At 42.8% G+C, this 57,671-nt stretch carries 44 protein-coding genes and 1 riboswitch (2 of these 45 running past the window's edge); of the genes, 27 read left to right on the forward strand and 17 right to left on the reverse strand.

All coding sequences use genetic code 11. From position 1 onward, the window contains the following. On the reverse strand, nt 1-883 hold the 5' portion of the coding sequence (gene murB / locus PJIAN_RS05865; protein ID WP_068703027.1) for a UDP-N-acetylmuramate dehydrogenase. 131 nt of this gene lie to the left of the window's left edge; 883 of the gene's 1,014 nt are visible here — the first part of the coding sequence; the start codon lies at nt 881-883; its stop codon lies off the left edge, out of view. 123 nt (nt 884-1,006) lie between these two features. On the opposite strand from murB, the gene murA reads away from it, so the two are divergent. Both murA and PJIAN_RS14760 read left to right on the forward strand, forming a co-directional pair. Beyond that, nucleotides 1,007-2,311, forward strand: a complete 1,305-nt coding sequence (gene murA / locus PJIAN_RS05870; protein WP_068703028.1) for a UDP-N-acetylglucosamine 1-carboxyvinyltransferase — start codon at nt 1,007-1,009, stop codon at nt 2,309-2,311. A gap of 539 nt (nt 2,312-2,850) precedes the next feature. Further along, complete coding sequence (locus PJIAN_RS14760) at nt 2,851-3,618, forward strand: DUF805 domain-containing protein (RefSeq protein ID WP_084252291.1); 768 nt, start codon at nt 2,851-2,853, stop codon at nt 3,616-3,618. A gap of 338 nt (nt 3,619-3,956) precedes the next feature. Here the strand turns inward: PJIAN_RS14760 and PJIAN_RS05885 are convergent, their stop codons facing one another. Then, complete coding sequence (locus tag PJIAN_RS05885) at nt 3,957-5,003, reverse strand: hypothetical protein (protein WP_153802492.1); 1,047 nt, start codon at nt 5,001-5,003, stop codon at nt 3,957-3,959. A gap of 349 nt (nt 5,004-5,352) precedes the next feature. Between PJIAN_RS05885 and PJIAN_RS05890 the strand changes: the two genes are divergently transcribed. The 4 genes from PJIAN_RS05890 to PJIAN_RS05905 are packed head-to-tail and all read left to right on the forward strand — an operon-like array spanning nt 5,353 to nt 8,215. Continuing rightward, nucleotides 5,353-6,069 carry an SDR family NAD(P)-dependent oxidoreductase gene (locus PJIAN_RS05890; RefSeq protein WP_068703031.1) on the forward strand — a complete coding sequence of 239 codons (717 nt, stop codon included), beginning with the start codon at nt 5,353-5,355 and terminating at the stop codon, nt 6,067-6,069. Nucleotides 6,070-6,081: 12 nt separating this feature from the next. Continuing rightward, nucleotides 6,082-6,996 (forward strand): cation diffusion facilitator family transporter, encoded by a 915-nt coding sequence (locus PJIAN_RS05895; RefSeq protein ID WP_068703032.1) that lies wholly within the window; start codon nt 6,082-6,084, stop codon nt 6,994-6,996. Further along, a complete protein-coding gene (locus PJIAN_RS05900; protein ID WP_068703033.1) occupies nt 6,983-7,210 on the forward strand; it encodes a hypothetical protein in 228 nt (75 codons plus the stop codon). The genes PJIAN_RS05895 and PJIAN_RS05900 overlap by 14 nt, the downstream gene beginning before the upstream one ends. A 9-nt stretch (nt 7,211-7,219) precedes the next feature. Then, nucleotides 7,220-8,215 (forward strand): acyltransferase family protein, encoded by a 996-nt coding sequence (locus PJIAN_RS05905; RefSeq protein ID WP_153802493.1) that lies wholly within the window; start codon nt 7,220-7,222, stop codon nt 8,213-8,215. Here PJIAN_RS05905 and corA read toward each other — a convergent pair whose 3' ends face one another. Then, complete coding sequence (corA, locus tag PJIAN_RS05910; protein ID WP_068703035.1) at nt 8,216-9,319, reverse strand: magnesium/cobalt transporter CorA; 1,104 nt, start codon at nt 9,317-9,319, stop codon at nt 8,216-8,218. Between the two features lie 17 nt (nt 9,320-9,336). Continuing rightward, a complete protein-coding gene (locus PJIAN_RS05915) occupies nt 9,337-10,821 on the reverse strand; it encodes an ArnT family glycosyltransferase (RefSeq protein WP_153802494.1) in 1,485 nt (494 codons plus the stop codon). A 422-nt stretch (nt 10,822-11,243) separates the two neighbouring features. Here PJIAN_RS05915 and topA point away from each other — a divergent pair, with 422 nt between their 5' ends. Both topA and PJIAN_RS05925 read left to right on the forward strand, forming a co-directional pair. Further along, nucleotides 11,244-13,571, forward strand: coding sequence for a type I DNA topoisomerase (gene topA / locus PJIAN_RS05920; protein WP_068703037.1), 2,328 nt, complete (start codon nt 11,244-11,246; stop codon nt 13,569-13,571). Nucleotides 13,572-13,630: 59 nt separating this feature from the next. Beyond that, on the forward strand, nt 13,631-14,221 hold the full coding sequence (locus PJIAN_RS05925; RefSeq protein WP_068703038.1) for a YqgE/AlgH family protein: 591 nt from the start codon (nt 13,631-13,633) through the stop codon (nt 14,219-14,221). Between the two features lie 251 nt (nt 14,222-14,472). Here the strand turns inward: PJIAN_RS05925 and PJIAN_RS05930 are convergent, their stop codons facing one another. Next, nucleotides 14,473-15,150, reverse strand: coding sequence for an RluA family pseudouridine synthase (locus PJIAN_RS05930; RefSeq protein WP_068703043.1), 678 nt, complete (start codon nt 15,148-15,150; stop codon nt 14,473-14,475). A gap of 240 nt (nt 15,151-15,390) precedes the next feature. Between PJIAN_RS05930 and pyrF the strand changes: the two genes are divergently transcribed. The 10 genes from pyrF to PJIAN_RS05980 all read left to right on the forward strand — a co-directional run bounded on the left by pyrF (nt 15,391) and on the right by PJIAN_RS05980 (nt 23,524). After that, complete coding sequence (gene pyrF, locus PJIAN_RS05935) at nt 15,391-16,224, forward strand: orotidine-5'-phosphate decarboxylase (RefSeq protein WP_068703045.1); 834 nt, start codon at nt 15,391-15,393, stop codon at nt 16,222-16,224. Between the two features lie 129 nt (nt 16,225-16,353). Next, complete coding sequence (locus tag PJIAN_RS05940; RefSeq protein ID WP_084252304.1) at nt 16,354-17,034, forward strand: zinc metallopeptidase; 681 nt, start codon at nt 16,354-16,356, stop codon at nt 17,032-17,034. Between the two features lie 175 nt (nt 17,035-17,209). Next, nucleotides 17,210-17,623: a hypothetical protein gene (locus PJIAN_RS14895; protein ID WP_153802495.1), complete on the forward strand. Its 414-nt coding sequence runs from the start codon at nt 17,210-17,212 to the stop codon at nt 17,621-17,623. A 338-nt stretch (nt 17,624-17,961) separates the two neighbouring features. Continuing rightward, nucleotides 17,962-18,507 (forward strand): hypothetical protein, encoded by a 546-nt coding sequence (locus PJIAN_RS05950; protein ID WP_153802496.1) that lies wholly within the window; start codon nt 17,962-17,964, stop codon nt 18,505-18,507. A gap of 399 nt (nt 18,508-18,906) precedes the next feature. Beyond that, a complete protein-coding gene (locus PJIAN_RS05955) occupies nt 18,907-19,422 on the forward strand; it encodes an RNA polymerase sigma factor (RefSeq protein ID WP_201787344.1) in 516 nt (171 codons plus the stop codon). A 4-nt stretch (nt 19,423-19,426) separates the two neighbouring features. Further along, the gene (locus tag PJIAN_RS05960; protein WP_068703053.1) at nt 19,427-20,098 is read left to right on the forward strand and encodes a hypothetical protein; all 672 of its coding nucleotides are present in this window, start codon (nt 19,427-19,429) and stop codon (nt 20,096-20,098) included. A gap of 663 nt (nt 20,099-20,761) precedes the next feature. Then, nucleotides 20,762-21,334, forward strand: a complete 573-nt coding sequence (locus tag PJIAN_RS05965) for an RNA polymerase sigma factor (RefSeq protein ID WP_068703055.1) — start codon at nt 20,762-20,764, stop codon at nt 21,332-21,334. 120 nt (nt 21,335-21,454) lie between these two features. Further along, nucleotides 21,455-21,724 (forward strand): hypothetical protein, encoded by a 270-nt coding sequence (locus PJIAN_RS05970; RefSeq protein WP_084252305.1) that lies wholly within the window; start codon nt 21,455-21,457, stop codon nt 21,722-21,724. 58 nt (nt 21,725-21,782) lie between these two features. After that, a complete protein-coding gene (locus PJIAN_RS05975; protein WP_068703057.1) occupies nt 21,783-22,700 on the forward strand; it encodes an ABC transporter ATP-binding protein in 918 nt (305 codons plus the stop codon). A 20-nt stretch (nt 22,701-22,720) separates the two neighbouring features. Next, entirely contained in the window at nt 22,721-23,524 is an 804-nt protein-coding gene (locus PJIAN_RS05980; protein WP_236714380.1) for an ABC transporter permease, read from the forward strand. A gap of 93 nt (nt 23,525-23,617) precedes the next feature. Here the strand turns inward: PJIAN_RS05980 and PJIAN_RS05985 are convergent, their stop codons facing one another. Continuing rightward, nucleotides 23,618-24,586 (reverse strand): helix-turn-helix domain-containing protein, encoded by a 969-nt coding sequence (locus PJIAN_RS05985; protein WP_068703058.1) that lies wholly within the window; start codon nt 24,584-24,586, stop codon nt 23,618-23,620. A gap of 326 nt (nt 24,587-24,912) precedes the next feature. Between PJIAN_RS05985 and PJIAN_RS14985 the strand changes: the two genes are divergently transcribed. From PJIAN_RS14985 to PJIAN_RS06005, 4 genes are all read left to right on the forward strand, one after another. Next, on the forward strand, nt 24,913-25,218 hold the full coding sequence (locus PJIAN_RS14985; protein ID WP_201787345.1) for an LbetaH domain-containing protein: 306 nt from the start codon (nt 24,913-24,915) through the stop codon (nt 25,216-25,218). Next, nucleotides 25,215-25,421, forward strand: coding sequence for a hypothetical protein (locus PJIAN_RS05995; protein WP_068703059.1), 207 nt, complete (start codon nt 25,215-25,217; stop codon nt 25,419-25,421). The genes PJIAN_RS14985 and PJIAN_RS05995 overlap by 4 nt, the downstream gene beginning before the upstream one ends. A 546-nt stretch (nt 25,422-25,967) precedes the next feature. Further along, entirely contained in the window at nt 25,968-27,713 is a 1,746-nt protein-coding gene (locus PJIAN_RS06000; RefSeq protein WP_068703060.1) for an alpha/beta hydrolase-fold protein, read from the forward strand. A gap of 189 nt (nt 27,714-27,902) precedes the next feature. Continuing rightward, nucleotides 27,903-29,690 carry a B12-binding domain-containing radical SAM protein gene (locus PJIAN_RS06005; RefSeq protein ID WP_068703061.1) on the forward strand — a complete coding sequence of 596 codons (1,788 nt, stop codon included), beginning with the start codon at nt 27,903-27,905 and terminating at the stop codon, nt 29,688-29,690. 99 nt (nt 29,691-29,789) lie between these two features. Here the strand turns inward: PJIAN_RS06005 and PJIAN_RS15105 are convergent, their stop codons facing one another. Then, nucleotides 29,790-29,909: an RNA-binding protein gene (locus tag PJIAN_RS15105; protein ID WP_439951398.1), complete on the reverse strand. Its 120-nt coding sequence runs from the start codon at nt 29,907-29,909 to the stop codon at nt 29,790-29,792. Between the two features lie 265 nt (nt 29,910-30,174). On the opposite strand from PJIAN_RS15105, the gene PJIAN_RS06010 reads away from it, so the two are divergent. Continuing rightward, nucleotides 30,175-30,585, forward strand: a complete 411-nt coding sequence (locus PJIAN_RS06010; RefSeq protein ID WP_068703063.1) for a secondary thiamine-phosphate synthase enzyme YjbQ — start codon at nt 30,175-30,177, stop codon at nt 30,583-30,585. An 11-nt stretch (nt 30,586-30,596) separates the two neighbouring features. On the opposite strand, the gene PJIAN_RS06015 is transcribed toward PJIAN_RS06010, so the two are convergent. Continuing rightward, entirely contained in the window at nt 30,597-31,472 is an 876-nt protein-coding gene (locus PJIAN_RS06015; RefSeq protein WP_172795581.1) for a DUF4197 domain-containing protein, read from the reverse strand. A gap of 593 nt (nt 31,473-32,065) precedes the next feature. Between PJIAN_RS06015 and PJIAN_RS06025 the strand changes: the two genes are divergently transcribed. The 3 genes from PJIAN_RS06025 to PJIAN_RS06035 all read left to right on the forward strand — a co-directional run bounded on the left by PJIAN_RS06025 (nt 32,066) and on the right by PJIAN_RS06035 (nt 36,482). Beyond that, on the forward strand, nt 32,066-32,890 hold the full coding sequence (locus tag PJIAN_RS06025) for a tRNA threonylcarbamoyladenosine dehydratase (RefSeq protein ID WP_068703069.1): 825 nt from the start codon (nt 32,066-32,068) through the stop codon (nt 32,888-32,890). A 112-nt stretch (nt 32,891-33,002) separates the two neighbouring features. Then, nucleotides 33,003-33,269, forward strand: a riboswitch (cobalamin riboswitch). 99 nt (nt 33,270-33,368) lie between these two features. Continuing rightward, nucleotides 33,369-35,387: a TonB-dependent receptor plug domain-containing protein gene (locus PJIAN_RS06030; RefSeq protein WP_084252294.1), complete on the forward strand. Its 2,019-nt coding sequence runs from the start codon at nt 33,369-33,371 to the stop codon at nt 35,385-35,387. A gap of 30 nt (nt 35,388-35,417) precedes the next feature. Next, nucleotides 35,418-36,482 carry a YncE family protein gene (locus PJIAN_RS06035; RefSeq protein ID WP_068703071.1) on the forward strand — a complete coding sequence of 355 codons (1,065 nt, stop codon included), beginning with the start codon at nt 35,418-35,420 and terminating at the stop codon, nt 36,480-36,482. 253 nt (nt 36,483-36,735) lie between these two features. On the opposite strand, the gene PJIAN_RS06040 is transcribed toward PJIAN_RS06035, so the two are convergent. The 4 genes from PJIAN_RS06040 to PJIAN_RS06055 all read right to left on the reverse strand — a co-directional run bounded on the left by PJIAN_RS06040 (nt 36,736) and on the right by PJIAN_RS06055 (nt 40,480). After that, nucleotides 36,736-37,758, reverse strand: coding sequence for a hypothetical protein (locus PJIAN_RS06040; RefSeq protein ID WP_153802497.1), 1,023 nt, complete (start codon nt 37,756-37,758; stop codon nt 36,736-36,738). A 91-nt stretch (nt 37,759-37,849) separates the two neighbouring features. Next, nucleotides 37,850-39,160: an ABC transporter permease gene (locus PJIAN_RS06045; RefSeq protein WP_068703074.1), complete on the reverse strand. Its 1,311-nt coding sequence runs from the start codon at nt 39,158-39,160 to the stop codon at nt 37,850-37,852. Nucleotides 39,161-39,213: 53 nt separating this feature from the next. Beyond that, nucleotides 39,214-39,570, reverse strand: a complete 357-nt coding sequence (locus PJIAN_RS06050; protein WP_068703233.1) for a four helix bundle protein — start codon at nt 39,568-39,570, stop codon at nt 39,214-39,216. 7 nt (nt 39,571-39,577) lie between these two features. Next, nucleotides 39,578-40,480, reverse strand: a complete 903-nt coding sequence (locus PJIAN_RS06055; protein ID WP_068703076.1) for an ABC transporter ATP-binding protein — start codon at nt 40,478-40,480, stop codon at nt 39,578-39,580. Nucleotides 40,481-40,623: 143 nt separating this feature from the next. Between PJIAN_RS06055 and recF the strand changes: the two genes are divergently transcribed. Then, the gene (recF, locus tag PJIAN_RS06060) at nt 40,624-41,715 is read left to right on the forward strand and encodes a DNA replication/repair protein RecF (RefSeq protein WP_068703078.1); all 1,092 of its coding nucleotides are present in this window, start codon (nt 40,624-40,626) and stop codon (nt 41,713-41,715) included. Here the strand turns inward: recF and PJIAN_RS06065 are convergent. The 5 genes from PJIAN_RS06065 to sov all read right to left on the reverse strand — a co-directional run. Further along, entirely contained in the window at nt 41,712-42,614 is a 903-nt protein-coding gene (locus PJIAN_RS06065; RefSeq protein ID WP_084252295.1) for a PorP/SprF family type IX secretion system membrane protein, read from the reverse strand. The genes recF and PJIAN_RS06065 overlap by 4 nt on opposite strands. A gap of 69 nt (nt 42,615-42,683) precedes the next feature. Further along, nucleotides 42,684-44,885, reverse strand: coding sequence for a T9SS type B sorting domain-containing protein (locus tag PJIAN_RS15015; protein ID WP_084252296.1), 2,202 nt, complete (start codon nt 44,883-44,885; stop codon nt 42,684-42,686). A 443-nt stretch (nt 44,886-45,328) separates the two neighbouring features. Further along, the gene (locus tag PJIAN_RS06080; RefSeq protein ID WP_068703086.1) at nt 45,329-46,264 is read right to left on the reverse strand and encodes a PorP/SprF family type IX secretion system membrane protein; all 936 of its coding nucleotides are present in this window, start codon (nt 46,262-46,264) and stop codon (nt 45,329-45,331) included. Next, the gene (locus PJIAN_RS06085; protein ID WP_068703088.1) at nt 46,245-53,627 is read right to left on the reverse strand and encodes a PKD domain-containing protein; all 7,383 of its coding nucleotides are present in this window, start codon (nt 53,625-53,627) and stop codon (nt 46,245-46,247) included. The genes PJIAN_RS06080 and PJIAN_RS06085 overlap by 20 nt, the downstream gene beginning before the upstream one ends. A 300-nt stretch (nt 53,628-53,927) precedes the next feature. Further along, nucleotides 53,928-57,671 carry the 3' portion of a T9SS outer membrane translocon Sov/SprA gene (gene sov, locus PJIAN_RS06090; RefSeq protein ID WP_236714381.1) on the reverse strand. The gene runs 3,699 nt beyond the window's last position, so 3,744 of the gene's 7,443 nt are visible here — the last part of the coding sequence; its start codon lies beyond the right edge, outside the window; it ends in the stop codon at nt 53,928-53,930.

The raw sequence follows: 57,671 nt of genomic DNA on the forward strand, positions 1-57,671 counted from the left end.
TGGGATAAACGCCCACGTTACCGAACTGACGGTCTTTCCAACCGCATTGTTCGATGAGCCAACCGGCCGCGACTTTGTATTCTCCTTTGTGCGGATAGGCTACCAATGCGGGATATTTTTCTTTCAATGCTTCATATTGTGCAACCGGAATGACTGGGTTTTTGAAAAAGCTACCGGCGCTGCCGATCTTGTCGGGATTCGGGAGTTTCTCTTCGCGGATTTCGGAAATAATGCGACTAACATCGGCCAATGTCGGATCAGTGATGCCTGCTTTCTCCATTTCGGTGCGTATGGCGCCGTATTCCAGGTTTAGTTTGGGTAGCTTATTCAGCCGAAAAGTGACGGATGCCACGATGTATTTGCTTTTTAGTTCGGTCTTGAAAATACTGCTTCGGTAATCGAACTGACAGTCGCTGTTGGAGAAGATACATTGTTTGCCGGTCAGTATTTCGTAGGCTTCCACCGATTCGATGATGTCTTTGGCCTCTACACCATAAGCCCCAACGTTTTGTACAGGACTGGCCCCCACGGTTCCCGGAATAGCGGTCAGGTTTTCGGCTCCGTAGAAATTGTGATCCACGCAGAAATCGACAAAATCGCTCCACACTTCACCGGCGGCAGCCTTCACCAAAACTGTATCGGCAGTTTCCTCCTCGACGGTGATTCCCTTCAATGAAATCTTGACCACGATGCCCGCAAACAGCTTGTTGAAAACCACGTTACTGCCGCCGCCCAGAATGAAAAAAGGGAAAGCATTAAGTAGTCCGCTTTGCATCAGAATCTGGAAATCGATGGGTGCTGAAATGTCGGTAAAATACTGGCTGGTAGCCGCTATGCCAAAGGTGTTGTAAGGCTTGAGGGAAACGTTTTCCTGAAGAGTCATTGTCGGTTTATTTTGAATTCAAAATTACAACAAATCGTTCACATTTTCCGAATCGGCCAAAATCAATGAAGAATCTGTTGTATTTTTGTATGAAATTCTGAATATTGAAATTTTATTGCATTTATGGCAGCATTTGAGATTTTTGGCGGCAATCGTCTTTCGGGCGAAATTGTTCCGCAGGGTGCAAAAAACGAAGCTTTACAGGTGATTTGCGCTGTGTTGTTAACTCCCGAAAAGGTGACGATCAGCAATATTCCCGATATACGGGATGTGAACAAACTGATCGATTTGGTTGGTATGTTGGGCGTGAAGGTGGAAAAAGTTTCGGAAGGAACTTATACTTTTCAGGCCGATGCTGTCAATTTAGATACGTTGTACAGTCCCGAATATGGCAAAAAGGCCACTGAGCTACGTGGTTCCATTATGCTGGTGGGCCCGTTACTGACCCGTTTCGGTTATGCGGTGGTGCCGCAACCGGGAGGTGATAAAATCGGCCGTCGCCGTCTCGATACGCACTATATCGGCTTTCAAAAGCTGGGTGCCGAAGTCGGTTTCGATGAAGACTCGTCGCATGTGAAGGTAATCACTAAAGGACTGAAAGGTGTTTACATGTTGCTCGATGAAGCTTCGGTGACCGGTACGGCCAATGTGGTGATGGCTGCTGTGATGGCAAAAGGAACGACTACGATTTATAATGCAGCCTGCGAACCCTATCTTTTTCAACTCTGCACCATGCTGAACGCGATGGGCGCAAAGATCTCCGGCGTGGGTTCCAACCTGTTGGTGATTGAGGGCGTAGAATCAATGGGCGGATGCAACCACCGGATTTTGCCCGATATGATCGAAGTGGGTAGTTTTATCGGACTGGCTGCTATCACCCGTTCCGAGCTGACCATCAAAAATGTGGCGCGCGAACACCTGGGCATTACCCCCGAAATTTTTCATCGGTTGGGCATCAATTTTGAGTTTCGCAACGACGATATTTATATTCCGCAACAGGATAGTTATGAGGTACAGCGCTTCTTCGACGGTTCTATTATGACCATTGCCGATGCTCCCTGGCCGGGATTCACGCCCGACCTTATCAGCGTGGCGTTGGTGGTGGCAACGCAGGCCAAAGGCAGCGTGCTGATTCACCAGAAGATGTTCGAGAGCCGCCTCTTCTTTGTCGATAAGCTGATAGAAATGGGCGCTCAGATAATTCTTTGCGACCCACACCGCGCGGTGGTCATCGGAATGAATCATGAACAGTCCTTACGCGGCACACGCATGACTTCACCCGATATTCGTGCCGGGGTTTCGTTGCTTATTGCCGCTCTTTCGGCCGAAGGACGCAGCGTGATTGACAATATAGAACAGATCGACCGCGGCTACCAGGATATAGACGGGCGTTTGAGAGCGCTGGGAGCCGATATACGGAGGCTATAAATGCTACACCACTAATAGAAATAGATGAAAGCGATTGTTGTAAAACAGTCGCTTTTTTTATTGCAACCAGTTCTTCGTTCCGACATGAATTTATTCGACATTGTATAGAGTAGACGTATATAAATCTCAATGCCAGGCCTCTCCTCCCGGCCTCCTCCCCCGAGGGGAGGAGGAGCAAAGCCGTGAAACAGTTAGAGTTCAATTCGTTTTGCAGATTTTTCCCTTCTCTCTCGGGAGAGGGGTTAGGGGAGAGGTCGTAGAATGCAAAACGTTGTGCCTAATGCCTTGGTCAGCTAATTTGCACGATCCTCTATTTGTTTTAAAAATATGTAATAGTATTTTGTAATGTTTTTGTTTTTAACGGTGGATGTGTTTATGTTTTGGAATGTAATTTTTATATTTGCCTCTGTGTGTCAACCAATTTAATCGTGCGGCAGTTAGATAATTTTCACGCTCACGAGCGTGGAAATTGCGAAAATTAGAGAGGAAAAGACTGCAAAGAACATGATAAGAGGACTCAATATTTAATTCAAATAGCAATGTTTCAAAACGCATTTTCTTTTGATGGTAGAATAAGAAGATTAGAATATGGTATCAGTTTTATTGTTTATGTTGTTGCACAAACATTTGTCATGGCAATGATAAAATCAGATATTCCTTTCTCTATTTTGGCTTTTATACCATTATTTTGGTTCTTATGGGCGCAAGGTTCTAAGCGGAGTCATGATTTAGGCCATTCAGGCTGGTTTCAATTAATCCCTTTTTATGCATTGTGGTTGATCTTTATAAAAGGAGATGATGGGATAAATATCTATGGATTATCTCCAAGACCCCAAACGAAGCTTAGTGATTTTAATAAAGAACAATTCCCCAAAGAAGAAAATTCATTGGCTTTCAATAAGAATTCTAATGGTATTATGAAGTTATTCACGAAAATAAATATACTTATTCCTTTGTTAATTAATATAATTGCTATGTTTTCTGTGGATAGATATTTCGATGAGTATTGGGTGATTTTTGTGATGGATGCTGCAATTATATGGCTTTATATTTTTGCGATTGTATTCGTAAATCGGTACTATAAGGTTCTTGATTTTTTAGAATCTGCTGTTTCTCAAGGTACTTTAAGATTGATTTTAGTTGTTAATGTACTAATTCCTTCTATAATAAGAATCTTGACATGGGATCTGAATAATAATGATAGTTCTTTTCTATATTGTTTGTCTTATTCTCTCTCTATGTTACTAGTATGGTCTTTTACTGCAATAATATTGTGGATTTATAAAGGATATAAAGATTGTAAATGAAATAGGTTCGATTAAAATCGGATAAGAGTGGTTTCGTATTGAGGTAGGTTATTTTATATAGAAAGAAGATTCTATATACTGCAATATATGATAGAAGTCATCTTTCTGAAAATTTTGGCAATGGTAGTGTGCTTTTTTTGTGCATTCTATTTCGTAACTTTATTTTCATCAAGTGAAGATATGCCTTTGAAAAAAGCAACCAGAAAATTGAGGATGTTTAGTCCCTGTTGTTTTATTTGTGATATGGTGGCTATCAGGCTTTCTATTGAAACCATAAATGAATCAGCCGGAACGAATTATTTTCATTCCGGCTGATTCGTTTATGCTCCCGAGCTGTTTTATTTCACCACAATGGCATTGATGAGTGCATCCGCAGAATTGCCGCTAAGATTGACCAGCGTGCCGTTTTTCCAATACACGGCTGTTTTATTGCCGCTGCTATTGGTTATGTATCCCGCAAGATAGATGTCGTTGCCGGAAATATAGATCGCTTTGGCTTCAGCATCCAGCAAGCCATCCGTTAAGGTGTTTTCTGTTCCGTTCTTCCAGTAAGCGGAGACATATTTCCTGCTGTTGCCGGTAACTGCTCCTGCGGCATAAATATCGTTGCCGGAGGTGGTAATCGCATTGGCAGTTGCGTTGGAATTTCCATTGGAAAGGGTAACTGCGCTGCCGTTTGTCCAGTAAGTAGCAACCGCGATTCCGCTGTTGTTATAGACATTTCCCGCAATATAAACGTTGCTATTGCTCAAGGTGATAGCATTGGCGAATGCATCAGTCGTGCCGTCGGAGAGGCTGGCAGCTGCTCCGTTCTTCCAATAGACGGCAACATTATGACCAGTTGTGTTTTGTGTAGTGCCAGCCACATATACGTCGTTGCCCGAAACTGCAATCGCGTTGGCATAGGCGTCGGTAGAGCCGTCGGTCAGTTCTACTTTCGTTCCGTTTTTCCAGTAAACAGCCACGCTGTTGCCTTTGCTGTTGTCGACAAAACCAGAGACATAGACATTGCCATCCGAAATGGTGATGGAACTTGCATACGCGTTGGAAGTTCCGTCAGTGAGATTCACTGCCGTTCCGTTTTTCCAGTACTTGGCAATAGGGTAGCCGCTGGTGGAATATTCATAGCCGGCCACGTAAACGTCGCTGCCCGATATAAAAAGCGAAGTGGCGAAGCCCGACTGTGAGCCATTGGTCAAACTAACGGTGGTTCCATTTGCAGAATAAGCAGCAATATTGTTACCACTACTACTGCGCATATTATTGGCAAGGTAAAGACTGGTGCCCGATGAAGTTGTAAGGGCTTCGGTGTCCTGCTGACTGCAACCTGTAAGAGATAGTCCTGTAATTAAATAGATAAAGCAAAAAAGAACGTTTCTGGTCATATAAATAGTTTGTTGATATAAGCGATTTTCGGCACAAGAGATTATCTCCATCCGTATTTCTGTAAGACAAAACGCTTGCTTAACGGTTTTATTATCGAATAGTTCATACTTTTAGTAAGATTGAATATTGTTTACTTATATTATCTGAAAACTCCCGCTTAACTAAAAATTCGAATTAATTGAACCTTCCGGCGGATGAGTATTTTGCAAAAAAACAAATGTGTTTTTTGACAGATAGTCTTGACTTTTCGATAAATTTATAGAACTTTACACCCGAAAGTGCATTTCTGTTATCGTGATGAGAGACAATGGTAAAGGAGCTGCAATGAGAATTAATTAAACATCACCGATGCAAAAAATAATTGTTCTGGGAGCTACTTCTGGTATTGGAAGGGAAGTAGCCAAAATTTATGCAGGCAAAGGTTGTCTGGTGGGCATTACAGGCCGCCGGCAAGAGTTGTTGCATGAACTGGAACAAGAAGCGGCGGATCGCTATGTTGCAGCTTCGTTTGATATTTCGGACATTGCATCGGTGGAAACACACCTCGCAGCTTTGGTCGACCGTTTGGGAGGCCTTGATTTGTTGGTGCTTAGTTCCGGCTATGGGAAACGGAATAGTGAGCTTGTGTCGGAACCGGAGCAACTCGCGATAAAGACGGATGTAGCGGGCTTTACTGCTGTGGTTGACTGGGCATTTCGTTACTTCAAACAACAGCAGCATGGTCATATTGTCGCGATAAGTTCCATTGCCGGACTGCGAGGGAACCGCTTTTCGCCGGCATACAGTGCCAGTAAGTCTTACAATATGATTTATATGCAATCCCTGCGTCAGTTGGCTCATCATCAGAAACTCAATATTCAGATTACGGATATTCGCCCCGGATTTGTAGATACCTGCATGGCTCAGGGAGAAGGCGTTTTCTGGTCGGCACCGGTGCCGAAAGCTGCCGCTCAGATAGTGAAAGCGGTAGAGCAGAAAAAGGACATAGTTTACGTGACTAAACGCTGGCGGCTTATCGCTATGGTGGTAAAATTGATTCCAAGAGTGATTTTTGAAAGAATATAAAGTGTAATTTTTATGGTGGAAGAAAAAAACAGAGTGGCTTTGCTTTCAGTATTTGCTGCGATATTTCTGACGAGCTTCAAACTGATTATCGGTGTCCTTACCGGTAGTTTGGGTATTCTGTCCGAAGCATTGCACTCAGGCCTCGACCTGGTGGCTGCCGTGATTACCTTCTTCTCGGTTCGTATTTCCGATAAGCCTGCCGATAAGCAGCATAACTATGGCCATGGTAAAATCGAAAACTTCTCCGCGTTTATCGAAACCATTCTTTTGTTGATTACCTGCGTGTGGATTGTGTCCGAAGCAATTGACCGGTTGGTAACAGGAAATACCCATATCGAAGTGTCGGTGTGGAGTTATGTGGTGGTAATCAGTTCCATTGTGGTGGATTTTACCCGTTCGAGAGCGTTGTATAAAGTGGCGAAAAAGCATAACAGTCAGGCGCTGGAAGCTGATGCACTTCATTTTTCAACAGACATCTGGAGTTCGGCCGTTGTATTGTTTGGTCTTATTTGTGCTAACTTTGGGTTTTATTTTGCCGACTCCATTGCGGCGTTGATGGTTGCGGTAATCGTCTTGTTTGTTTCTTTTCGCCTAGGGAAAAAAGCGGTTGATGTGCTGTTGGATAAAGCTCCGCAAGAGACGATTACGCTTGTCGAAAATACCCTGAACTCATTCCCTGAAGTAAAGCTCTATCATCATCTTAAAGTACGTACAGCCGGAGCAGATACGTTTATCAAGTTCAATATCCACCTTGATCCGGATTTAAAGCTGCGCGATGTACATGAACTTTGCGACCGGATTGAACATTGCCTGATGGCTCAGATAAAACGAAGCGAAATATATATTCATGTCGAACCTCAGGATTCATGTCATTTGAAGGATGAGGAAAATCAAATCAATTTATTGCAACAAAATGGAAAAGAATAAAAAGAACAGACGGGTTCGCCAGGTGAGCCTTGCGTTGCTTTTGACGGTGGCTATTTTGCAAATCGCTACCATTGTGCTGATGGGAACCGGATTTCGTGGTTTTGATGTGGGAGAATTGCACGAGTTTTGCGGCTTTTCATTATTTGCCCTGATTGCCGTTCACATTGTGGTGTTTCGCAAAATCCTCAAGGCTATTTTCTTTCCGAAAAATTGATTAGTGCAGGTGGAATTGAAAGCAAGGGATTACGGCATTGACTGGCTGAAGGCGTTTGCCATCATTTTGATGGTACTGGGCCATGCCATTCAGTATTCGTTAGTGAGCAATTTCGATTCCAATATCATTTTCCGCCTGATATACTCTTTTCACATGCCGCTTTTTATATGCATTAGCGGCTATCTCATTTCGCCCGGTAAAAATATCGGCTTTTTGTGGAAACAATTCAAATTGCTGATTATCCCTTTTCTGCTTTGGATGGTTTTGTATTCGCTCTATTACAGGCGCATGGATCTTCACAACCGAAATTGGGCGATACTTCCCAACTATTATTTGCAGGTTTTTCAATCTCCGGGTAAGGGTGGCCTGTGGTTCTTGTGGGCACTTTATGTGGTAGATGTGTTCTATTTCTTCCTGCGTAAAAGCCGGTACTTTTATCTCTTGTCAGTGTCAGTAGTGGTGTTGATGTATGCGTTGACGCTTTATTCCCCCGAGTTGAATTTCTATGGGTTGGGACTGTTTAAGATCTATTACCCCTATTTCCTTTTGGGCTGCTTTTTGCGTCAATATCAGATTGCTGATAAGATTAAAAAATGGCAGGTTATACTATTGATTGTAGTGATGGTATTCTTTCAGATTGCATGGGCGCGAACCGGATCGGTGTATGCTTTTGGAATGCCCATCGCTCATGATAACAACTCCATATATGCACTCATAGTGCGTATTTTGACTCCTGTGCCGGTGTTATTACTTCTTTTTAAGCTAAGTCGCTATTGTAGAAAGAGCAATGTTGTGGTACAATGGCTGTCCGTAAATACACTATCTGTTTACGCGTCTCATTTTATGTGGGTGTATCTGTTTGTTTACCTGCTGTCCTCTACCATCCTCGAACGTAGCGATGTTGAAATTTTTATCGTATTTATTGTTGCATTGGTTCTTACATGGGCAACAGTGGCGGGCATAAACAGAGTGCCGGTTGTCAGAAAGCTTTTGTTCGGACGATAATCAGAACCATTTTTTTCGTTTGAAATAAAAAATCATCCCAACAGAAATAATGACTACCACACCCCAGAAAGCCAGATAACCATACGTCCAACCTGTCTCGGGTATTGTCTTGAAATTCATTCCGTAAACTCCGGCTAAAAATGTGATAGGAATAAAAAAGGCAGAAAAAAGGGTCAAAACCTTCATTATTTCGTTCAAACGATTGCTTACTGCCGACATGTAAAGGTCCATCATTCCAGAAGTTATTTCCCGTAAACTATCCAGACTTTCGATGAGTTGTACTGTGTGATCGTAGATGTCGCGAAAGTAAATTCTGGTGCCATCGTTAATCAGTTCGTGTTCCGATATTTGCAATGCGGTAACTACTTCGCGGGTTGGCCATATCATTTTCTTTGCATATACCAGTCTTCTTTTTAACTTGTAGATGGCTTCCTGATTAGCATTTACCGGCGACATGATCAACTCATCTTCGGCAGCTTCGATTGTTTCTCCCACATTCTCCAACAGCGAAAAATACTGGTCGATTATAATGTCGCAAAGAGCAAAAAGCAGGTAGTCGGAGGAGAATCGTCTGATGCGGCCTTTTGTGGCAAATATCCGGTTGCGTAATGCATCGAATAAAGCCGGTGTTGTTTCATGAAAAGAGACGACAAAACGGTCGCCAAGAATCATGCTTACTTGTTCTACAGTGACTTCGTTTGTCACCGGTTCTAATTGTAGAGCCTTAAGTACGACAAAGATGTAGTTCTCCCGTTCAATCATGATAGGGCGCTGCGTAGTGTTGGCAATAGCTTCCACGTCGAGGGAGTTGATGCAAAGTTGTTCGCCTAACTGATTGAGAAAATCAGTGTTGTGTACGCCCGAAATCTGCACCCACTTCAGCGTTGGCGATGCCATTTCGGTTTGCAGGTCAGGCAAAGAAACGATTTGTTTCTCTTCAACCGACGCTTCGTCATAAGCAATCATATTGATGCTTATCGTCTCCTGACGGGGCATCCCGATATATTCAACAGTACCCGGAGAAGTGCCTTTCTGAGCCATTCGGGGCACAAACTTGTGAAGATCAATCTTCTTGATGTTGCGGAATGATGCAGCGCGTTTCATAGTGATGAAGTTTTTCTTTATGGATGCAATTTCGTTCCTGCAGGAGGCAGATAACCTTTACATTCAAAGACGGCAAATTTACGTTGAACGATACCTTTGTCATTTTTCAATATAATGCTGTCCAGCGGGCTAACGTTTTTGAAATAACGTTGAAGAATATCCTGCACTTTCCCTTCGTCCTGACGTTTGCGTTTGTTCAGTTCTGAAGTGACGTAGATGGCATTTCGACCTGCCAGCGATTGAACGTTACGGTCGTCAAGAGCAAACTGGAAAGCGTGTTTTTCAATCAGATTACCTCCGTATACATGTTCCGGTAGATAAAAGTTGAGCGCCGCAGAGGTTTTATATGAGTCGTCGGAGAATACGATGTAGCCGGGATGTTGGTCTTTTACGGTTTTAACCTCTTTGGTAAGCTTGTTCCATCCCCACCAGGTGTCGTCCGAATTGACGGGAATCGGCATCCAGGCTAATTCAATAAAAGCCAGAATGTGCAGCAATACGGAGAGGCCTGTTTGCCAGCGAATAATCTTATCCGTTTTCAGATAAGAGACCCCAAGGATTGCTCCCGTGAAGTAAACAGGCATAATCCAGTTTACTTTTACCCAATAAATAAAAGCGATGGCCGTAAAGCAAAGAAAAAACGGAACGGTAAACGAAGCAGATAAAAGCGTATTTGTTTCAAATTTATTCCGAGTGAAGAGTTTTCGGATGGAGTCGAATGAAGAACGGAAAATAAGCAGGAAGAATACCGGTAATGCAAGACCCAGCTGACTGCCAAAGTAACCCAGAAAAAGCCGCGGCTGGAATTGGAATCCGGTCGACATGCTCGATGCCCGTTCGGTAGATTGATATTTGATGGATATAAAATCGTTTTGGATATTCCAGACAATGACGGGTAAACTTGCTGCGATAAAAGCGATGACAAACAAGATAAATTGTCCTGTAATCAGCTTTTTTCGATGGTCTTTAGAGCAAAGCAAAAACAGAAACAGTCCGAAACCCAGAAATACTGCCGTATATTTGCTGTCGAATGCAAGGCCGGAGGTTATTCCACCCAGTAGCCAGTAGTGCCATTTGTTTTCTGTAACAGCTTTGTGGATAATAAGTAAGCTTAAAGCCCAGAAAAATAACAGCGGAACATCCGGTGTGCTGTTAACGCACAAAAGCGTGATAAATGGAGCTGTTACAATGAGCAGGAAGGCTTTTCTGAGTGCGTCTCCGCTTAGAATTCTTTTTAGGAAGAGATAGAAAATGTATAGAGTGCCAGATGTGACCAGAAAATCAGCGGCATGAAGCGTAAATACTGATTTGCCAAACAAGGTGGTTGCCAATCGAAGCATATACGCAATCATCGGAGGATGGTCGAAATAGGACAGGGCAAGATGATCGCCGTAGTAGCAATAATAAGCATCCTGTGGCATTAACCCCATGGTAGAGGCCAGTATGATTCGTAGCAACGAGAAAAGAATGATGGTACCTATAAACTCTTTTTGTTTTGTCATTGTATGAACGGTATCGTTAAAATTCTGAATTGATGATTCTTTAATGTGCAAATTGACAGGTTACAAAGGTACGTTTTTTTCTTTAAGTCAATTTTTGGTGTCAAAATCATTGTTTTGAAGATAAAAAAATGACTGGTTGTGATTTTTTTGCTTTGAAAAGTTTTGAATTTTAAATATCAGACAGACAATTGATTAGAATGTATATTATGACGTTAAAATTGTTGGAAACGTTAACGGCAGACTTATATTTGTAAAAAATAATGCTGAAAATTTGGCACTTACGAGATACATTTTGTTACTTTGCAGCCAATTAATAAAAGGTGAACTGTAGATGTACGTGAGTTGTATGTCGCTGAATATCAGTTTTTGATAAAAAGATATTCTGAATGGTGTTTGTAAATTATTCTCAAAAATAGTACGATATGTCGAAAAACTTGGTAATTGTTGAGTCGCCGGCGAAGGCGAAAACGATTGAAAAATTTCTGGGCGGTGATTATACCGTCATGTCAAGTTTTGGACATATACGTGATCTTAGCGAACACGATTTAGGTGTGGATGTGAAGCATGGCTTCAAACCTATATATAATGTATCGACCGATAAGAAAAAACTGGTTAGCGAGCTCAAGAAAGCCGCAGAAACGGCAGAAGTCGTTTGGTTGGCTTCCGATGAGGACCGGGAGGGAGAAGCAATTGCATGGCACTTATTTGAAGCGCTGAAACTCAAAAAAGAGAAGACCCGCCGCATTGTCTTTCACGAAATTACAAAGCCAGCCATTCTCAAGGCAATTGAAAATCCCCGCGATATTGATACCGATCTGGTAAACGCTCAGCAAGCACGTCGTATTCTCGACCGTCTTGTGGGTTTTGAGCTTTCTCCGGTGTTGTGGCGTAAGGTAAAATCGTCACTTTCAGCAGGTCGCGTGCAATCCGTGGCGGTTCGCCTCATTGTTGACCGCGAACGCGAAATTCAGGCGTTTGTGTCAGACTCAGCTTTTCGGGTTATTGCTATTTTCACGGTTTTCGATGCCGATGGTAAGCCTGTAGAGTTGAAAGCCGAATTGCAACAACGTTTCAAAACGAAGGAAGAGGCGCATGCTTTTCTTGAAAAATGCAAAAGCAGCATCTATTCTATTGACGATATAGTAACCCGTCCCTCCAAACGTTCACCGGCGCCTCCGTTTACTACCTCAACCTTGCAGCAGGAAGCTGCCCGCAAACTGGGCTATTCCGTGTCGCAAACCATGATGATTGCTCAAAAACTTTACGAAGCAGGGCAAATCACCTATATGCGTACCGACTCTGTCAATCTTTCCGATTTGGCATTAGGTGCATCCAAAGAAGAAATTTTCAATACAATGGGCGAAAGTTACTGGCAATTCCGTCAGTTTCACACCAAAACCAAAGGCGCACAGGAAGCGCACGAGGCAATTCGTCCTACCTATATGAATAAGCACCAGATAACAGGAACGGCTCAGGAAAAGAACCTTTATTCGCTGATTTGGAAACGTACCATTGCATCGCAAATGAGTGATGCAGAACTCGAACGTACAACCGTAACCATCGGACTGAACAATGCTACTGAGAAATTTGTGGCAACAGGAGAGGTGATTAAATTCGACGGGTTCCTGAAAGTGTATCTGGAATCGACTGATGATGAAGCTGAGTCGTCAGATTCAGAATCACTGTTGCCTCCTTTGAAAATAAAGCAACAGCTTGAGATGCAGAATGTGACAGCGCAGCAGCGTTATACTCAACGTCCGCCGCGTTACAACGAAGCTGCTCTTGTTCGTAAACTGGAGGAACTGGGTATCGGACGTCCTTCAACCTACGCTCCGACTATTTCTACTATCCAAAAAAGGAAATACGTTGAAAAATCCAACCTTGATGGTGAGACCCGCGATTTTATTCTGTTGACTCTTACCAAGGGAAAAATAAAGGAAGAGGTAAAGAATGAGCGTTTCGGCGCCGATAAGGGCAAATTGATCCCAACCGACATCGGTATGGTGGTGAATGACTTCCTGACAGATTATTTCCCTGATATTCTTGATTATAACTTTACGGCTAATGTGGAAAAAGAATTTGACGACATTGCCGAAGGCGATCTCGACTGGCAAAAGTCGCTGGATGATTTTTATAAGAAATTCCACCCGACAGTAGAAGAAGCTATTGCCAACTCTGAACGTCGTACAGGAGAACGTATTCTGGGAACGGATCCGAAAACCGGACGTCAGGTGTCCGTGCGTATCGGTCGCTTTGGTCCGATGGTGCAGATCGGGACCAAGGAAGAAGAAGATAAACCTCAGTTTGCCTCGCTCACAAAAGGGCAAATGATTGACACCATTACGTTGGAAGAAGCGCTGGAACTGTTTAAATTGCCACGCAGTCTGGGCGAATTTGAAGGAAAGGAAATGATTGCGGCGATCGGTCGTTTTGGGGCCTATGTGCGTCACAATTCCGTGTTTACCTCTCTGCCGAAGACGGAAGATCCGATGAGCATCACTGCCGAAAGAGCCATCGAACTTATTCTTGCGAAGCGTGAAGCTGACAAAAACAAGATCATCAAAACGTTTGAACAGGATGCTGACCTGAAAGTGTTGAATGGACGTTACGGCCCCTATATCGCATATCAAAAAAAGAACTTCAAAATCCCGGCAAAGACAGAACCTGCATCGCTTACGTTCGAAGCATGCATGGAAATAGTCAATGCCGAACCGAAAGAAACTAAAAAAACTACCCGTAAGAAAAAGTAGTTGCAGCAGGAATCAAATATATCATTGTTGATTATATTTGCTATATAAAAATCACCAGTATGTATCTCGATTCCTCGTTTCTTACCATTGATGCGGGTTTTCAGCCTTCCGTAGGTCGGCTGTTAGTTGCAGAGCCATTTATGAACGAGCCATATTTTGGCCGTTCGGTGATTCTGCTTACCCAGCATTCCAACCTTGGTAGTATGGGGCTGGTGCTCAATAAACCACTCAAATTATACCTTCACGAAATCTTAGAGGGCGTCAAAGTAGAGGAGAATATTCCTGTTTTTTGTGGCGGCCCTGTAGGATCAAAATCTCTTTTCTATTTGCACAATTTGTCAGAGGTTCCTCAAAGTTTTCAGATTACTAAAAACCTCTATCTGGGGGGCGATTTTGAATGGTTGATGGATAACCTTAATGCAGGACTGGGAGCTGCGGCTAAAGTACGGTTCTTTCTTGGTTATGCGGGATGGGATGAGGGTCAGTTGCAGGACGAAATAAAACACCAGTCATGGTTGGTGACCAAACTGGCGACAGACGAAATTCTGCATATGCCGGGGTACGAATCACTCTGGAGTCGTTCTATGCAGTCGCTGGGCGGTAAGTACAAGCGTTGGGCCGAATTTCCTCAAAACCCCAATCTTAACTGAATTGTTTTTCAGATAATTAAATGCTAGAGATATAGAAGATAGGAGGCTGTCTCAAAAGGCAATGTTGTTATTGATAACTTACAAGCTGAAAAGTTTTTTTACCCCTATATCCCCTAAAGGGGACTTTTACGCCAATAAAAACAGCAGATTTGTAGCCCCTTCAGGGGTTTGGGGTGAAAAAATAAAGATCTATTGTTGAATCGTAAGTTATTGTAAATCAATATACCTTTTGAGACAGCCTTTCCTTTGTATCAAGCCATTTGGGCTTCAAATGCTTTCCATAGGTTATCGTCAGGAACCGGAGCAGTAATCTCGATTTCCTGTTTGGACACTGGATGTACAAATGACAGTAATCGGGCGTGGAGTGAAATTCCGCCGTCGGGATTTGACCGGGCAAAACCGTACTTCAGATCGCCTTTTATGGGACAACCTATTTTTGCAAGCTGGCAACGGATCTGATGGTGACGGCCTGTTTGTAGATCAATCTCCAGCAAGTAGTAATTGTCGGATGTACCAATGATACGGTAGTGCAAAATGGCTTTTTTGCTGTCTTTGCGCTCTTCGTCGTAGGCGTATGATTTGTTCTGCTTTTCGTTACGAACCAAATAATGCGTTAAAGTTGCTTCCGGTGCAATATCGGCCTTTTTGACAATCGCCCAATAGAATTTCTTTACCTCGTGGTTCTGGAACATCGCATTCAGCCGTGATAACGATTTACTTGTCTTTGCAAACAGCGTTACCCCGCTTACGGGTCGGTCGAGGCGATGCGTCACACCGACAAACACATTCCCGGGTTTGTTATATTTCTCTTTCAGGTAAACTTTCAGGAGTTCCGAAAGAGGTTTATCTCCGGTTTTGTCGCCCTGTACAATTTCCGAACAGGTCTTGTTAACCGCAATTACGTGATTGTCTTCGTAAAGTATTGTCATGTATGAAAATTTGAGGTGCAAAGTTAGGTGAAAATATGCCAACACCCAATCGCTACCTCTCTTTTTGTCATAGCCCAAATATCGCCGAATTTTTTGTTCCGTTTACTCGGATGCAGCCTCACAAATCCGTATCTTTGCATAAATAATCAGGATTGAGTAATTGTTGATTCTACTGCCTGTTTATCAAAGGTGTAGTTGTGTTACTCACTACTCGTTACTCACCACTCATTACTAATTAATATGACATCTCAAGAACTTTTTGCAAACATCTGCCGTAAAAAATCATTTCTTTGTGTAGGACTGGATACAGACCTGAAAAAAATTCCACAGCACCTGTTGAATGAGGAGGATCCTATTTTTGCTTTTAACAAGGCAATTATTGATGCAACCGCAGATCTTTGCGTTGCTTACAAACCGAATCTTGCTTTTTACGAAAGTCTTGGAGTGACAGGTTGGCAGGCGCTCGAAAAAACGGTAAACTATATTCGCGAAAACTATCCCGATCAGTTCCTCATTGCTGATGCCAAGCGCGGCGATATTGGGAATACTTCAGAAATGTATGCGCGTACGTTCTTCCAGCATTTCAACTTCGATTCGGTGACTGTGGCGCCTTACATGGGTGAAGATTCGGTCAAACCGTTTCTGGGTTACGAAGGGAAATGGGTCATTTTGCTGGCATTGACTTCAAACAAAGGATCGCACGATTTTCAGTTCACACAGGATGAGGGAGGTGAACGCCTTTTTGAAAAAGTGCTTCGTAAATCGCAGGAGTGGGGCAGTACAGACACATTGATGTATGTGGTCGGTGCGACACAGGGAAGCATGTTTGCTGATATCCGCAAAGTGGCTCCCGAACATTTTCTACTGGTTCCCGGTGTGGGAGCTCAGGGCGGCGATTTGAATGAAGTGTGCAAATACGGGTTGAACAGTAAATGCGGTCTTATTGTAAACTCTTCTCGTCAGATTTTGTACGCTGCGAAAGATGAAACTTTTGCAGAAGCAGCACGTTGTGAAGCCGGAAAAGTACAGGCCGACATGGAGGCTATTCTCCGTAGTAACAATCTGATCGGATAATTTGTCTGTTTACAGCCTTTTACGATTCTTCTGCTTTTTTATAACTGCCAAATTTGCAGTTGGCTTACCATTTGCAGATATTTGTAAGTAAGAAGAAATTCTTTGTAAACGTAAAAATATAACGCTATGATGATTTATGTGATTTTTGGTGTCTTTGCGCTCATAAGCTGGATAGTACAGCAAAGCCTTCAATCGAAATTCAAAAAGTATTCGCAAATTCCTATTCCCAACGGTATGACCGGAAAGGATGTGGCAGAACGCATGCTGCGCGAAAACGGGATTTATGATGTAAAGGTTATTTCTGTTGAAGGAGAACTGACCGACCACTATAATCCGGCTAATAAAACGGTAAACCTGAGCGAACCTGTTTTTATGAGTAACAGCGTTGCGGCAGCAGCTGTGGCAGCTCACGAATGCGGACACGCTGTGCAACATGCAACGGCCTATGCTCCGTTAAAGATGCGTTCGGCATTAGTACCTGTTGTGAGCTTTGCTTCCAATTGGGTGCAATGGGTGTTGCTGGGCGGTATCCTGCTGGTGCATACATTTCCGGCGTTGTTGTTGTTCGGTATCGTTCTTTTTGCCATGACGACTTTGTTCAGCGTGATTACATTGCCGGTGGAAATCAACGCCAGTGCCCGTGCATTGGCATGGCTTAACCGTTCGGGAATCACCAACGTTTCTACTTACGAACCGGCTAAAGATGCTTTGAAGACGGCGGCTTATACCTATGTGGTGGCAGCCCTCAGCTCTCTGGCAACCCTTTTCTACTACATTATGATCTTTATGGGTGGCAACCGTCGGGATTAAGCTCTGATCGCTGAAAAAATAGTAGCGGCCTTGCAAGCAATACGTTTGCAAGGCCGCTTTTTTTTATTTGGTGGAAAAACCATTACATTTGAAGAGATTTGTAACACAGCAATCTATGTCGAACAGAATAAGTATGTCTATCAATGAGTCAATGCGTAATTAACGTTTACAAAAGATGAGAAAACTGATGTTATTGGCAATGATTTGTTTTTTATCTTGTTCGAAAAACAATAATCAAAAAGAGTTTTTCTTGACAAATGGAAGCCGTAAATTTTGGAATGTTGTTTATGATTCCCATTTTTATGATAAAAAAAACAGCAAAATATATCCTTTATATTGCTACGTATTTGATAAAGATCATAAGTGGCTTTTTTGTGAATATAGACAAGGGGCTTGTGTTTTGTATGATAATGGCGATATTGAGATTCCACCGATCTGGAATTTAGAAGCTGATAACTCTATTATACTTGGTTTAAGGTATTGTAAAATAATTAAATTAACGAGGGATTCTCTTATATATGTTTGGAATAGAACCGATAGTGTAGTATTAGCAAAGAGTTGTAATATTCCAGTTTTACGGATAAAATAATTTATTTTCGGAGTTTCCCCTTGGTGTAAGTAAAACAGTGATCTGGAATTTCCAGATATTTCAATAAAAATAGAATGCAATTAACCCTAAATAAGATATTAGTTACCATTGTTGTATGGGGTTTGATCTCGATGCAATTGTTTGCCCAATTCGATAAGTTTTGCATTGAATTTCATCCTTCTTTTTTAACTGGGTCGAAATTGCAAGTTGACAAAGCAGATGATGGTTACACAATGTGCTTTCAAAGCAATGGGATAAACCAACAATGTGCTGTGCCCGATTCTTTTGCTGTTGTGCTGGAGGATTTTTTATCAAGCTATCAATGTACAAACAAAACAATGATAAATACCATTCTGCATAAAAGTGTGCTGCAGAATGGAGATACCATCACAGAGCGTGAAATATGTATTGGAACAGACGGGATTACAGTAGCCGGAGAGATTCAGTTTGCAGGACAGATAAAACCATTTCAATTTTGGTCACCCAGGAAAAATGATAAAAATCATGAGTTGGTGGCTTTGCTGTTTTCACTGATGAACAATAGCCTTACAGATACGGTGATAGTAAACTATCAGGAGCGGCTGGAACAATATTTCGATTTTGGTCTGGGATTGAAAAAGATAAGCGATAAGCCTTTGCAGTATAAATTGTATGGCGGTATTTCCGAAGATAAGTCGAAACAATTACTTAACTTTTTTGAGAAATTGCCGAAAAACAAATATGTATATATTGACATGTCCAATTTTGAAGGTATGGGAACAATGTTTGATGATGATTTTCTCGAAGTAACAGAGGAACACAAGCATCTGTTTTGGATAAAATGTTCTCCGATTGCAAAGAAATCGCTTGAAAGAGCAGAAATTGCCTCGAATAGAATTCAATAGAATAAATATGATCGTCGCTGACTGCTGAAAATCTGTGTAAGTTAAGCATTCTATATGAGTTTGATATAAGGAATTTTGCGAATTCCAATTCGCAAAATTCGTGGGTGCGGCGACCTTCGAGTAGCCGGTTATGCTAAGTATATACTACAACGAATTGGTTAGTATTGCATCCGGCATACGAGCGCGATATTTTACTTTTACTTTTCTTTTGGGGAAATCACCTGTTTTTATCATTCTACAAAGTAATCGCTGGTGCGCTTTTGTAAAGCGTGTTTTTGTTATGATGCATCGGAGAAAGATCTATATTTCGGATATTTCTCCGCTTTTTTGTGGTGCAAAATGTGATTTTTCAGTTTGTTGTGCGAATAATGATATGAAGTAACAATCATACAGATGGAGATGCCGAATAAAAAAAGAGAGTTTCTGGCTCTCATTCAGGAAAACAAAAGGCTTATATTTAAGATTTGCAATACCTATTGCAGCAACAGGGAGGATCGGGAAGATCTTGCGCAGGAGATTGTGTATCAGCTATGGCGATCGGAACATACGTACGATGCCGGATATAAATTCTCAACATGGATGTACCGGGTAGCCCTCAATGTGGCTATCTCTTTTTACAGAAGTCATGCCAACACAGGTTCGATGGTCTCTTTCGATGATTGTGCAAACGATGTGGAAAACGCAATTGCAGAGGATACGGAGTATGAAAATGAGATAGAAAAGAATAGGCAGTTGCTGTATCGGCTTATAGGCGAACTCAAAGAACTGGACAGGATGCTGATACTTCTCTTTCTGGAAGCAAAAAGTTATAAGGAAATAGCTGAAATTGCAGGTATTACCGAAACAAATGTAGCGACCAGAATCAATCGTATTAAGGAAAAACTGAAGCAACAAATTACCTACTCAAATAATTGAATGTATGCAAGACGATTATTTAATGAAAATCTGGCAGGTGAACGATTCGCAGATAGATCATTTTTTGGAAATAGACGAACCTGCTTTTGAAAAGCTGCAACATGAGAAAGCAAAATTGCAACTCAATAAATTAATTGTGCCCAAGCTGACCGGCATTTTGCTCGGGTTAGGATGGATAGCTTTTATGATACTGCTTATTTCTCTGAGTATGCGTTACTCTCCCGTCTCTTCGGGAAAAATATTTTTTATCGGATCGCTTGGTGTTATAGCTGTAACTACTGCCATCGCCGTGTTTTTGTATGTCAAAGACCTGTACACTATCAGACAAATCGGGTATGAAGATAGCGTGGTTGCTATTCAGCAGAAACTGGCTGAATTGCAGTGTTCTGTCATTAAGTCGGTGCGGATCATGTGGCTGCAACTTCCGTTTTATACCACCTGGTATTTGAATTACGACATGCTTCTGCACGGGTCTGTTCTGTTTCGTATCGTTCAGTTTCTGGTTACCGGAGGGGCGGTGTGGCTGTCGGTCTGGTTATTCCGAAACATCCGCTACGAGAATCGACATAAAAAACGGGTGTGGGGCTTTATGCGTGGGTATGGTTTCTCTTCTGTCTCCCGAGCCATTGAGTTTATGAACGAAATTGAGCATTTCAAAGCACAACCGGAGAATTAAACAAGATAAATATCTTTGTCTCCTGTGCCGCGTAAGTTCAGTTAGTCGTGCCCACACGGTTATTAGCTGCTGCTGATTTCCGGTTGCCAGTCACTCCCTCCGTTCTCTGTAGCCTGTCAAACTGATTGAGGTTCGGTGTATGGCTCTGCCTACGTCGGATAGAATAGCAAGGCTCCCGCCTTGCAACTCTCAAAGTAGGAGCTTCTTCTCTCCTGCCGATTTGTAATTAGCTCGCTAATCTTCGATTCCGACAGGACGGGAGAGAGTTGCTAATTGCTGTCAAAGCACCACTTCCAAATACATCAGGAACTTTGGAAAGATCATCCGGATTTGCCTGACAAATGGCTGGCTTCAAAAAAATCCGTTTATCAACTACAAAGCACCCACAGGTAGTCAATCCGACAAATATTTACCTATTCTGAGCAATCAAGGAATGAATTCCTCTCTAAAATAAACAGCAGATGCCTTTGTTATAAACAAGGAGCTGACTTCCCAAATTGCCCGACACACCTTCTCTTTTACCGTCACGCTTTCAAACGGTGTCCCGATCGAAAGTGCTTACACAATGCCCGGACTAAAATCTTAAAGCTAACGCAGAGATTCATAAATAAAAAATATTCTATATTTGAAGTATTATTTTTTATTAGTCGTCTTCCAAAATATATGGAAAACTTAAATGCATCTTCAGACACTACCAAACATCAATCTGTATTGTATGCAGTGCAGAATTATGGAAAGCGGTTATATCGTTTTATACGGAGTCGTGTAAACAATGATGAAGACGCTGAAGATATTTTGCAGGATGTCTGGTACCAGTTGAGTAGTATTATCGACACCGAGCCCATCGATCAGATGAGCGGATGGCTGTATAGGGTAAGCAAAAACAAAATAATTGACCGGAACAAGAAACACAAAACCTTGTCGCTGGAAGATTTTGCTTATGAAGCTGAAGATGGGCAACTGGTATTTCCGGATGTCATTCTAAGTGATGCGTTGGATGCCGGAGTTAAAATGGATACCGCATTACTTCGGGAACTCTTTTTTAAGGCACTGGATGAATTACCCGAAAAACAACGTCAGGTATTTGTATGGAACGAAATGGAAGATATGACCCTTCAGCAAATTGCTGACCAAACGGGCGAGAGTATTAAAACGATTATTTCAAGGAAAAGATATGCAGTTGCCCGATTGAGAGAGCAACTGCAAGATATATATGATGAATTACTAACAAAATAAGTAACGAAAATGAGAACAGAAATGAATTTAGAACCCAGACAGAGAAGCCGCTTCAGGAGTAGAAGAGTTTTTTTTATCCCCATCATTGTGGTTGGTATCTTTATATTTAGCGGAGTTGTAATGCTCCTGTGGAACGCTGTACTGCCTGCAGCCATAACCGGTGTGCATGCAATAACCTACTGGCAGGCCATGGGCATACTGGTATTAGCAAAACTTCTTTTCGGTGGCTTCAGAGGCATGCATCATCATGGTCACCTGCATCACCGCCACATGGAAAGGGATTTGAGGGAAAAGTGGATGCAAATGGATCCTCAGGAAAGAGAAAAGATAAGAGGTGAATTGAAAAATGAATGGAGGCAACGTTTTGGTCACATCGATAGACCTGAATAAAAAGAAAAGGAACTAAAAATTGTTCTAACTATTGTGTAGAATAGAAAGGAGTTATGAAGTGAAAACAAACAGCATTGAGGTGAGAAACCTCACTAAAAAATTCGGTGATTTTACGGCCGTGGATAATATCTCGTTCGATGTGGAACAGGGAACGATCTTTGCCTTTCTGGGTCCCAATGGAGCCGGTAAAAGTACCACAATCAACACCCTTTGTACCATACTGGAAAAGACGGAAGGGATATTGAAGATAAACGGAAACGATGTATCCAGACAAAAAGATCTTGTAAGGAATGATATAGGAATTGTTTTTCAGGATTCAACCATGGACGGAAAACTCACGGTGGAAGAAAACCTGAAATTGCATTGTGATTTCTACAAAGTTCCCAAAACGGAAGTAAAAGAACGCATTGACTTTGTGCTCGATCTGGTAGATATAAAAAACAGAAAAAAATCACCTGTTGACAGTCTTTCGGGCGGTATGAAAAGGCGAGCTGAAATTGCCCGCGGATTGGTGCATTTCCCAAAGGTCCTTTTTCTGGACGAGCCCACCACCGGTTTGGATCCGCAAACACGGGCAAACGTGTGGGATTATATTCACAAATTACAGAAACAAAAGAACATTACCATTTTTCTGACTACTCACTACATGGATGAAGCGGAAATATGCAATCAGGTAGCCATTATCGATGGTGGGAAAATTGTGGCACACGACACCCCCGCAAACCTGAAGAAAAAATACACTAACACCACCATGAAACTGATGACGAATGATAGCGACAACCTGAAAGCATATCTGACGGAACGTTCCATTAAACACAGTGCTGATAGGGATGTGGTAACTATTTATGCAACCGACACGGCTGATGTGCTGGATATTACCAACACGTTCAGAGAATCGATAGAAGATATAGAAATTAATAAAGGCACCCTGAACGACGTGTTTATTGCCATAACCGGAAAGGAGATAAGAGAATGATACGACCCATTAAAGCAATCATGTTACGTAACCTGCTTAAATTGCAAAGAGACCGCATGAAGCTGTTTATGAATCTTTTTATGTCGGGTCTGTTCCTGTTTATATTTTCATTTATAATGAAATCGGCGGCTCCGGGCATGGATCATCCGATGAACTACCTGATTTCCGGCATTATCATCATGACGGTCTTTCAATCGGCACTGAGTAATTCGATGAACATACTGGAAGATATTACTTCGGGGGTAATGAAAGAAATTCTGGTTGCACCCATTACCCGTTGGCAAATTGCCATCGGACACGTACTCTCGGCTATGGTAGTGTCTGTCATACAAGGTTTAATCATTGTAATTATCGGCATGTTTATGGGGCTTACGCTAAGTTTTCTATCTGCAATAGCCATGGTTGGACTTATGCTTCTGGTTGGTTTGACATTCAGTACGCTGGGACTCTACCTGGCTACATTATCCAAAGAATCCAGTAATTTTCAACTGCTTATCGCCATCCTTTCGTTTCCGTTGACCTTTCTTTCGGGCGCGTATATCCCTACCATGGCATTGCCAACAATATTAATGCCTCTTGTATATCTGAATCCGTTGACCTACACGACAGCCGCTTTTCGGTTTGTCACTTTACACATGGAAGGAACACCGGTGTCAGGATTGGTTAACGCTGGTGTGGCTTTCGATGTCAATGGATTTATTATTACCCCGTTATTGAGTTTATTATTCATTGGTTTACTGTGTGCCCTGTTTTTTGTCCTGTGTGTGAATCGCTTTAATTCAGCCGATTTCTCTAGGGTAAAGACTTTCAAACATGTTCGTTAAATTACCAGAACCTACCTACTACGGTATCAACTACCTGCGCTGCCCCTCCTCACAAACGAAGGGCAGTTGCTATGTATAAGAACTTGGTTTCTTTTAATGCTTCGCCTTACTATATTGTTTCGGTTTCAACCCAATATGTTCCTCAAAAACCCGTGAGAAATGACTTAGGTTGGTAAATCCCATCCGGTAACCCGCATCCGAAACCGATAGTTTTTCCTCTATCAGCAGGCGGGCGGCTTCCTGTATCCTGAATTGCTGATAATAACTGAAAATGCTGTTTCCGAAAATTTGTTTGAATAATCGTTTCAGTTTAGTAGGACTCATGCAGGCATATTTCGCCAATTCATTTATCACCGGTGGAGTTTCCAACTGGTTAAGCATTTGCTCCTTTACTTTGTATAGGGCTTGTATGTCGTGTGCATTCAAAGAGTAAAGCTGTTGCTCGTCCCGTTTTTCCAATTCCATCAACAACCGACAAATCAGCTCTTCGGCCTTTACCCTTTGGAAAAACGATTCAAAAGCGGGATCAACCTGTTCTGTTACAATTTCATCCACAATTTTTTGTAACGAAGGATAAATCATTTGTTCGAAGAGTAATGGTTGTGTGTTTTGTAACAGACTTTGCAAAACTGGTGATTTTTCAGATAATTCAAACAATTCGTTCAAATAAGTTGCATCTACTTCTATATTAACGACCTCGGTATTTGTATGAATTAAAATAAGGTCATCGGTATTTATCGTGCTGGTCGCAACTAATACGGAAGGTACTCCTGTTACGTGCCTTTTTGCTATGACTGTTTCTTTCTTTGGGAATATGTTCTGAAACTTGAAAAATATCATTCTCTTTGAAGCATCGATATCCTGATTTTCCACCACCAAATCTTCATTGAGTTCATAATTGCTGATGATCATTCGGATATGCTCATTGAAGACATATCCTGCGCAGTAGCCCTTTCCATATCTTTCAGGAATTTCTAATCTTCTACCCTTTATTTCCGTTTGCAACAACTGAGCAAGATTTTGTATGATATTCGGTATAGTTTGTTGTATGTCTTTTTCCATGATTTGTCTTTTGCGACTATTTTTAGGGCAAATGTAGTTATTTTATCTCTTGAGAAGCCGATATTTTTGCATCATTATTTATACAGAGTAAAGAATGAGTCATGTATATGTTTGACAAACTATTAGAAAGTAATTGCTATTCTAACAATAAGATAATCAGGAAAGCAGCCGGTAACTTACTGGAAAAATTTTATTGCTGCGAAATCAATTGTACTAATATAGACAAAAGCGTACGGTTCGCCCACCATGCACGTGGATGCACAATTATTGCTGCGCAAATTTGCGAAAACGTTGTAATTTTTCAAAACGTAACAATTGGTTCCAATATGCGGTACAACAAACTAACCGGCGAATGGGAAAATGTAGGTACTCCGATAATTTGTAAAAACGTTGTGGTTGCCGATGGAGCAAAGATTTTAGGCCCCATAATAATCGGTGAAAATACGGTTGTAGCGGCCGGCTCAATAATTACAAAAGATGTCCCCGCCAACAGTATAGCTTATGGTGTGAATCAATTCAGGATAAAAGATACCAACTATGACTTTGTATTTAACGCAGCCGGAATAAACCCTGAGAAAATTATTGAAGCCAATAATGACTTGATAACAAGATTTGAAATAAATGAAAGATGAAAACAACAGAACCTATCAATATCAAAACGATGAATTTTAATCAATTATTCAAGCAAATATCTCCTGAAGAAATATCCGACAATGTATTCGCGTTAGTCGGTAAAGAATTTTATGTTATTACTGCTGGTAAGTACGATCATTATAATTCGATGACAGCAAGTGGGGGCGGTATGGGACTACTTTTCAAGAAACCCTCCATCTAGTGTGTTTTTCAAACAACCCCGGTTCAGTGTAGGCTCTGCCTACGCCGGATAGAATAGCAAGGCTCCTGCCTTGCAACACTCAAATTAGGAGCCTTTTCCGTTTTATCGACTGCAATTAGCTTCACTGATCGTTGATTCCGACAGGAAGACCTGTGGATGCGGTGACCTCTGAGTCGCCGGGAATCTCAGATGTATTTTGTAGAGTAAATATCCGGCAAAAATGGAAGAGCCAAAATATTTCCGTAAGTTTGTAATGAATATAGGGATGAGAAACGAAGCTGTTTTCAGTGACACAATAAATACGATACCAACAGACCACCGACAAACTGTACAAGCTAAGTGTATTTGTATGGGTTTGATATAAAGTATTCTGCGAATTTAAATCAATTTCTTTCCGTCGTTCAGCGATATTTCGCACTACCCATGGACGCGGCGAACTTTGTGTTGTCGGGTAGACCAACGCTTCTATGATAAAGTCCCACGAACGGGCGATGATACATTTGTAAAACGGTTAATTAAATAAAGCATTGTAAAGTCAGAATTAAAATGGGGAAATTGTTTCTTGTTGTAATCTTTGCATTGGGCGGGTTGGTCGCAATGGCTCAAAATATACCTAATTCTGCTTATCCGTACGATCCGGCAACAAAACCAAATCAGCATATAACTCCAGGTGAAATCATCGAAAAAGAGTTCTCTGCATCTAAAATATATCCGGGTACGAGCCGTAAATATTGGATTTATATTCCTGCCGGCTATACGCCTGCAAAACCGGCTTGCCTTTATGTCAGCATGGATGGAATTTTGCTTAATGCACCCACTGTTTTTGATAATTTAATAGCCTCGGGCCAAATGCCCGTTACAATAGGTATTTTTGTCGGTCCCGGCGAGGTTAAAGATAATGACAATAATACTTTACGGTTTAATCGCAGCAATGAATTCGACAAAACAGATGGCACCTTTGTTCGTTTTTTGTTGGAAGAATTACTTCCTGAGGTGGAAAAGCAAAAAACGAAAGATGGCCGGACTATTCTTTTTTCCGAAGATGCAAACGACCGGGCAATTGCCGGACTCAGCAGCGGTGCTATTTGTGCGTTTACGGCCGCATGGCAACGTCCCGACAAATTTAGTCGCGTATTTAGTGCTGTTGGAACTTATGTTGCGATGAGAGGAGGAAATGAATATCCAGCATTAATCCGGAAAACAGAACCGAAACCAATACGAATCTTCTTGCAGGATGGTATTAACGATGTCTGGAATCCGTTGTTTGGTCATTGGTATGAATCGAATTTGCTGATGGAGTCGGCATTAGATTTTGCAGGTTACGAAGTAGAACATAATTGGGGTCGCGGTAAACATGATGTTATTCATGCATCCAAAATATTCCCCGATGTAATGCGTTGGTTGTGGAAAGGATATCCTGCGAGAGTTCAAAAAGGAAACTCTCTGAACGATATGTTGGCCTCTATCCTTTTGCCGGACTCTGACTGGAAAGAGATCGACTCCCGAATTTCTCCTTCCGGTCAACTCTTTACCGATGAGGCAGGGAATGTCATTTTTCAAAATCAGGAAGGATTTGTTTGTAAAGTAGATTCCAGCCATGCCATTACATCACGGTTAAAACTATCCAATGATGAGAGATTAATTGGCACCGATGGTAACGAACTGTTTATTGCTACTTCTAACGGAACAATTAAGAAGGGATCCACAACGAAAAAGAATATTATCGCAAAAGGAATTCCGCATGTCAAAGAGCTTCTGGTAACTTCTGAAAAAGATATTTACCTGTTGCAGGAGAACTCCCAAAATGACAATAATTTATATTTGATTCGACACAATAAAATTACAAGGATAAAAAACAATCAGCCTGGTTTGGGAAGTGAAATCGCCATTAGTCCGGATCATAAATTGTTGATGCAGAATGAAAAGAATTCGCAATGGATTTACAGTTCTATGATTGATGCAGAAGGCAATCTGCTGTACGGGCAACGTTTTTATTGGTTGCATAATACGGATAATTTTGATTTTACGGAAAATGGGAATATTACATTCGATATCAACGGCAACCTCTATGTCGCCACTAAAATGGGAATTCAGGTTTGTGACATGAATGGTCGTGTCCGGGCAATATTGTCGTTGCCTTCTGGTCGTGTTTCTTCAGTCATATTTGGAGGTAAAAATCATGCTGTTTTGTATGCTGTATCAAACGGTAAGCTTTTCTATCGTAAAATGAATGTGTCCGGATCAGCACCATGGATGTCGCCTATCAAACTGAAATCACAAGGCGCAGGATAATGGGACGATAAAGTCAGGCGTTGCTGAATAGTGCTTTCCTGCAGTTGTGAGTTGGAATTAACTCCTTTTAGTCGTTCAACGATGTTTTGCATGCTCCATGGTTGCGGTTGCCTCCGGGTTGGCGGGTGTGCTGAATGATAATAGGGCGGAGCCGAAATAATTCAGTAAGTTTGCAAAAAATATTTCCGCATGAAGATTCTGCTTGTTACTCCTCCGCTTACTCAACTCAATACACCATATCCAGCTACCTGTCATTTACAGGGTTTTCTCCGATCACGTGGAATTGATGCCGGACAGATGGATTTGAGTATTGAACTAATTGAGCATCTTTTTACAAGAGAACAGCTTAGCCGGATTTTCCAGGCCGATTTTTCGGGTAGAAAACTATCCCGACAATCTAAAAATATACTGGAGCAATACGGGTTTTATATACAAACCATTGAACCGGTAATGCGGTTTCTGAGTGGTCGCGACAGTAGTCTTGCGCAACGTTTCAGCGATCTTGATTTTTGGCCGCAAAGCAAACGTTTTCCATCGGAAGACGATCTCGAATGGGCTTTTGGTGTTATTGGAAATCATGATCGGGCAACACACCTCTGCACGCTCTTTCTGAAAGATTTGTGCGATTTTATCAACCAAAACCTTGATCCGAATTTTGAACTGATTCGTTACGCAGAGTCACTTTGTCTGCGCTTGCCAGAGTTCGTTTCTTTGCAACAAACTTTGCAACAGCCTCCGTCTTTAATCGACCAATTGATGCTGGATGTCTTTGCGCAAAAGATCAGGGCGTGCAATCCCGAAATGGTTGGTTTTTGCATTCCGTTCCCGGGAAATTTGTATGCCGGTTTGCGTTGCGCGCAATGGCTGCGGAAGGAATTTCCTTCGGTGAAAATTGTAATGGGAGGGGGCTATGTCAATACCGAATTGCGCAGCATTACCGATCCGACTATTTTTGACTACATTGATTACCTGACTTTCGACGATGGCGAGTTACCTTTGTTGCGCCTGATTGAAGGTGGCGAGATGGTGCGGACGCTTTACCGTAACGGAGCTGGCGAGATTGTCAGAGCAAATGCTGACAGCAAGGAGAATATTCCGTTTACTGAAACTGCTGCGCCCGATTATGACGGGCTGCTTCACAATAACTATATCAACCTGATAGAGCTGACCAATCCGATGCACGCTTTGTGGAGCAACGGGCGCTGGAATAAAATGATGCTGGCGCATGGCTGTTACTGGGGAAAATGTACTTTTTGCGACGGTTCGCTCGATTACATCCAACGCTTTGAAATGGCTCCCGTGGAACTGATCGTGGATCGGATGGAAGCCGTGATGCAGCAAACCGGACAGTCGGGATTTCACTTTGTGGATGAGGCGGCACCTCCGGCTTTATTGCGAAAATTGAGCGAGGAGATTTTGCGTCGCAAACTGACGGTAAGCTATTGGACCAATGTTCGTTTTGAAAAGTCGTACACTCCGGAGCTGTGTTACCTGATGGCAAAATCGGGTTGCATTGCTATTTCGGGAGGATTGGAGGTGGCTTCGCCCCGCATCCTGAAGATGATAAATAAAGGCATTACCATAGAAACAGCACGCGAAAGCATGAAGAACTTTGCCAACGCCGGCATAATGACGCATGCTTACCTGATGTATGGTTTCCCAACGGAAACGGCACAGGAAACGGTAGATTCTCTTGAGGTGGTGCGCGATTTGTTTGCTAACGGCTGGCTGCAATCGGCTTTTTGGCATCGCTACGCAATGACGGCTCACAGTCCTTCGGGTCTCAACCCCGAAAGTGTAGGGGCAAAGCACGTTAGCATTTCTGCCGGCACTTTTGCCAACAACGAAATTCCTTTTACGACTCCACACGAGATTGATCTGGATTATTACGGAGAGGGGCTTAATCTGGCAACCTACAACTATATGCAGGGCGCAGGCTTTGATATGCCGATCAAAAAATGGTTTGTGCGAAAGTGAAGTGATAATCTGGCAAGCAAGTAATATTGCATGAATAGATAAAAAGCCGGAATGAAGTTCTGAACCTCATTTCGGCTTTTTATTCCATTGAGAGAAGAGTTATTTCTTCTTCAGATCGTCAACAGTTTTTGTTTCTGTTTCGAGCTGATACGATGGAACGTGTTTGGCATGTTTGCCTGACTTTACTTTCTTGGGCTGTTTGTTTCCAGATGCTCCCATATTAAAACCTCCTATTTTATAAATAAAACATTGTATAATATGGAGTCGCGTTCGGTTATGAATCATAGCTGGACTGTGCTCCGTGGCTATTTAAAGCAAAAAACAAGCCATATCGAAAAGGTGTAAAATAGGCAGAAAAATGGCGTCATAATGACGCACTATTGTCAAATGGGCACAGGTTTGCCGATACATGCATGACGATTTTTTGTGTCGGGAAACAGATCATTTTATCTATTTTTGTGCGTCACTAAAATCGTTTTGTTTTATGGTCTCTCAAACTGAATTTTCATTGCGCCCCAAATCCCGTGGGTTTCATCTGGTAACGGACGAAATTGTGCGAAATCTTCCTCCTCTGCCCGAAAGCGGCTTGCTGCACCTGTTTATTCAGCATACTTCGGCAGCGCTTACCATCAACGAGAATGCCGATCCCGATGTGCAGGTGGATATGGGACGTATTTTTGATCGTTTGGTAAAAGAAAGCGAGCCTTACTACGAACACACTTTGGAGGGCGATGATGATATGCCTGCTCACGCTAAAACGACACTGGCGGGAGTAGGACTTACGATTCCTATCTCCCGCCAGCGGTTGAATATCGGTATTTGGCAGGGAATTTATCTCTGCGAATTTCGTAATCACGGCGGAGCACGCCGGATTGTGGCAACGGTATTGAGCTGAATTACTTTCGCTTATTTTTTATCCAGCAGTCCGAATACGCTTTGGAGGACACTGGTTACACGGGCAGCCGGGTTTTCGCGTATTTTCATCTCCTCGTTGCCGACAGTTGTAAACAGTCCGTTAAGCGCCTGCTCTGTAACATAACCGCTAAGGTTGGTGTTGACCGGAGCAAGGTTATAGGCGCTTCCTACCAGCGAATTGGCTACTTTATTATACGCCTTTGTTAGTTTTGCCCATGCATCTGTGGTGGACATGGTGCCAACCAGATTTTTATTCAATGAGGCTTCAACTTTGGGTTGATAAGCGGCCGTAAGTTGACTGTATGTGCTCTTTTTTAGATAGTTGGTTGCTCCTGTTTTGTCGCTACCAAACAAAATGGATGTGGCATCAGTAATGCTCATACCTGTAATGGCATTTACGAAAATGGGTTTTGCTTCACCGGCAGCATCTTCTGCAGCACGATTGAGTCGCAGTACCACATCATCAAGAAGGCTTTGGCCACCGGGAATCAGTTTGATATTGTTCACCAGGGGATCGGCTTCTTTGGGAAGAAGAATCTTCAATAGAGAATTTCCGAAATATCCGTTTTCTTTATTCAGTGATAGAACAGCATTGGTAACACCGGTTACAAGCGCTTCTTTCAGACCTGAAGCAGCGTTACTGTTTGAAGTCGCGGCAGTTGTTGCTGGTGTCGTAGCAGAAGCTACGTCTGTTTTTGTGGTGGCTGTACTTTTGCTTGTTGTACTGGTGGTTTTTGCTTTGGTAGTCGTTTTTGCAGTCGTGGTTTTTTTAGTGACTTTAGTAGTCGCTTCCGACTGGCAGAAAGGCATGCCGGCAATGAAAAGGCAAGTGATTGCAAACGCAATCATTTTTTTGAATGTGTTCATTCTGTTGTCCATGTTTAAAAAGCAGGAGGGAATCAAATTGTTTCCCGGTTGCTTCGTGTTTGTGATTTTATTTCTCTTTATGAAGACAAAGATAAAGAAATATTTTGTCAGAATGGAGCTTTGAACCGATTGAGGCAATAACCCTTGCCATGTATTGTTCGTACAGCATGTTAAGAATAGCAGAGATTGCGTATTAAATATATAGGCAAAAATAGCGGCTTAATTTGGAAAGAATGCTACGTCAGATTAGGATTGGCATTGTCCGGTGAGCCAAAAAACAAGAGAGGCAAGCGTAAAATTGTCCATTGTTTGAAGCTCCTGACGAAAGGAAGGGGCAAGTTTGGACAATTTAGCTTGACGAGCGCCGGTTTTTTGAGCGAAGCGGGCATAGCCTTGGCTTTTTTGCTTCCTTTTTGTGACAAGACAAAAAGGAAGTCGGGGTTATAGGGGCGGAAGCCCCTTATATAATTCTTCGAATGCGTAGTTCCTGTTAAGAATATGCGACAACTGTTTTTTATTGAGTTTTTTGCGTAATTTTGCACGCCCGTTTCGGATGAATGGGTTGAATAGCTAACCGTAAGAATAATAGAAAGATGGGTATTGAAAAAGGATTGTTTCAGCGTACGGAGTTATTGCTGGGTGATGATGTGATGGAGCGTATGGCCAATGCGCGGGTGATTATTTTTGGCGTTGGAGGAGTAGGAAGCTGGTGTGCCGAGAGTTTGGTACGAACCGGCATTAGGCATCTAACCATCGTCGATTCCGACCGTGTTTGCATGACCAACATCAACCGGCAGTTGCATGCTACCACCAAAACGGTGGGTGCAGTAAAGACCGAAGTGTTGAAACAGCGCCTCCTCGAAATTAATCCCAAAGCCGAAATTACAGCGATCCAACGTATTTACAACGAAGAAACATCCGATTCTTTCGATTTAGCATCCTATCATTTTGTGATCGATGCGATTGATAGCCTTGGCAGTAAAGCCCATCTTATTCGTACCGTTACCCGCACCAATGCGGTTCTTTTCTCTTCCATGGGAGCTTCGCTCAAATTGGATCCTACCCGTATTAAGATTGCTGAATTCTGGAAAGTAAACGGCTGTCCTCTTGGGTCGGCGCTTCGCAAGAAAATCCGTAAGGGAGAGAAACCGGCCAAGAAATTTCTCTGCGTTTATAGCGACGAGCTGCTTCAAAATCGCGGGCAAAAAGCAACCTGCGGCACCGAAAAATGCCTTTGCCCGAAGGCAGAGGTTGGCCCCGGCGATCCCGAACTGGTGAATCACGAATGGTGCAGCATGAAGGCTCAAATCAACGGAACGGCTGCGCATATCACGGCTATCTTTGGTTTTACGTTGGCTGGACTGGTAGTTCAGGCTATTAATAGTCAGCAGTACTCAATCGGCAGTGATCAGGAGTAGAATTAATTGTCTTTTATTGCATAATTCTACAAATCAATATTTTAAGTTGGTTGTTGGCTGCTATTTGCCAATAATCTTTCAGTTGTTCATTGTTCAAATAAAAAAATAGCAGTACCTTTGTCGTCGCATTGGTTCGCTTGTCCGGGTTCCCGGCAGGTGATGAAAAGGGAATCAGGTGTAAGTCCTGAACAGACCCGCTACTGTAAGTCCTATGCAACGTTTTGGCGCTACTTTAGCCACTGTTTTCAGTCGACAGTACACAGTCGACAGTACACAGATTAATTTCTGAATACTGAATACTGAGTACTGAATACTAATTGACGGGAAGGCTGTCCGAAACGGGGATAAGTCAGGAGACCTGCCATGCAGTTCACAGTTTAGGCTTTCGAGGAAAGAGCTTACAACCAAATGAGAATCGGCATAGTTTCCATTTGATTTTTTGCACAACCGCGAAGCTGTTTGTAATTCAAGCAGTTTTATGTTTTTACGTTCTCTTTGTATCCGTACCTTTTTGCTACGTTCCGGAATTAAATGTTTGGGAATAATGGCGTTGCTGGCGTTTTGTGCTCCGCTTTTTGCCCAGCTCGATTCCGTTCAGCGCATCCGTGAAGTGGTGGTTACGGCTACTCCTATGCCGCATATCAGCCAAACAGTGACTCCCGTTCAGGTTTTCGATAAAAATTCTATTCAACAATTCAATGTTCTTCAGCTTTCGGATGTGGTGAAACATTTTACCGGCGTGACGGTGAAGGACTACGGAGGAGTAGGGGGCTTAAAGACTGTTTCCATCCGAGGATTGGGCGCTACGCATACCGGTGTGAGTTACGATGGGGTAATGATGGGCGATATCCAAAACGGGCAGGTAGATTTGGGCCGCATGAACCTTTCGAATGTTGACGAAGTAGCGCTGGCCAATGGCAGCAATGCCGATTTGCTGCAAAGCGCAAGAGCTATGTCGGCCGGAGGTTTGCTAACGGTACAGAGTGCAAAACCGAAACTGGACAGCCTTCATCTGATGAAAACAGATGTTTCGCTCACGGCCGGTTCTTTCGGGTTGTTGCATCCGGCAATAGTGGTGCAGAACAGGCTGTCTGGTAAACTTCTTTCTTCGGTAATCGCCGATTATCAGTGCACCAACGGACGTTACCCGTTTACGTTTCAAAATGGAAATTTGCTGGAGCATTACAAACGAGCCAACAGCGACGTAAAGACTTTTCACGGGGAAGCCAATCTCTATTATCAGCCGGCTGAGGGTCGCGACTGGACATTCAAAGGCTATGCCTATACCAGCACGCGGGGATTGCCGGGAGCGGTCATTCTCTATAATCCGTTTGCAGCTGCCGGTCAGCGTTTGTGGGAAAACGATTATTTTATGCAATTGCAGTATAAGGTTGCGCTCTCTTCCACAACCCAATGGAAAACAAGCCTGAAAGCGGATTATTCGGATACCCGTTATGTGGATCCGTATTTCCTGAACTCTACCGGCGGTCTTGATGATCGCTACTACCAACAGGAGTATTACCTGACATCTTCTCTTTTCAAAAAAATATCAGACCGGTTGAACGCTTCAGCGGCACTGGATGCTCAATTGAATCATCTGACCTCTAATATGACAGACTTCCCGACACCGACCCGTTTTACCGGTTACGGACATGTCACAGGGCGTTATACGTCATCGGCTCTTAAAGTAGAGGCCTCTTTGCTGGCAACAACGCTTACCGAACATGTTGAACAGGGGACGGCGGCCAATGGGCACAATCGCCTTTCTCCACTGGTTTCTGTTGCATGGCTACCTTTTAAGGATGACCGCTTGCAATTGCGCGGATTCTATAAGGAGACTTTCCGAATGCCCACGTTCAATGATCTTTATTACAGTAGCATTGGGAACAAGGATTTGAAGCCCGAAACTGCCCGTCAGTGGAATGCCGGTATCTCTTATCAGAAAAAAACGCCGGATGGTTATTTGGCTTTGTCGCTCGACGGTTATTACAACCGGGTGTTGAACAAAATTATTGCGGTGCCGGCCAAAGACTTATTTGTGTGGTCGATGCTGAATCTCGGACTGGTAGAGACTACCGGCGCCGATGTGTCGGCGCGTGGCGGGTATAACTGCTCCCGTTCGTTGCACCTGACGATGGACGTGTCGTACACCTATCAACATGCCGTGGATAAAAGCAATCTGGTCAGCTCCTCGTACGGTCAGCTGATAGCGTATAGTCCCGAGCATTCGGGCGTGGCTACCCTCGGCGTACTTACTCCGTTGGTGAACGGTTCTGTCAATTGCATTTTCTCCGGTTATCGTTATGATTTGAGCCATTCAGTTATTGATGGTTATGCCGAAACCAGTGTGGCGCTCTGGCGTTCGTTTGTGCTGCACCACCTGACTACAGATCTGAAACTGGAGGTGCTGAACCTGACTGACGAACAGTATGTAATCGTGAAAAATTATCCGATGCCGGGCCGTTCGTGGCGCGTGAGTGTTGGAGTGAAGTTCTGAAATTAGAAATCAATTAAATAAAAGTGTGTTATGCAACAATTTAAACTCTTCTTTTTCTTTTTAGCGGCAGTAAGTAGCCTGGCGCTGACTTCGTGTACCAAAGACGAAACTACGGTGGCCTCCAATGGTAGCGTCTACGTGTTGAATCAGGGAACAATGAACTACAACAACAGTACGGTAACCTCTTACAATATTGACAAGGCAACCTCTACTATCGACTGGTACAAAGCTCAAAACGGAGTCGGGCTGGGTGATACAGGTAATGATATGGCAGTGTATGGGGGTAAAATCTACATTGTGGTAAATGTTTCGAGTGTGTTGACGGTTACCGACCTGAATGGAAAGTTCCTGAAAACGATCAGTTTTCAAAACGGCAGCTCTGCCCGTCAGCCCCGTTGTATTGCTTTCAATAAAAACAAAGCGTATGTATGCTCTTTCGATGGTTCGGTTGCCCGTATCGACACCACAAGTTTGAGCATTGAAGCCTATGCCACTGCCGGAGAAAATCCGGATGGTATTTGTGTTGCAAATAATAACCTGTATGTCTCTAACTCCGGCGGCATGAACTATATGACAGGTAACTATGGAACTACAGTGTCTGTTATTAATATCAGTTCATTTACCGAGACCCAGAAAATTACTGTAAATATGAATCCATTTACCATTCATACAGGCGACGATGGCAATGTTTATGTTCTTTCGCACGGTAACTATGGTTCTATCGGATCAGAGATACAAATGATTAATCCGCAAACCAATACGGTCGCTAAGACCTATGACAATTCTTCTGCCGCTGATTTTGCGCTTTCAGGCTCGAAACTCTTCTTCTGCAACTACGATTATGCGGCAAATGCTTCGGTTGTAAAAGTAATGAATGTTTCAACCGGTGCGATTAGCAATTTTATTACAGATGGAACCACAGTGCCGTCAGCAAGCAGTATTGCAGTCAATCCGTCCAATGGCGATGTATATGTGACTTCATCTGCCGCCGACTACGTTTCTAACGGAACGGTTTATTGCTTCGGTTCGACAGGTAAACTGAAATTCTCTTTCGCCAGCGGTGTCAATCCCTGGAAAGTAGTATTTGTGAGATAAAACTTATTGCCGGAATGCACAGAAAACCGGCTAAAAATATTTTTGTTTAGTGTTGATGGGTTGTCTGTTGTGAAACAAACGCTTATCGCCCGGACTTGCTCCGGTGTAAATAGAAAAGGATGCCCAACCGGCATCCTTTTTTTATGGGACAAGCGACATCCCTATCGCTTGATGTTTAGATTTTACAGAATATTCCAGTACCGTCATGATGGAAAGAAATCCTCATTTGTTGTGTTGTTTTATGCACTGAGCCTTACTTAGATTCTTGTTTATATGACTCTTCATACCCAACTAAATAATAGAAAATGGGTCCAACCAAACTTGCAGCGGTCTTGTGTTGTTGTTTCCAAACCTCATATTTTTCTAAATTCAGTTTTAGGTTGCTTGGTAGCAATAAAATGCCATTGTATTGATCGTAAATGAATTCATCTAAAAATCCATTGTCTCGGATTAGTGACAATTCATTAAAATACTTTTGAAACCTAGTATTCTGTTTTTTTGCATTTTCCCATCTATCTAGCATATCTGTAAGAGCTCTTTTTTGCTCTTCAAAATAAAGGCTTGGAAATCCTGAACATTTTTCTAGCGAATCTACTTCTTCATTTGCCCACTTACTTTTTGCAAGTGCAGCTGCCATAATTGGTGCAAAGCCTATTGTGTCTTCTATTACTGCCGGAGCTACGTGGATTGTTGTTCCTGGTTTTAAAGGTTGGTGTTTTACAATTTCTGTTGGAGAAAACCGTTCAATCAATTTGTTTGAGATTGCCCTAAGCGTGCTCGTGTCTGACTTATTGGAAGAAATGCGATATTTCATAAAATATTTACCACATTCAAAAAGCATTAGCACTGTGTTAGAATTTGCTTGTTGAGCAGATGCTGATATTGCCATAAGCTTATAGTTGTCTTTTGAAATCTTGCTTACTTTTGCGGAAAAGTCTATTCCTTGCTTTGTGGTATTGACGATGGATTGTAAACATGTAAAATACTCATCTCTCAGTCGATACTCCATAGCAGGTGGTGCAGGATAGACATAAATCGAAATAGTAGTCTCTTTTTGTTTGTCTTGGTAATTTACTCCGATATTGGTTTTTCCCTTATTGAAAGCATAGATGTCTTGTCGTAAATATGTTTCGAACTGTTCTGGAAATGCTGTCATGGTTTGACAATGGATGTAATCTCCTTTTGCTCTTATCTTTTTAGGTTTCGTTACTTCTTGTGCGAGCAGTATGTTTCCACAGTATATACAGAGAATTGCAATAAGAATATTTGTCTTCATAATCATGCTTTCAGGTTAGTGCTACGTGTAAAGCTTCACACATAGGTCTTATTATGTTAAAAACCGGATCGATTCTGTCTTGTCTGATCTTTTAATTCTTATATCTCAGCCATTTCCACATCTCTTTCCACGAGGGTTTTTTGCCGTACATCAGGATGCCGGTGCGGTAGATCTTTCCGGCCAGCCAGGTGGTGCCGATAAAAGTAATCACCAACAGGCCTACAGATAGCAGTTTTTCCCATAAAGGAACGTCGAACGGAAGGCGCACCATCATCACAATGGGCGAGGTGAAGGGTATCAGCGAGCACCAGAATGCCAGTGGTCCGTCGGGGTTTTCGATGCTGTAGATGGCAGCATAAAAGGCAAACAGGATGGGAATGGTGATGGGCATCATAAATTGTTGCGTGTCGGTTTCGTTGTCAACCGCCGAGCCGACGGCAGCAAATAGTGAGGCGTAGAGCAAATATCCTCCCAGAAAATAGAAGATGAAGTACGAAACGATTTCTACCAGATTGATTCCCTGCAAGCCCTGAAAAACTGTCATCATTGCCTGCTGAGCTCCACTGGTGGAGGCGCCTTGTAGCTGTGCACCTGCCTGCAGGTTGCTAATGCTGGTGCCGAAGAGCGCAAAACCGGCAATGTTTGAAATAATCAGCGTGAGTACTATCCAGAGCAGAAATTGCGTGAGCCCCACCAAAGCGATACCGATGATTTTGCCCATCATCAGCTCAAAAGGTTTGACGGAAGAGATAATCACCTCCACGATGCGGTTGGTCTTTTCTTCCACTACGCCCCGCATCACCTGCACTCCGTACATGAAAATAAACATGTAGATAAGGAATGTGGAGAGGCCTCCGATAATGGTGGCAACAATCGACGAAGTTACTTTGGAGTTTCCCTTCTCGTCCAGTTTGATGGTGGTTACGTCGATCTTGGTACGTGCTTTTTCTACCATTTGCTTGATATTTGCCACATGGTAAGCATCCAGTTTCTTATTTTCCACGTATTCGCTCAGTTGCCGCGAAACTGTCGATTCGAGTTCTATCCCCACCTGTTTTTCAGAATAGAGAGTGGCTGCCGTGGAATCTCTGACTAAGTCTCCTTTAATCAGCAGGACGGCGTAGAAATCCTTCTTTAGTTGTGAGTTCCCAATGTTTTGTACACGTTCCTGCACCGGCACAAACACGTATTGCTTGTCCGATTTCAGCACCTTGCCATACTCGTTGGTAAAATCGACAACGGCAATTTTTTTGCTCTCGTTGTCCTTGATACCCGATAGCCAGAGCGGAACCATGATAAGCGCCGCAAAGAGGAGCGGCGACAGGAAAGTCATAATGATGAATGACTTCTTGGCAACACGGGTAGTGTATTCCCGGCGGATGATAATTCCTATTTTATTCATAAGGCTAAATATCAATGGTTAATTGTTAATTCTTAATGGTTAATAAGAAACCATTACTGTAGGTTTGATTTGGTTGTTTTGAGAATGCTTGTTATCAGTTTGATAAGTTCAATCGCATCGTTATTGATGCTATTGAATTGTTCGGAGCTAATATAATCGGTCGCATGTAACAGTTCTAACCAATAAATGGTCTCATTAATTTCTTTTTGAGCTATTGCCATTTTGTGTTTAAAGTCATTTTTCGTTTCAGCATGTTCGGCTTCGCGAATCATGGCACCAACACTCGTTCCGCTACGTAATAACTGTTTGGATAACACAGATTCCTTCTTATTTTCAATAAGATACCGCCTGAGATTTACAATTCTTATAGCAAAAACAAAGCTCTTGTCTTTTACGATATTCTCTTTCATATCTTCATTAACCATTAACAGTTTTGATAAAGATTTCGTTCATGCTGGGTAGTAATTCTTCGAAGGCCACAATAGAATGTCTTTCCATAATCGATTTCAGGCATTCGTTGGCTGATAATCCGGTAGATTGAATGCGCAATTCGGTATTACGGTTCTTCTGTTCGTTGGCCAGAATCTCGAAAGGTAAGCGGGCAATGTCAGCATGTTCGGTTCCTGTAATGGTAACCTTGTAGATGTGCGACCGGAATTGCTCCCTGATTTCATGAACGTTGCCCTGAAGTACCACCTGCGATTTATTGATGAGGGAAATGTCGTCGCAAAGCGCTTCTACCGATTCCATGTTGTGAGTGGAGAAGATAATGGTGGCACCTTTGTCACGGAGAGCCAGCATTTCGCGTTTCAGTAGATCTGCATTCACCGGGTCGAAACCGCTGAAAGGTTCGTCGAAAATCAATAGTTCCGGTTCGTGCAATACGGTGGTGATGAACTGCACCTTCTGCTGCATTCCTTTCGAGAGCTCCTCCACTTTTTTGTTCCACCATGCCTGTATCTCGAATTTCTCGAACCACATTTTTAGTCGGGCCATGGCATCGTGTTTCGAAAGTCCTTTTAGTTGAGCCAGATAAAGCGCTTGTTCGCCCACTTTCATCTTTTTGTAGAGACCTCTTTCCTCCGGCAGGTAACCGATACGATTGATGTCGCCGACGTGAAGGCGTTTTCCGTCAAGGAGAATCTCTCCGCTGTCGGGTGCCGTGATGCAGTTGATAATACGAATCAGGGTGGTTTTGCCCGCACCGTTTGGCCCGAGCAGTCCGTAAACAGAGTGTTGTTCAATGTTCATGCTCACTGCATCGAGCGCTTTGTACCCTGAGTACTCTTTGGTTACATGATGAATTTCCAGAAATGACATATTTGCAGGGAAAAGAGGTAAATAAATATCTTAACTTAAAAAATATACGAAAACATTGAACAAAGATAGGCGAATTACTTTTAGTAGCAAAGATGCTTACCTATGCCGGTAAAAATTTGTAATTTTGGATTCAAATTTATCTTATGCAACTGACAGCGCTTTCGATACTCAATTATAAAAACCTGACACAAGCCGATTTGTCATTTTCGTCCAAAATTAATTGTTTTATTGGGAACAATGGGATGGGAAAGACTAATCTGCTGGATGCCATCTACTATCTTTCGTTTTGCAAGAGCTTTACCAATCCGGTCGACATGCAGAATGTGAAGCATGATGCTGATTTTTTTGTCTTGCAGGGACATTATCAACGGGGTAACAGCGATGAGGCGGTCTATTGCGGACTGAAGCGGCGGCAAAAAAAACAATTCAAGCTTAATAAAAAAGAGTACGAAAGGCTTTCGGATCACATCGGTTTTTTGCCTCTGGTAATTATTTCACCTGCCGACGGTGCACTGATCAGTGAGGGGAGCGACGAGCGCAGACGGTTTATCGACAGTGTAATTTCGCAGTACAACAAGCGTTACCTGAATGAATTGATTCGTTACAATAAGGCTTTGATGCAACGCAATACCCTATTAAAAGGTGACATGCACGACGAGATGGTGTATGATATTTGGGAAGAACAGCTGGCCGAAGCCGGGGTCTATATTTTTGAAACACGGAAAGCTTTTGTTGATGAGTTTATCCCGATTTTTCAATCACGTTTCAATTTTATAACGGATGAAAACGAGCGTGTCAGTATCCGTTACCAGTCGCAGCTTGCGGAAAGAAACTTCAAAGAGTCGTTGCAACGTTCGCGCGAGCGTGACCGAATTCTTGGTTATACCACGGTAGGAACTCACAAGGATGACCTTGAAATGCTTTTAGGTGATTATCCCATCAAGAGGGTAGGGTCTCAGGGTCAAAACAAGTCGTTTCTGGTTTCGCTCAAATTTGCCCAGTTCGATTTCCTTAAACGGGCTTCCGATCTTACTCCCATATTGCTCCTCGACGATATATTTGATAAGCTCGATGCTAACCGGGTTTCGCGTATTCTTTCTCTTGTCTCCGGCGATTCTTTCGGTCAGATATTTATCACCGACACCAATCGCGAGCATATCGACCATCTGTTATCCGAAACAGGTTGTGAAGTGAAGTTTTTCTTCGTCGATAACGGGGAAGTTACTACTCTTTAGAAACAGGAGTAACAAACCGGTCCTTTCTTCAGTTTGTATACAATCATGATTTCGTGGGTACCCAAAGAGTGGTGTTTTATACTATTCGTGTTGTATTCGTAGCTGTAAAACACAGACAAAGCCTTGCTGATATTCACTCCTGCAATGGCACCTATTTGCCCGGGAGTCCGATAGAAAGCTCCCACCTGAAATTTATCCGGTTCATCTTTCATCGTTTTAAAATATGCCGTTGCATTGAATTCCGTCTGAATCATTCGGCTGTATTGGATACCGCAAGCTCCCACTCCAAAATCAACAGGGTTTTCTGTAAAGGTTCTAAAAGCCCCGTATAAGAAATTGGTGTTCACCAGTGCATTGTTTTTGTTGAACAGAGAAGCGAAATTTTGACTGGCAACTCCAATCCTTAATGACCGGCTGGCAAGTTCAGCCCCAATATCTGTATTGAAAGATGTCTCGGGTTGAAGATTGTTGAATGCTTCATTGTCGGAATTATTATCCAGAATAATTTTTGAAGCATCGTAGGAGAGTCTTTGGTAAACACCCGCTACGCCCAGTTGTAGCCGCCATGTCTCGTTTAGAGTCACCGCATAAGTGTATGACAGAGATAAATTGGTGGTGGAGGTGTACCCGATTTGATCCTGAAAGATTTTTGCGCCAAACTGAGAGTTCATCTCTTCGGAATAAAGATTGGCAGTGGCAATGAAAGTGGTGGGAGCTCCGTCAAATGTGACCCATTGTTTGCGGCCGGCCATGCTAAATACGGCCGGATATTGCGTGTTGATGTAAGCCGGGGTGATATAATATGGATTTTCCCAATAATGGTTCAGTCGGATGTTAGACTGTGCCATGCAGGATAATGATATAAAAATGAGTACAATGAGTTGTATGATTTTTTTCATGACATGATGCTTTGCCGGAGTGTAAAGGGCTTTTGTTGAGGCTTTGTTTTATTGCTTTTTTAATGCAGGCTATTTCTTCGCGACAACAACATAACCCTCTTTTGTTTTTGTTTCAGTTGCATATTCATAATAGACTATATAAAAATAAGTGTCTCGTGCAACCGGTCTTCCATTAAACTTTCCATCCCAACCGTCATATCCTTCGTGGAGCAGTAACCCGTTTCGGTTGTATATTTTAACGTGGAGTCCTTTCAGAAAGATGTCATTAACGCCATCGCCATTAGGAGAAATGGTATTAGCAATGACCGATGTATACAAGTGAGACACAATCACACTGTCGCATCCGTCAATAGTTTTGAAAGTGTCAGTATAGTCTCCGTTATCGGCATATATATGTCCGTTAATTTTATAAGAATCTCCTTTGAACATGCGCAGCGTCTGTTCTTTGTAATAAACAGGTAACTCTTTTAATACCAATGTGGCAGCGCTATCGCACCCTACAGAATTTGTGAGATGTACAAGATAAGTCCCGGCTGCATTGTAGGCAAATCCGGCAAACATATACGTATCGCCCCGGCAATATGAAGCATTAGTCGTTGAGCTGGATGGCTCCCGAAGAGATAATTCCAGAACGGCAGCACTGTCGCAACCTACTGCATTTGTGAGATGTGCAATAAATGTGCCGGCTGCTGTATAATTGACTCCGTTAAATTTATAGGTATCTCCCCGGCATATTGAGGCTTTTGTTGTAGAGGTGGTTGGTTCTTTGATTGTCAGAATAAGTGTTGCCGCGCTGTCGCATCCGACGCTATTGGTCAGATGAGCTGTGTAATTGCCGGCAAGTTTATAAGTTTTCCCGTTGAAAGTGTACGACTCTCCCTTGCATATTGCAACCTTGGTGGTGGATGAGGTCGGTTCTTTGATTGACAGGATAAGTGTTGCAGTGCTATCGCATCCGGAAACATTGGTGATGTGGGCTATATAAGTCCCTGCTGAACGATATTTTATGCCATTAAAGTTACAACTATCACCTCTGCATATAGATGTACGGGTCGTTGAAAAGTTGGGTTGGCCTACTTTAATTTTTATTTCCGTAGTTCCACTGGTAGTTACCGGAGAGCATTCTGTTGAGGCAGTTATTTTGCAGGAAAGAATATCATTGTTTGCTAATGAATTTGTAGAGAAAGTATTACTGTTTGTGCCTACAATAGTTTCATTGATTTTCCATTCGTAAACCGGGCTTATTGTTTTTACAAGAGAGACTGCGGTATAGGTTACGCTATCTCCCGGGCAAACAGATAATTTTGATGCATTGATGTTTAATCCGAGATTTGTAGCCACTAATGCTTTTTCAAGGTCTTCTGAATTAAGTATATAAGCGTATGCAAATGTTGTGGATTCGTTGGGTTTTAAGGTTCCAATCCTGAAAGCAACAGATATTGCCTTGTCTTCATAAGCATTTGTGCCTTTTTGAGATAATTCATAATTCGAGCATGTCCAGATTTCTTTAGCGCTTCTATTGCTAAAGCCTCCTCTTGTGACCTTTGCTCTGGCATCCATGGATCCCAACCCGAGGTATTCGCCGCTACCATTTTTTGTGGTGGCTGATGCCAATACCTTTCCACATTCGTTAGGTGTTTGATAGATTATGCTATTGTAAGTATAATAGGAATAACTACTCCCCGGAGTGTTTACGCCCTGATCCGGGTCTACATTCCGCATGTAATATATACTATCAATGGGAGATAATGTAGTGTTGGTGAGAGTGACTTTTGTGACAAAATAAATTGCACCAGAGGGAATGTATGTTTTGGCTCTAATCGCTAATCCGTTTATTGATCCTTGCCAGGTGGCAGATTGTTCCTGAAGTGTGGATTGAACAGCAATTATGCTTCCACTTATGTCATTTCTTGAGCATATCTGGTTGTTATTGTAATTGTAAGCTCCAATGGAAAGGCCAAATCCTTCTTCGGGTGTTCCCGGAAGAAAATAATCACCGATATAGTTTATCCAGTTGTCTTTTGCCGGATTGGCAACGAAACCTAACTGTCCGGATCTGCTGTTCATGCCACTTCCTCTTGGATGAAAGCCTTTAGGGGCGTCTATGGTTGAGGCAAAGTTGCCACAAGGCCCCACAGCAACTTCTACGTAATCACTTTGAAGGAAGGCATTTCCGTTGAGTAATTGAGTTTTGAATGAGTCGGCTGCAGAAATGTTATGAATGCAATATAGATTGAACATTAATACAACAACGATTCTGACTGGATTCATACGCACATGATTTGATTAGAAGGTCGTATAACTTGGCCAACTTGTAATTTGCCTGAGCTAATTTGATTTTGGTAGTTTTTGCTGGTGTTTGAAAAGTATTTATATCCCGGTTATTATAAGCTTGAGAGACAAAGAGTGTTAAATTTCAAACAACATAAAAATTTTAAAAAATGCAGGTCAAAGTTAAATATATAATTTAGGTCAACAAGTTTGATCGTTTGAAAAACAATTAAAATTAAATTAATATATGTTTTTGATTTTGAATGGACTATTTGGTAATAAATAAAGAAACTGCTTCGAAAGAAAAAGAGACAGTCTCTTTATGTGTTCAAACTAAAATCCAATTCTTTCTTGTCCGTAAAAATTTGAATGGGACTCCGAGATTGGCTGTTAACATCGCATGGAATGTTGATTTCAGTGAGTTGCTGGTATTACTGCCATGATCAATAGCAAGTGTGACACTCTTCGTCTTTGTTGATGTGCAGGATAAGCATTAGTTCGTGTGTTCCGGAAGAACTGCGGCTGATGCCACCCACATTATAGTTGTAGCTGTACGAGAGAAATAGTGATTTGTTGACGTTATATCCAATGGTTGCTCCCATTTCATTGGGGGTACGGTAAAACAGTCCGGCCTGAAATAAGTCTTCCTGATCGATTGTTTTGAAATAGGCAGTTCCGTTTAATTCCATTTGATAAAGATTGTGGTTTCTGATTCCGCAAATACCACCTCCAAGATCTATCCGACTGTCTTCTGTGAAGTTTCTGTAAGTGGCGTAAATGAAATTAGAACTGGCAATGTCCTGATTATTATTTCGGAACATTGAGAAGATATTCTGTGTGGAGATTCCGATTCTTAACGATTTACTGGCAAGTTCAGCCCCCAGATCGGCATTGTAGTGGTGTGAATTGGCCAATTTCTCATAAAGCATTGGATCGGTTTGGTACTCAACCCTGATTTTGTCCATATCGTACCAAAGACTCTGAAATGAAGCTGCAATGCCAAGATGTAACCTCCAGTCTTCGTTGATGTTGACTGCATAGGTGTATGATACAGAGACGGATGAACTGTTCGTGTATCCGATTATGTCCTGGTAAGCTTTTATGCCGAATTGTGTATTGAGTTTGTCAAGCACGATAGTGCCGGTTGCCATATAGGTAGTGGGTGCTCCCGGAAAACCTAACCACTGTTTTCTCGTTGATAAGCTTAATGTACTGAGATATTTGTTTGATAAATACGCCGGATTGATGGAGTATAAGTTGTTCCAAAAATCTGTCAGTCGAATGTTTGACTGAGCCTGTAACCGTGAGGTTGTACTTATCAAAGTCAGGCTGATCACCAGATATGCGATGATTGTTTTTTTATCTAACCACTGTGACATAGCCTTCTTTTGTTTTTGTGCCGTTTGCTGACATGTAATAGACAATATAAAAATAGGTATCCGGAGATACTAGTTTTCCCTTGTAAGTTCCGTCCCAGCCATTGTTGCCTTCGTAAACCAATACTCCATTTCTGTTGTACACTTTTATGTGCCAGCCTTTCAGGAATATATCGTTGTAGCCGTCGTTATTCGGAGTAAAGGTATTCAGATCGGTATCGTTGATAATCCATACCCGTTTGCTTGTCGTCGATTTACAACCATACATGTCAGTTGTATTCAGCAGAATGTCATAATATCCATCTTTGGCAATGTTGTACGTGTGCGTTTGCTTCCAACCACCTGCACTGGAGCTGTCACCAAAATTCCACAGATAATACAGTGCCGGGTGGTCGTCACTCCACAGGTTGATTGTCGGGTCTTTAAGTGTTACGTTATTTTTATCGCTTAGTATCGGATATTCATGAGATGGATAATACGTTGCAGTGAATGCAAGAGTGTTGTAGCATCCGGCTGTCGTCATGCCTTTTACGCTGTAGTCGCCATCTCGTCTGATGACGAGTGAGTCCGATACAGAACCGTCATTCCATTTGAAAATGTCAGCACCGCTGGCTTGAATTGTTATGGAATCGCCCTTGCAGAGCTTTGGTTCCGGTGCTATTGTAAGTGTCGGAATTGCCTCTACCATGATTGCTTTGGAGTAGATATTGGTACATGACTTTCCCGTCACGGTTAATTGTACGTTATATATTCCTGCAGACGAGAATTGATGTTGTACTGATTGGGTAGTTGCAGTAGATCCGTCTCCGAACTTCCATAAGTAACTATAATTTTCGGTGGCTTCATTGACGATTAAAGCGTCAAACTGATAAGATTTCTTGTTGCAATCGATTAGTTTGTAAGAAATACCAAGTTCAGGAATAACTGACGAGGTAGAGACATTTGCGCTGCAACCCCGGCTATCTTTTACGGTGACCGATATCAACCCCGATTGATCGGTGGTGACTGAAGTTCCTGTAGCGTCTGGCGATCCGCTCGACCAGGTAATTTGATATGGAGGAATACCTCCTGATGTTTTGGCGGTGAAAACCTGATAAAGATGATGTTCAGTACAATTGTAGTCGTAAGCAGCATTAATTGAAATATTAATCGGATCAGGTCGCATTACGGTAAATTGTTTGGTTAAGTTGCAATTGTTTGCGTCTGAAACGATCACATTATAATTTCCGGCCTGAATGTTTGTAATGTCTTGCGTCGAAGCATTATTCGACCAGATAAAGTTGTAGGGCGTGGTTCCTCCGGAGACGGTTAATGCTATGGACCCGCTGTTGACAGTCGAACAATCGAGGGCGTCAGTCACATGGCCGACAACCAATAAGGGTTGTGGTTCCGTGATGATAAAGGTTTTGTCGATGATACAGGGTGAACCGTCACTGATTTTTACCGAGTAGGTACCGGGTTTCAGATTGTTTCGCTCGTTTCCGGCTGTCGAACCGTCACTCCATACAACGGAGATAGGCTTGCCTTTGATATTCAACTTGATGCTTCCGTCGTTCGCTCCATAGCAGGATACGTTTTTGACAACCGGCACTATCGTGAAAACGGGAGGCGGAGCAATGGTGACAGTAGCGCTTTTTTGACAGTTATTAGCATCAGTGACTGTAATAATATAGTCGCCGGGAGATAAATTATCCTGTGCAGTACCTGTCGCAAGATTACTCCATGCTGTTTTGTAGGGTGCTGTTCCGCCCGAAATGGTCAGTTTGATAGATGCATTATCGGCGCCATAACAAGTAACTGGTGTTGTGGCTGCTTCTATAACAATATCCGGATTTTGGGTGAGATCCCTCTCCAATATGGCAATGCAGCCATTTTGATCTGTAACGTTCAGCGTATAATGACCGGCTTTAAGATCTGTGATGTTTTGGTTGGTGCTTGTATAGCCGTCAGGTCCCGACCATAAATAATTGTACCCTAATACTCCCGGAGATGTTTTTATTGGAGTTCCACCGGTGGCAGTTACCGAAACGGCTCCGGTAGCAGAACCATAACATAAAATATTTGTTTGACTTACAAGAGTGACTGTTAACTCTGTCGGTTCTTCAATTTTATATGACATTGTTTTGGGACCACAATGGTTTGCGTCACTGACAGTCACTTCGTATTTTCCAGGAGACAAATTGGATATATCTTCGGAGGTGGCATAAGAAATTCCGTCTTTTATCCAGACGAAAGAGTAGGGCAGAGTTCCTCCTTTCAAAGAGATGGAAACAGATCCATTGTGAGCACCATGGCAGGTAATGTCTTTTTTACTATCGGTAGAAATCACAATGTCGTCCGGCTCTGTGATCGTATAAGTGTTTGCAAACTGGCATGGGCTGTTATCGCTTACAACAAGAGAATATGTTCCCGGTTTCAGGTTTGAAATGTTGGTTGTGGTCGCGGTAAATCCATCAGGGCCAGTCCATGCAATGTTTTGGGGAGAACCTGATGAGAAAGGAACACCTCCCGAAATAGTGCAGTTTATTGCACCGTTATTACTGCCATAACAGGTGCAGTGGCTGATGTCGGCAACCACCTTGATGGATGGATTGACGGTTACGACGATAGAGAACGGATTTCCGGTACATGAGCCGGATGTCGGTGTGACGGTATATGTTGCCGTGGCCGGTGTAGTCCCTGTGTTTGTCAGCAGTTGGCTGATTATTGTCTGAGGAGCGGCTTGCGCTGAAGTGCCTGTAATTGCTCCCGAAGGAGAAATAACCGGATTTGTCCACATATAGGTAGTGCCTGTAGGAACTATGTCGGGAGACTTGTCTTCCGGAGAAACTGTGAAGCTAGTGCCACTGCAAATCAGTGCTGCTTTTGTTGCAATGACAGCTTTGGGGTTTACCGTAATTTGAGCTGGTTTCGATACGAGATTTGAACATCCGTCTATAGTGAATGTTATTGTGCAATAATAGTAAACGGTTCCGGGGGCATTCGTGGCGGGCTTGTATTTGCTATCGGTAGCTCCCGGAATTGCCGTGCCGGAGGTGTTGTCATTGTTTATAGTACTATACCACTGGTAATCAGGAGTACCTGCCCCGTCCTGATAAGCAACGGTGAGGTCGGCTGCCGTTTCGCCAATGCAATAAGTGGCTTGTTTAGGCTCATCTGTAAATGAAGCTTTCTTCTTTACGGTTACAACTGCGGTGTTGCTGGTAGCGTCACATCCCACTCCGTCTTGTGTGATTTTGCAGTAATAATACGTGATGCCGGTGGCTGCGGAAGGAGGCATATATGTCGCATCGGTAGCGCCAGTGATGCTGCTTCCCGAAGAGGTGTTGTCTGTTGTGTTGCTGTACCATTGGTAATAAAACGCGCCGATGCCATCTTTGGCTTCAACCTGTAATGCTGTCGGATTCCCGTTTTGACACACCGTTTGCGGGGTCAAAGGCTGTGTGGTGATTGTGGGGTCGTCAACAATAATCATTTTTGCAAGATCGCTTGTCATAGATCCGCAATTGTTGCCCGACAGTTTTATTGCTACATAGTAATATTTTGTGCCGGCAGAAGTAAATGGCGACGGAGTATAAGAAGCACCTGTTGCTCCCGGAATTGCAGTGCCGCCACTGTTTGATTCAGTGGAATTTTCATACCATTGGTAAGATGCGGTACCGGCACCTCCTGTATATGTTGCCGTAAGAGGCTGGCTTGATCCTCCCACGCAAATTTTTTGCTCTGGAATCGGTTGCTTGTCAATTGTAGGTATAGCATTCACTACCACTGTGGCTGTTGTCGATTTTAATGTAGAGCATCCACCCGAGGGTAAATCTATTTGGCAGTAATAATACTTGGTACCAACTTCATTGGTAGGTGGTATGTAACTGTCGGTTGTCGCATAGTCAATTGAGGCCGAGCTTGTCCCGTCTGCGTTTGTGGAGTACCATTTATAAGTTGGAGTGCCCACTCCGTTTTGATACTTAACGGAAAGAGGTGTCGCAATCCCGTTCATACATACTTCGCTCGATTGTGGTTGTTCAATAATCTCCGCAGCTTCATTCACGATGACGGTTGCTATATCGCTGGTGACATAGCAGCCGGCGCCATCCGGCTGAGTAACCAGGCAATAATAGTATAACGTACCGACGGCTGAGGTAGCCGGATTGTAAGTGCTTGATGTTGCTCCGTCAATCGGAGTACCTGATCCAATGACATTGGTTGTGCATTTATACCATTGATAAGCAAATACATTAATGCCTCCATTGGCAACCACAGTGAGTGGGTCTGGTGTTGCTTTCTTGCAGAGTGTTTGGCTAGCTTTAGGTTGAGTGGTGATAGTGGGCTTGTCTACCACTTTAACATTTGCGGTGTTACTTGTTACCGGGGCACATCCGCTACCTTCCGATTGTACAATTACGTAATAGGAATAGGTGTCCGGTATGGTAGATGGTGGAGGTGTGTAAGTCGAACCGGTAGCCAATGTTCCCGGGGTAGATTCCGGGGTGGAATGCCATTGATACGAATAAAAACCGTCGCCGCCGGTGACACTAACCGATAGAGGGGTAGTGATGATTCCATCAACACATAGTGGTTTAGAGTCTTTGGGTTGCAATACGATGGATACTTTGTCGTAAATCGTCACGGCAGCTGGGATTGTAGCTAATTCAGAGCATCCTCCCTCAAAACTAATCTTACAATAGTAGAATTTTGTCCCCGCAGGTGTTCCCGGAGGATTAAAAGTTGATGACTTCTCTTCTGTAAGTTCTGTGCCTCCACTGTTACTACTGCTCGTGTTGCTGTACCATTGATAAGCAGGAGTGCCGGTAAAGTTGCTTGCCGTTACGCTAAGTGCCGCCGGGGTATCTCCGATACATGCCTTGCCTGATTTCGGCTGATCGCTGATTGAAGGTCCGGGGTTCACCGTGATTGTATAAGTTACAGGAGTGCCATCGCAACCACCCAAAGAAGGCGTAATGGTGTAGCTTAGCGTTTGTGGGTTCGTACTTACGTTAGTGATTGTCTGAATTGGGATAGCGCTTGCCGTACCGTTGGTAATGTAATTCTTTAGATTGTTATTGATGGTAGCGCTCCATTTGAAGGTCGTTCCTGGAATATCAGGTATTAAAGTAACAGCGGTTGTCGGTTGACCGGAACAGGTAGTCTGCGACAAATCTGTATTGTTGATCTTTGGAACCGGTTTTACGGTAACCGTTTGTGTGGATGTTGCCGATGTTCCACATTCATTAGTTACCGACAAAGAGACAGTCCCTGAGTTGTTATAGGCAATAGCCCCTGGATTTGACTGGGTTGACGTGGCAGGTGTTCCGCCCGGGAAAGTCCAGTTGTAAGTTGGTTGATCCGTGTCGGGAGTCCCTTTTTCTAATGTATAAATGGATGGAGTTACTGACCCCGGACCACAGATACTTGCAATAGGACTGATAGAAACACTGGGCACCCCTTTTACAATAATCTCTTTGGTATCGGAAGTTATGCTGCCGCATGCACTTGTTACGGTAAGCGATAAACGATAAGTTCCCGGTGTAGTAAATGTAAATGTTGGAGTCGCAACAGTCAGACTATTGTAAGTGTACTGGGCAGGATAGGTTCCTCCGAATCCCGGAGTATATGAAATTTTCCATAAGTAAGTAGGTGTGCTGCATGTATTACTGGTAATCGTATTAGTCACTTTGCTGGTTAACGGAGAGCAGCCGGTTGTTTTATCTACATCAAATGTGGGTTTTGTTGGGGTTGGTTCAACACAGATGGTTTGTGTCTTTTGATCGATGCCACAGTTACTACCTTCTTTTAATGTAATTGTATATGTTCCTGCAATGGTAAAAACGGGGCATATGGAAAAGCTTCCTGATGTCCATGTGTTTGTGTTGTCAGAGCCTCTGTCATTACCTAGGGAACCACTATTTAAAACGACTCCGTCAGAAGGTGTAATACTCCAGATGACTTTTGGCCCGCTACATCCATTAGAGCTTGCTTGTGAACCATCCGTAGAGTTGTTTGAGAGACAAATAGGTGTGTTAATGCAAGTTTGTGTCGACGGGAGCGTGTAGTTGGCTTTTGGCGGAGTAGAAATATATATGGGTACGACACTTACAGCAGATGTTCCACAGGGATTGGTAGCTACAATTTTAGCATAAAATGAATCAGAATATGTCGTAGAACCGTCAGAGCTTGATGTTCCACAGGACGATTTCAAGAAAGTGTGTGTTACCTGAGATGGTGCTGGATGATTGAATACCTCAGGAGAAGAACCGTCATTAAATGTAACAGTATAGGTGGTACCTGGTGGGTTATTTTCTGTTCCGGTAATAGGGAAAGTTAAAGGACTCGTTATACAAATGTCTGTATTCCCAGGGTTTCCTAGTGAAACCGCCGGATTAGAGCCTACAAAGACAATATATTTCTGAATTGCGATACAACCATTTGATCCGGTGATTTTATAGGTTAAATTCCATAAACCAGCTGGATAAGTGTGTTTTACGGTGCTCCAGGCTGCGTTTTGAGATAAGGGAGCAGAACCATCCCCCCATATTATCTCATAAGTGGAGTTAATTGCTGGCGTTGTGGAAAGGTTAGTAAATGTAATTTCTGTAGTTGAATTACTACACGTTTTGAAAGTCTGAATGCCATTAAATGTTGTTGATGTTTTATCTGATGTAAGACTGGCATCTGGTATTTTATTTACAGATATTGTTTTAGTAGATATTTGACTGCAGGTTGTTCCATTGTCCGTTACCGTTAATTTAACATCGAAATTTTGAGTGTAACTTCCGAATGCCATAAAGGTATGAGAGGGATTTGATTCCGAAGAAGTTGAGCCATCACCAAAATTCCAAGAGTACTTATAAGAGCCGGTTCCTGGTGCCGAGGGAGTGAACAGAACCCCATTTCCGGTACATTGATTATCCGTAAAAGCGAAATCCACAGTTGGGTTTGCATATACGTTTACAGTAACAGCTTGCGAACTTATATCCACAGGATTATTGTCTTTGTCGGTAACTTTCTTGAGGGTATAAGTGGATATGCCTGGAGTAGATGTTGGTACATTCAGGGTTACTGTTTCTGTGCCGGATGTTGTAATCGTTAAGTCAGCCCCAGTGTTGATGGTGTATGTGAAAGTGTAGGGTGCCCCACCTCCTGTCCCTGAGAACGTAATTACAGGCGATACCCCGTTTTGACAGACCGAATTTGAGTTAGCAGATATGCTCGCCGATAATGCTGTTGTTTGCGCAGAGCTTTTGCTGGTCTGTGTTTGCTTTTGTTTGAAAGATTTCCCGGATGATGATACCCTGTTTATTGCTTGCGTGAGTGTGCTGTAGAGGAAGATACAGAGTACAAGATAAATGAGTCTGGCCGGGGATTTCATCTGAAATAATACGTTTTAATTGTAATGCTAAATTCATAAAATGAAGAATTTTTGCTCGCAAAAAAACTTCTTTTTTGTGGGATCTACACTATCAAGCAGAAATAGTCTTTCAGCTTTTATATAGTCGGTTAGCGTAGCTTTTATGAAAGAAAAAGCAAAGTTACAATTTTATTTTTGTTTTATTTGGTTATGAAAATATTAAGATATGGAAGAGGTATTGAAGTATACTCCGGTCAGATGAAATAAAAAATCCGCAATCAAATCTGAGTGCGGATTTTTATATGGGTTGAACACCAATCGTTATCTTGTCAGCAAGAACTTGAAAGTAACACCGAAGTTGGTGGTTGACATCGGATAGGACGTTGATATAAGAGGGTTGCTCATGTTGCGGTCGTAGTAAAGCTTGATATTGATCATGGAACTGAATACGTAATCGCCTGACACTTTGATGGTCGTTGTTGTGCCGCCATCCGTAGGCTGAACGTTGTCGCTTTCAATGTTGCGCATCAGGCTCTTGGTGTCACGTACTGAAAAATCGCATCGCAGGGTCAGATCGTTCTTTACTTTCGATTGCTTATTCTTCATTTTCAAAATCAGGTTGAAGTCCTTAATCATATAGCCGAAGCCAACAACCCATTCTTTACTCAGTATTTCCATGATCTGTGCACTGGTAATATTGAGGCTGAGATTGCGCTGTGTGTTATACATCAGGCGTGTAGATAAGCTGTTCTTTAGAGCTGCATCTACACCAATCAAAGGCATGAAGGCTTCTGTAAGGGTTACCGACCCGATATTGTATTGCGAAGAAGGAATCGGATTGCCGGTGGTGACATCTTTAATGAAACCCATGCTGCCGTTGCTTGCCCAGTTGGAATATGAAGTGTATGCTGCAATTGTGTAATCACAGTTGTATGCGTGATTTAATGTTAACGATTTCAGGTATTTGGCTACGATTGGAATCGTTGATAGTCCGTCGAATGAAATGCGCCAGTTCGGGAGCGACTGTAAAAGCGAAGGGAACAGTCCCAACTTATTGCCCGAAACAGAATGGCCTCCGTATGCCGCAAGAAATGCAGGAATCAAAACATCTGCCGAATTCGGATTGACACTCCCGTTTTTCGAATCGTAAGTGGCTCCGGCTAATACATTTCCTTCCATAAAGCCGGAATTAGGATAACGTTGTCCGGCATATTTCTGCTCAATCAAACGGGCAACTTCAGCTCTGTTGGATTTGAATTTCCGATAGATTTCGGAGCTGAAACCATTAGTCGCGTTGCCGCTGCTCTTGAAGAATGTTCCAATGGCGATGTAGCTCATGTGGAAACTGCCGGTATAAGTAGTTGGCATTCCTTTATACATGAATTCCATCGACGTTTGTCCGGCCTGGAACCATTTCTGGGCAAGGTCGATTTTGAGTCCCGGAAGCGGTTCAAGATTTAAGCGCGCTTCAAAGTCTTTGGTGGTTGCAAACGTGGCCGGGTTGATTACGGTGTCATTCGAGATTAGCCATCCTCTATCCAGAGCTTTAGAGACAAAACTTTTGTCAAAGAAGCCGAGGCTGAAGTCAACGCCGGGCGCTGTGCTTCCCATTAGTGTAGACTGGCCGAACCATTTGCTTGTACCCGCAAAACCAGGCAATGTCAGGTTCTGGCTGTACCGGTAAGAGATGCTCCCTCTGCGTATCATCATTAAAGTACGCACAGCATAATCAACCAATTGACGGGAAACTCCGGCATCATTTGGATTTTGCGTACTGATATTGACGCTGGCGTTTACACGTTTAGTCAGTGGAGCTATTTCAATTGTGTTTGCGTCTACCAGTTTGTATTTCAGGTTGACGGGTTTCCCCAGACTGTCCATCGCCGTTATAGTGAACTTGGTCGAATTTAACCGGTGCGTCAGCTTTAAAGGCTTGTCTTTTTCGATGGTTATGTTTTGCCTGAAAGATCGGGGCCGAAATTGTTGCGCCCTGTTATTGGAGCTGAACTTCTTGTTGATATCGCTCAGAAACTTAATCTTGTTGTAAAGCATCTCAAAATTAAACTGAGCGTCAGACTGTGTTTGTGCTGTACTGCTGATCGTGTTTCCGACATTCAGCTTGGATGCCGTTGTTACACCGGTTTGCCAGTCATAGTTTGCCGTGTACTGAATTCGCGCAGTTGTGAAGTCCAGATAGGGCAATTTGTTGATTGGGAGCGTGTAGTTTGCCGTGAACATCTGTTGGTATAACAACGGACGTCCAAGGTTCGCAAGGCTATGTTTGATCGAGTCTTTCCAAACTTTGTATTCGTCGGGGAAGAGGTTCTTGTCAACCGGAACATATGGCTCGTCGATGCGCGAATTTGTGCTGGATGAGAATGTAAATGACAAACCTCTTGTCAGGTCGAGTTTTACGTCAAACCTCCTGTCCCAAAGGAAATCACGGCTAAACGTCAACAAATCTCTCTTGTCTTGTACTCCTCCGGCATTGATTACGTCATAGTCCCGTGTCTGAGTTTGAGAATAGGTACGGGTAATGCTGGTGTTGTACGCAATCTGGCTCGGAATGAGATTGATATTAAATTCGCTGATTAGCTTTAATAGAGGCGACCTCAGGGCTTTCACATTTTTGAATGGTTCCCACGGTTTTGGCATCGTGTTGTATATATAGCTGAATGCCCCTCGGTAATCGTTCGAATAACTGTAAATCACATCAGGACTTTTATCGCTGGAATGATTGTAAGCGTATGAAAATGAGAAGTTGGCCGGGTCGTACAACTGAGGCGTTTTACTTCTTATGTCAACTCTGGCATTCGTGATGTTAAAGCTCGTTGTGGTATGCCGGGTTTGGGCAAATGATAAGATAGAGTCACGCTGAGCCTTCGAAATCGCTGATTTCAAAGCGTCAGACAACAAAATGTCGCCATCCAGCGGATTGTATTTCGGTCGTATAATTTCGTTTGACGTAGAGAAGAATACCGGAATATTCACCTTCGCTTTTTCCGGGAAGAACTTGCCCAGTTGAACGGTGGTGGATATATTGTATTGATACTCATTGTCCAGACTTCGGCCAAGAATATTTTGTTCTATACTTCCAAATCCGGCTGTGACGAACTTCCCTGACGCGTTGATCATTCCCAGATCAGAGAGGGCAACTGATGCGTTTGCCGTTCCGGCCCAGCCTCCACCTTCTTCAAAATCGTTGAGGCTAAATTCATCAAACCAGACTTCTCCGTTCTTTACGGCACGACTGTTATTCCTGATACCAATCATCACAGACTGAACATCTGCAAGGCTCGGATTTCCAAGAACCGTTACTTTGTTCTTCGGATTGGAGGGATCGTAATACGAATAAGGGGTTGTTAATGTTATACCAGCATTGGTCCCCCTTTCGGCATTTCTTTGTTTTTTCAGGTTGGTCAATACCTTCAGCGCAATGTCAAACTCATTGTCGGAAGGCCAAACCGTAGCGCGATCTTTATCGCTGCTTTGCTGATAATGCCCTGCATCCGTAAGTTTCAGCGGAATTTCATATTCGTAATAGTTGTTCGTGAAGTCAGATCCCAACCTGATAAACGCTGTCAGTTCGTAATCTTTCAGGTTAGAGTTGTCGTCCGACACCTTTTGAGCGTGGGCAAACATATGAATGCGCTTGTACTGACGCATATCAAAATTGGTGTTTTTGTAGATGGCGCGTGCATCATTTGTTGCCAGATTGTTAACTTTCAGGGTGACTGATTGCTCATTTTCCTGACGAATCTGTGGCTGGCTTGGGTCAACTTGTCGGGTCACACCCGGAGGTAATACGTAGTTTACAGGCACGCGATTAGCATCTTCTTCTATGTTTACGGCTCCCACGTCAAGATCTCCTGAGACAGCAGGAGTACTGCCCGAAGTGTATAGTTTTTGAGTATAGGTTCTCCAGTCGCCTTTTACCAGATTCAATGTTCCAAAGCGCAGGAAGGTCGAATCTTCGAAATTCTTCAGGAACATCCTCATGAAGCGGATGGACTTGAAGTCGCTGATGGAGCCTATTTTTTTCTGATAGTCACGGATAGGAATTTT

Source organism: Paludibacter jiangxiensis (assembly GCF_001618385.1).
GTDB lineage: Bacteria > Bacteroidota > Bacteroidia > Bacteroidales > Paludibacteraceae > Microbacter > Microbacter jiangxiensis.

What these genes read in the sequence shown, in the direction of transcription:
- PJIAN_RS06005 (WP_068703061.1), top strand. Translation starts at nt 27,903, where the DNA reads ATGAAGATTCTGCTTGTTACTCCTCCGCTTACTCAACTCAATACACCA.
- PJIAN_RS05895 (WP_068703032.1), top strand. Translation starts at nt 6,082, where the DNA reads ATGGTGGAAGAAAAAAACAGAGTGGCTTTGCTTTCAGTATTTGCTGCG.
- PJIAN_RS06045 (WP_068703074.1), bottom strand. Translation starts at nt 39,160, where the DNA reads ATGAATAAAATAGGAATTATCATCCGCCGGGAATACACTACCCGTGTT.
- PJIAN_RS05995 (WP_068703059.1), top strand. Translation starts at nt 25,215, where the DNA reads ATGAAAACAACAGAACCTATCAATATCAAAACGATGAATTTTAATCAA.
- PJIAN_RS05885 (WP_153802492.1), bottom strand. Translation starts at nt 5,003, where the DNA reads ATGACCAGAAACGTTCTTTTTTGCTTTATCTATTTAATTACAGGACTA.
- PJIAN_RS05970 (WP_084252305.1), top strand. Translation starts at nt 21,455, where the DNA reads ATGCTCCTGTGGAACGCTGTACTGCCTGCAGCCATAACCGGTGTGCAT.
- PJIAN_RS06040 (WP_153802497.1), bottom strand. Translation starts at nt 37,758, where the DNA reads ATGAAGACAAATATTCTTATTGCAATTCTCTGTATATACTGTGGAAAC.
- PJIAN_RS06085 (WP_068703088.1), bottom strand. Translation starts at nt 53,627, where the DNA reads ATGAAATCCCCGGCCAGACTCATTTATCTTGTACTCTGTATCTTCCTC.
- PJIAN_RS06080 (WP_068703086.1), bottom strand. Translation starts at nt 46,264, where the DNA reads ATGTCACAGTGGTTAGATAAAAAAACAATCATCGCATATCTGGTGATC.
- PJIAN_RS06015 (WP_172795581.1), bottom strand. Translation starts at nt 31,472, where the DNA reads ATGAACACATTCAAAAAAATGATTGCGTTTGCAATCACTTGCCTTTTC.
- PJIAN_RS14895 (WP_153802495.1), top strand. Translation starts at nt 17,210, where the DNA reads ATGAGAAAACTGATGTTATTGGCAATGATTTGTTTTTTATCTTGTTCG.
- PJIAN_RS06055 (WP_068703076.1), bottom strand. Translation starts at nt 40,480, where the DNA reads ATGTCATTTCTGGAAATTCATCATGTAACCAAAGAGTACTCAGGGTAC.
- PJIAN_RS05955 (WP_201787344.1), top strand. Translation starts at nt 18,907, where the DNA reads ATGCCGAATAAAAAAAGAGAGTTTCTGGCTCTCATTCAGGAAAACAAA.
- PJIAN_RS05960 (WP_068703053.1), top strand. Translation starts at nt 19,427, where the DNA reads ATGCAAGACGATTATTTAATGAAAATCTGGCAGGTGAACGATTCGCAG.
- corA (WP_068703035.1), bottom strand. Translation starts at nt 9,319, where the DNA reads ATGAAACGCGCTGCATCATTCCGCAACATCAAGAAGATTGATCTTCAC.
- PJIAN_RS06025 (WP_068703069.1), top strand. Translation starts at nt 32,066, where the DNA reads ATGGGTATTGAAAAAGGATTGTTTCAGCGTACGGAGTTATTGCTGGGT.
- PJIAN_RS05985 (WP_068703058.1), bottom strand. Translation starts at nt 24,586, where the DNA reads ATGGAAAAAGACATACAACAAACTATACCGAATATCATACAAAATCTT.
- recF (WP_068703078.1), top strand. Translation starts at nt 40,624, where the DNA reads ATGCAACTGACAGCGCTTTCGATACTCAATTATAAAAACCTGACACAA.
- PJIAN_RS05965 (WP_068703055.1), top strand. Translation starts at nt 20,762, where the DNA reads ATGGAAAACTTAAATGCATCTTCAGACACTACCAAACATCAATCTGTA.
- murA (WP_068703028.1), top strand. Translation starts at nt 1,007, where the DNA reads ATGGCAGCATTTGAGATTTTTGGCGGCAATCGTCTTTCGGGCGAAATT.
- topA (WP_068703037.1), top strand. Translation starts at nt 11,244, where the DNA reads ATGTCGAAAAACTTGGTAATTGTTGAGTCGCCGGCGAAGGCGAAAACG.
- PJIAN_RS05940 (WP_084252304.1), top strand. Translation starts at nt 16,354, where the DNA reads ATGATTTATGTGATTTTTGGTGTCTTTGCGCTCATAAGCTGGATAGTA.
- PJIAN_RS05930 (WP_068703043.1), bottom strand. Translation starts at nt 15,150, where the DNA reads ATGACAATACTTTACGAAGACAATCACGTAATTGCGGTTAACAAGACC.
- PJIAN_RS06050 (WP_068703233.1), bottom strand. Translation starts at nt 39,570, where the DNA reads ATGAAAGAGAATATCGTAAAAGACAAGAGCTTTGTTTTTGCTATAAGA.
- PJIAN_RS15015 (WP_084252296.1), bottom strand. Translation starts at nt 44,885, where the DNA reads ATGAATCCAGTCAGAATCGTTGTTGTATTAATGTTCAATCTATATTGC.
- PJIAN_RS06000 (WP_068703060.1), top strand. Translation starts at nt 25,968, where the DNA reads ATGGGGAAATTGTTTCTTGTTGTAATCTTTGCATTGGGCGGGTTGGTC.
- PJIAN_RS14760 (WP_084252291.1), top strand. Translation starts at nt 2,851, where the DNA reads ATGTTTCAAAACGCATTTTCTTTTGATGGTAGAATAAGAAGATTAGAA.
- PJIAN_RS05925 (WP_068703038.1), top strand. Translation starts at nt 13,631, where the DNA reads ATGTATCTCGATTCCTCGTTTCTTACCATTGATGCGGGTTTTCAGCCT.
- PJIAN_RS15105 (WP_439951398.1), bottom strand. Translation starts at nt 29,909, where the DNA reads ATGGGAGCATCTGGAAACAAACAGCCCAAGAAAGTAAAGTCAGGCAAA.
- PJIAN_RS06035 (WP_068703071.1), top strand. Translation starts at nt 35,418, where the DNA reads ATGCAACAATTTAAACTCTTCTTTTTCTTTTTAGCGGCAGTAAGTAGC.
- PJIAN_RS05890 (WP_068703031.1), top strand. Translation starts at nt 5,353, where the DNA reads ATGCAAAAAATAATTGTTCTGGGAGCTACTTCTGGTATTGGAAGGGAA.
- PJIAN_RS05950 (WP_153802496.1), top strand. Translation starts at nt 17,962, where the DNA reads ATGATAAATACCATTCTGCATAAAAGTGTGCTGCAGAATGGAGATACC.
- PJIAN_RS06065 (WP_084252295.1), bottom strand. Translation starts at nt 42,614, where the DNA reads ATGAAAAAAATCATACAACTCATTGTACTCATTTTTATATCATTATCC.
- PJIAN_RS06010 (WP_068703063.1), top strand. Translation starts at nt 30,175, where the DNA reads ATGGTCTCTCAAACTGAATTTTCATTGCGCCCCAAATCCCGTGGGTTT.
- PJIAN_RS05900 (WP_068703033.1), top strand. Translation starts at nt 6,983, where the DNA reads ATGGAAAAGAATAAAAAGAACAGACGGGTTCGCCAGGTGAGCCTTGCG.
- PJIAN_RS05980 (WP_236714380.1), top strand. Translation starts at nt 22,721, where the DNA reads ATGTTACGTAACCTGCTTAAATTGCAAAGAGACCGCATGAAGCTGTTT.
- pyrF (WP_068703045.1), top strand. Translation starts at nt 15,391, where the DNA reads ATGACATCTCAAGAACTTTTTGCAAACATCTGCCGTAAAAAATCATTT.
- PJIAN_RS06030 (WP_084252294.1), top strand. Translation starts at nt 33,369, where the DNA reads ATGTTTTTACGTTCTCTTTGTATCCGTACCTTTTTGCTACGTTCCGGA.
- PJIAN_RS14985 (WP_201787345.1), top strand. Translation starts at nt 24,913, where the DNA reads ATGCGGTACAACAAACTAACCGGCGAATGGGAAAATGTAGGTACTCCG.
- PJIAN_RS05915 (WP_153802494.1), bottom strand. Translation starts at nt 10,821, where the DNA reads ATGACAAAACAAAAAGAGTTTATAGGTACCATCATTCTTTTCTCGTTG.